Origin of the sequence: Aromatoleum evansii (assembly GCF_045689615.1) — a bacterium.
In the GTDB taxonomy this organism is placed as follows: domain Bacteria; phylum Pseudomonadota; class Gammaproteobacteria; order Burkholderiales; family Rhodocyclaceae; genus Aromatoleum; species Aromatoleum evansii.
The window spans coordinates 1,535,008-1,592,523 of record NZ_CP141259.1 but is presented as its reverse complement, the minus strand read 5'-3'; the positions used below and the strand labels follow the sequence as shown (position 1 = coordinate 1,592,523).

The following is a 57,516-nucleotide window of genomic DNA, read 5'->3' as shown; positions in this document are numbered from 1 at the left end:
AAGCCGCATCGGCGATTGCGGGAGCGGATCGGGACGCATGCACTGCTGATGGAGTCGGGCTGGACGATACGCGACCACGTTCCGGGCGAGCAGGAACACGCGATGATAGGCGTGCACGGCGGGCTCTCGCCCGACGAGATGTGGATCCCGCTGATCCAGGCGCACTGCTGACGACCATCCGGCGCGCGCGCCCTCTCAGTGCAGATCCTCGTCCGCCGGCAGCGGCAGCACGGCGATGCCCTCGTCGATCAGCTCGCTAACGTCGTCGCGCGTGGCGCGGCCGCGAATGTTGCGCGCCTCGCTCTCGCCATGATGGATGCGACGCGCTTCGTCGGCAAAGCGCTCTCCCACATCCTCCGACTCGCGCCCGAGACGACGCAGCATCGCCACCGCCGCCGCAACCGCATCGGGGGCTGCCGGGGCCGCTCGCGCCGTTCCCGCACCGACATGAGAGCCGGATCTTGTCACCGGCACCGGGGCCGACGCCCCTGTATTCACGTACGGCGCGCTGGGACGCCGCGAAATCGTGGTCGATCCGCACACCGGACAGGACACCAGTCCGCGCTTGCGCTGCTCGTCGTAAGCGGCCGACGAGGCAAACCAGCCCTCGAACAGGTGCTCTTGGTCGCAGCTGAGGTTGAGAACGATCACGTGGAATTCCGGACTGGGGCAAGAACGCATGCCCGTTGTCGCGTGGTGCCGGGAACGGGGGTCGAACCCGTACGCCCAAGGGCTGCAGATTTTAAGTCTGCTGTGTCTACCGATTTCACCATCCCGGCCCGCGAGGGCTGGGCATTCTACCGCGCGACGATGCCCCTGCCCAGCATCAGCCGGGACGCCGCGCCTTGCTTCCGTCGTTCGCCAGATGGGGCATCGCGCGATGCAGGTAATAGCCCATGGACCACAGCGTCAGCGCCGCCGCGATGTAGATGAGGATCTCGCCGAACAGCCGGACGTTCAGGTTGAAGAGCGGTGCGTCATACAGCAGGAGGGGAATCGCGGTCATCTGCGCCGCGGTCTTGAGCTTGCCGACGAACGCCACCGCCACGCCCGCCGACTCCCCGATGCGCGCCATCCATTCGCGCAACGCGGAAATCGTGATCTCGCGCCCGATGATCACCACCGCGATGATCGAATCGACCCGCGCGAGCTGAACGAGCAGGATCAGCGCCGCCGCAACCATCAGCTTGTCGGCGACGGGGTCGAGAAAGGCGCCGAAGGCCGAAGTCTGGTTCAGCGCGCGCGCCAGATAACCGTCGAACCAGTCCGTCACCGCCGCAACGATAAAGATCAGGGTCGCGGCAAGATTCTTTTCCTGCGCATCGAGCCATTGTTCCGGAAGGTAAAAAACGCCGACAAAGAGCGGTATCAGGGCGATGCGCGCCCAAGTCAGCGAGTTCGGAATGTTGATCTGCATTGAAAAGATGACGGAATTGCGACAAATGCATGGCTAGTGCAACGCATTGTATATCGCTTCGGCGAGCTTTCGGCTCACGCCATCGACGCGGCATAGGTCTTCGACCGTCGCCGCACGCACGCCGTCGAGCCCACCGAAGGTCGCGAGCAGGTTGCGCCGCCGGGTCGCGCCGACGCCGGGGATGTCCTCGAGGCGCGAACCGATGCGCGCCTTGGCCCGGCGCGCGCGGTGACCCGTGATCGCAAAACGGTGCGCCTCGTCGCGGATTTCCTGGATCAGGTGCAGCGCCGGGTGATCCGAAGCGAGGTTCAGCGGCGCACGCCCGTCCGGGAAGATCAGCGTTTCGAGACCCGGCTTGCGCTCCTCGCCCTTGGCGACGCCGACCATCGCAATCGACTCGAGCCCGACCTCGGTGAGCACCTCGAGCGCGGAACTCACCTGCCCCTTGCCACCGTCGATCAGGATCAGGTCGGGGCACAATCCCTCGCCCGCGGCGACTTTGCCGTAGCGGCGCTCGAGCACCTGCCGCATCGCCGCGAAATCGTCGCCGCCGGTGATCCCGGCGATGTTGTAGCGACGATATTCGGAGTTCTTCATCGCGCCATCGACACACACGACGCAGGACGCGACCGTCGCCTCGCCCATCGTGTGGCTGATGTCGAAGCACTCGACCCGGCGCGGCGGCTCCGGGAGGTCGAGCACCTCGCGCAGCGCCTCGAGTCGTGCCTCGCTGCGCCCGGTGTCGCGCGCGCGAGCGACGATCGCGAGCCGGGCATTGTTCTCCGCCATCTCCATCCATGCCTTCTCGGCAGCGCTGCGCGGGGTCACCACTGCACCGGGCTTGTCGCTGATCTCCGCCATCAGCGCCTTGACCGGCTCCAGCGCGACGTTGAGCAGCAGGCGCGCCGGCATGCCGTGGTCGCGGTAGTGCTGCTCGACGAAGGCCAGCGCGCCGTCGAGCGCGCCGCAGCCCGCCGCGGCGCTCGGGAACTGGGGACGATCGCCGAGGTGGCGGCCGCCGCGCACCATCGCGATATTCACGCAGGTCAGCCCGCCCTCCTCGACCGCGGCGATGATGTCCACGTCCTCGTCCCTGCGGCTGTCGACATACTGCCGCTGCAACACGGCCTGAAGCACGCGCACCTGATCGCGGACTGCTGCGGCCTCCTCGAAGGCGAGGCGCTCGGCGGCGGCGTGCATGCGCGCCGTCAGGTCGTCGATGACCTCGGAGGCCCGTCCGTCGAGAAAACGCGCCGCGAGCTTCACGTCGGCGGCGTAATTTTCGCTGTCGATCAGGCCGACGCACGGCGCGGTGCAACGCTTGATCTGGTGCAGCAGGCACGGGCGAGAACGGTTCTGGAACACCGAGTTCTCGCAGGTGCGCAGCTGGAAGGTCTTCTGCAGCAGATGGATGCTCTCGCGCACGGCGTAAGCGTTCGGAAACGGCCCGAAGTAGCGGGCGCCCTTCGCGAAGGCGCCCCGGTGGTAGGCCAGGCGCGGAAACCCGTCTCCGGAGAGTTCGATGTACGGATACGATTTGTCGTCGCGAAACAGGATGTTGTAGCGCGGCGCCAGACTCTTGATGAGGTTGTTTTCGAGGATCAGCGCCTCGGCCTCGGAACGCGTCGCCGTCACGTCGACGCGCCGGATCTGCGCGACCATCATGGCGATGCGCGGACTGGGCTGGGTGCGCTGGAAGTAGCTCGACACCCGCCGCTTGAGGTTCTTGGCCTTGCCGACGTACAGCACGCGCTCTTCGGCGCCTATCATGCGATAGACGCCGGGCTCCTCGGGTACCGTCTTCAGGAAGGTCTTGGCATCGAAAGGCGCGGCGGGCTCGCTCATTGCCGGCAGGCTCGGAAGCGGACGAAGGCTCAGGCGAGCTCTTCGGGAATCTCGACGATCGCCCCGCGCGCCTGCTGGTAGGCCGGGCTCAGTTCGAGCGCGAATGCATCGCCGAACTGCGGACGCGCACGCAAGGCCGCGATCCGCACCCGGCTCTCCGGCAGCACCTCGGGAACCCAGCGGTCGAGCAGATCCGCGGCCAGATCCGGGCGATTGCACACCAGCACCATGTCGCAGCCGGCCGCATGGGCCGCCTTCGCACGAGCGAGGATATCGCCGGCCACGGCAGCCCCCTCCATCGTCAGGTCGTCGCTGAACACGACCCCCTTGAAGCCAACGCGCCCGCGCAGGACGTCCTGTAGCCAGAAAGGCGAAAAGCCGGCGGGATTCGGATCGACCTTCGGATAGATGACGTGCGCAGGCATGACGCCGGAAAGCAGGCGGCCGATGCGATGGCGATAAGGCGCGATGTCCTCGTTCCAGATCGCGTCGAAGGCGCGCTCATCGACCGGAATCTCGAGGTGCGAATCCGCCTCGACGAAACCATGTCCCGGGAAATGCTTGCCCACGCAGCCCATCCCCGCCTCAGCCATGCCCGCGGCAAGGGCCTGGGCGAGCGATGCCGCGACCTGCGGATCGCGATGGAAGGAGCGGTCCCCGATCACGCGGCTGCAGCCGTAATCGAGGTCGAGCACCGGCGCGAAGCTGAGATCGACACCGTGCGCGAGCAGTTCGGACGCGAGCACGAAGCCGACGGCGCGCGCCGCATCCAGGGCGGCCACGTGGTCGCGCGCCCACATCTGCCCGAGCCGGCGCATCGAAGGCAGGCGCGTGAAACCGTCGCTGCGGAAACGCTGCACGCGCCCGCCTTCGTGGTCGACCGCGATCACCAGCGCCGGTTCGCGCAAGGCGTGGATCTCGGCGGTCAGCGCGGAAAGCTGTTCCGATCCGGTGAAGTTGCGCGCGAACAGGATCACCCCGCCGACCAGCGGGTCGCACAGTCGCTCCCGCTCCTCGTCCGTGAGCGCGGTGCCCGCAACATCCAGCATCACCGGCCCGAGCGGCAGGCGCAACTTGTCTTGAGTCGTCGAATTCATGTCTTCTCGATCAGCGCAAACGCAACCACGTATTCGTTTTCATCACTCAGCGTGAGGTGCGCACTGAGGCCGCGCTCCTGCATGTAGGCGGCGAGCCCCTCGTCGAACATATAGACCGGCTTGCCAAGGCCATCGTGCCCGATCCGCACCGCATGCAGCGTCGCCGGAACGGCAACCCCCGTCCCCAGGGCCTTGCCGAAGGCTTCCTTGGCGGCGAAACGCTTCGCGAGGAAGCGGGCCGGATCGCGGCTCGCCCTGAAGCCGTCGCGCTCCTCGCCGATCGCGAGGATGCGCGTGGCGAAGCGCTCGCCGTTGCGCTCCAGCGCGGCACCCAGGCGGGCGATCTGGACGATGTCGGTACCGATGCCGTGAATCATCCGCGGACGCTCAGCAGCCCTGCCCCGCGGCCTCGCGCATCAGGCGCTTCATCTCGCGCACCGCCTCGCGCATGCCCGAGAAGACCGCCCGGCTGACGATCGCGTGGCCGATGTGCAGCTCGCGCACGCCCGCGAGCCGTGCGATCGGCTGCACGTTGTAGTAGTTGAGCGCATGGCCAGCATTGAAGCGCATGCCCAAGCCCCGGATCGCCTCGCCCGCATCGCGTATCTTCGCGATTTCGGCCAGCACCGACGCGCTTTCGCCGTCCCGTCCCGCATTATGGAAGGCATGTGCGTAAGGCCCGGTGTGGATCTCGCACACGCGCGCGCCAATGCGCGCGGCCGCCTCGACCTGCGCAATCTCCGCGTCGATGAATACGCTGGTGACGATACCGGCATCGGCCAGGCGTCCGACCACGCCCTTCAACCGCTCCTCCTGCGCGACGACGTCGAGCCCGCCTTCGGTCGTCACCTCGTGCCGCCCCTCGGGCACCAGCATCGCCATCTCGGGCTTGAGCCGGCACGCGATCCCGACCATCTCGTCGGTCGCCGCCATCTCGAGGTTGAGCTTGACCTGCGTCAGCTCGCGCAGGCGGCGCACGTCCTCGTCCTGGATATGGCGTCGGTCCTCGCGCAGATGCACGGTGATGCCGTCCGCGCCGCCCAGATGCGCCTCCACGGCCGCCCACACGGGGTCCGGTTCCCAGGTGCGACGCGCCTGGCGCAGCGTTGCCACATGGTCGATATTCACGCCGAGTTCGATCACAGCTCCAGCAACTCCTTTAAGACCCGGCGCGACTGCAGCGTCTGACCGCCGAGATAATGATTGATCAGCATGCGCAGCAAGACCTTGCTTTGCGCCAGCGTTTCGGGGCGAGAGAAATCGTCGTGCTCCATGTCGAGCAAGGTCTGGCCGCTCGTTGCCGCTGCATCGCCCGCCCCTTCCGGAACCGGCACCGGGCCGCGCTCGATTATATAGACGTAGTCCGTGCGAGGATCGAGCGGCTCACCCGAGTCGCCTTCCGCAGCGAGACCGATGCCGTAGCCCAACTCACGCAACAGTGCGAGCTCGAAGCGACGCAGGATCGGCTCCTGCGGCTCGCCGCGACCGAGGCAGGCAATCGCGCGGGCGTAGGCGTCGAACAGCACGGGATGCGGATCCTCGCGGGCCGTGAGCCGCACCAACAGCTCGTTCAGGTAGTAGCCGCACATCAGCCCACGACCGACCAGCAGGGGCTGGCCGCCGCAGCGCTCGGCGCGCACGAGCGTCTTCACCTCGCCGCCGCCCGACCAATCCAGCAGCAGCGGCTGGAATGCCATGATGACGCCGCGCAGCGCCGACATCGGGCGCCTTGCGCCCTTTGCCACAAGCGCAACGCGGCCGTAGTCGCGCGAGAAGACTTCGACGATGAGGCTGGTCTCGCGCCAGGGATGGGTATGCAGAACGAAGCCCGGCTGTCCGTCGACGCGCTGCTTCTGGCTCACGACGGCACGCGTCCGCAGGTCTTATTCGTAGCCCAGGCTCTTGAGGGCGCGCTCGTCATCCGCCCAGCCGCTCTTGACCTTGACCCACACCTCGAGAAACACCTTGCCGTCGAAGAGCTGCTCGAGTTCGACACGCGCCTCCGAGGCGATACGCTTGAGCTGCTCGCCCCCCTTGCCGATGACGATCGCCTTGTGACTGGCACGGTCGACGACCACCGCGGCATGGATGCGACGCAGATTGCCTTCCGTCTCGAACTTCTCGATCTCCACGGCAATGCCGTAGGGCAGCTCATCCCCCAGCAGGCGGAAAAGCTTCTCGCGCAGGAACTCGGCAGCGAGGAACCGCTCGCTGCGGTCGGTGACCTCGTCCTCGCCGTACATCGGCGCACCCTCAGGCAACAGCGGCGTCACCGCCCGCAGCAACTGCTCGACGTTGGTCCCACGCTCGGCACTGAGCGGGACGATCTCGGTGAACGGATAAGCGTCCTTCACGCGCGCGATGAAAGGCAGCAGTTGGGTCTTGTCGGCAAGCCGGTCGACCTTGTTGATGACCAGCACCACATTCCCTTCCTTCGGCAGCACCTCGACGACCTTGCGGTCATCTTCGCCGAAGCGGCCGGCCTCGATCACGAAGAGCACCAGATCCACGTCCGCGAGCACCTGCGACACCGTCCGGTTCATCGAACGGTTGAGCGCATTGCGATGCTTGGTCTGGAAGCCTGGCGTATCGACGAAGACGAACTGCGCCTCATCGTTCGTCAGGATTCCGGTGACGCGATGGCGCGTCGTCTGCGCCTTGCGCGAAACGATGCTGATCTTCTGCCCGATCAGACGGTTCAACAGCGTCGACTTGCCGACATTGGGCCGCCCGACGATGGCAACGAATCCCGTGCGGAACCCTTCGGGCGCGGCGGTGGGCCCGCTTTCCGGGCCAATATTCTCGTTCATGACTTCCTCAACTGCGCCAGCGCGTTCTCGGCCGACTGCTGTTCGGCGGCGCGACGACTCGCGCCCCGCCCGGTGGTACGGATCTTCAGCGCGTTGACCTCGCAGGTGACCTCGAATTCCTGCGCGTGCGCCTCGCCGTGCACCTTCACCGTCGTGTAGGTCGGGAGCGCCAGTCGGCGACCCTGCAGGTACTCCTGCAGCGCCGTCTTCGGGTCCTTGGCGGCCACGCGGGGATCGATCTCTGCGATCAGCGGTGCATACAGGCGATCGATCACGGCCTTGGCCGCGTCGAAGCCCTGATCGAGGAACACCGCCGCGAAAGTGGCCTCCATTGCGTCGGCGAGGATGGAGGGCCGGCGGAACCCGCCGCTCTTCATTTCCCCCTCGCCCAGGCGCAGGTACTCGCCGAGTTCCAACTCGCGGGCGATGCGGTGCAAGCCGTCCTGGCACACGAGCGAAGCACGCAGGCGGGACATCTCCCCCTCGCGCAACTCGCCGAATCGCTCGAAAAGTGCGATCGCGACGACGCAATTGAGGATGCTGTCGCCGAGAAACTCGAGCCGCTCGTTATTGGGCTGGCCGAAGCTGCGGTGCGTGAGCGCCTGCTCCAGCAGCGCGCGGTTCCCGAACTGGTACCCAAGGCCCCGCTGGAGGCGGTCGAGATTGACTGCCACTATCGTCCGGTCGTTGTCGCTTTGAAGTCGATCAGCAGGCTAACGTTGGCCACCACCGGCACCTGGCGCGAATACTCGACGTCGATCACGACCTTGCCGCCATCCTTGCGAATGTCGAGATCGGCCCCGGTGACCGTGACCACATCGTCGATCTGCCCTCGGCGCTCGAAACTCCGGCGCATGTCGGCGATCGACGCGCCGCCGTCGCCCTCATCAGCCACGAGTTTGATGATGCGCTGAATCGCGAAGTACTCGTTCACCGCCGGAACTGCACGAAAGCCGATCAGCAGCACGAAGCCCAGAAGGCCGCCGACAACCAGTACGCTGATGGGGCTCACGCCCCGCTGCCATTTCATCATCCGCATGCCGTCTCCGTATCAGTGGAACCCGCCAATCCGTTTCATGTCGTTGAAGTTGAACCAGATGAAGAACGCCCGGCCGACGATGTTCTCATCCGGTACGAACCCCCAGACGCGGCTGTCGCTGCTCGCATCGCGATTGTCACCCATCACGAAGTAATGCCCTTCGGGTACGGTGCAACGCACGCCGGACGTAGTATAGGTGCAGTTCTCCCGATGCGGATAATCGAGCACCTGCGGCACCAAGGGCGGCACGTCGCGTTCGATCAGCACCGAATGCTCCACCGCGCCGAGTTTTTCCTGGAAACGCGGCGAGTAGTACAGACGATCAGGGTGAAGATAATCGTCCTGCCCGGTGATCGGCACGGCTTCGCCGTTTATGCGCAGGCGCTTGTCCACGTACTCGATCCTGTCACCCGGCAGGCCCACGACGCGCTTGATGTAATCCATCGACGGATCGGCCGGGTAGCGGAATACCATCACGTCGCCGCGTTTGGGCGAATTGACGTCGATGATCTTCTTGTTGATCACCGGCAGCCTGATGCCATAGGTCCACTTGTTCACGAGGATGAAATCGCCGACAAGCAGCGTCGGGATCATAGATCCGGACGGGATCTTGAATGGCTCGACGATGAACGAACGCAGGCCGAACACGATCAGGATGACCGGAAAGAAACTCGCGCCATACTCGACCCACCAAGGCGAGGGGGTGCCGGGAGCGCGACGCTTCTTGGCGTAGAAACGATCGATGACCCACAGGATCGCTGTCGCCACCAGCAGCAGGAACAACACCAGCGCAAAGTTCACACAGACTCCGTTTCGTCGCGATTCAACGCGGCGCCCCACAGGGCGCCACCGCCTACTTGCCTTCGTCCACCCGCAACACGGAGAGGAAGGCCTCCTGCGGAATTTCGACGTTACCGACCTGCTTCATGCGCTTCTTGCCTTCCTTCTGCTTCTCGAGCAGCTTCTTCTTCCGCGAGATGTCACCGCCGTAACACTTCGCGAGCACGTTCTTGCGCAGCGCCTTGATGGTCTCCCGCGCAATGATGTGCGAGCCGATCGCCGCCTGGACTGCGACGTCGAACATCTGGCGCGGAATCAGCGAACGCAGCTTCGCTGCGACTTCACGGCCGCGATACTGCGCCGAGGCGCGATGCACGATCACCGACAGCGCGTCGACCTTCTCGCCGCCGACCATCATGTCGAGCTTCACGAGATCGGCCGCCCGATACTCCTTGAACTCGTAGTCGAGCGACGCGTAGCCGCGCGACACCGACTTCAGCTTGTCGAAGAAGTCCATCACCACTTCGTTCATAGGCAGATCGTAGATCAGCTGCACCTGCCGGCCGTGGTAGCGCATATCGACCTGCACGCCGCGCTTCAGGTTGCACAGCGTAATCACCGGACCGACATACTCCTGCGGCATGAAGATCGTCGCCGTGATGATGGGCTCACGAATCTCCGCGACCTTCGACAGGTCGGGCAGCTTGGACGGATTCTCGACGTGAATCACTTCGCCGCTGTTCATCACGACCTCATACACGACGGTAGGTGCCGTGGTGATGAGGTTCATGTCGAATTCACGTTCGAGGCGCTCCTGCACGATGTCCATGTGCAGCAGCCCGAGGAAGCCGCAGCGGAAGCCGAACCCCAAGGCCTGCGAGACTTCCGGCTCGAACTGCAGCGACGCGTCGTTGAGGCGCAGCTTCTCCAGCGAATCGCGCAACTGGTCGTATTCGCTCGACTCGACCGGATAAAGGCCCGCGAACACCTGCGGTTTGATCTCCTTGAAGCCGGGCAGCGGCTCAGCCGCCGGCCGGCTCGCGAGCGTCACGGTGTCGCCGACCTTCGCCGCCTGCAGTTCCTTGATGCCGGCAATGATGAACCCCACCTCGCCGGCGGACAACTCGGTACGCGCAACCGAGCGCGGCGTGAACACACCGACCTGGTCGCACGGATACTGCGCGCCAGTGGCCATCAACAGGATCCGGTCCTTCGGCCGCAGCACGCCGTCCACGACGCGCACCAGCATCACCACACCGACGTAGTTGTCGAACCACGAGTCAATGATCAGCGCCTTCAGCGGCGCGGCGGGATCGCCTTTGGGCGGCGGCACGCGGCGCACCACGGTCTCGAGCACATCCTCGATGCCCAGTCCGGTTTTCGCCGAACACAGCACCGCCTCGGACGCGTCGACGCCAATGACGTCCTCGATCTCCTGGCGCGCATTGTCCGGATCCGCGGCGGGCAGGTCGATCTTGTTCAGGACCGGTACGACCTCGACGTTTTGCTCGATCGCCGTGTAGCAGTTCGCGACCGTCTGCGCCTCCACGCCTTGCGACGCATCGACCACGAGGAGTGCGCCTTCGCACGCCGACAGCGAACGGCTCACCTCGTAGGAGAAGTCGACGTGTCCCGGAGTATCGATCAGGTTGAGGTTATAGACCTGGCCATCCTTCGCCTTGTACTGCAGGGCGGCGGTCTGCGCCTTGATGGTAATCCCGCGCTCGCGCTCGAGGTCCATCGAATCGAGCACCTGCTCCTCCATCTCGCGATCGGAAAGCCCGCCGCAATAGTGGATGAGGCGATCGGCCAGCGTAGATTTGCCGTGATCGATGTGGGCGATGATGGAAAAATTTCGGATGTGTTGCATGCGCCAACAAAAGAAAGGTGCCTCGCGGCACCTAATAAGTTTCGGTTGAATCGGCTAAGCGGCGGATTCTAGCGGAAAACGCCCGCAATAGGCACGGATCGCTCCCTCGTCCAGACGGTAATGACACAGCTCGGTATCACCGGCGAGGACGACGGGAACCAGTTCATCCCATTTGGCTTCAAGCGCCGGATCCGCGTCGACGTCCACGACGCGCACGTCCCATCCGAGTTCGGCGGCGAGCGGCAACAGCCGATCGATGAGGTCATGGCACAAGTGGCACCACTCGCGGCTCATCACGGTCAATTCGCGCTCCACGCTCAATCTCCCGCCCTCAGCGTCACGTAGCTCGTTCCAGAACCGCGGTGCACCAGCAGCGTGACCAACTGGCCATCCTTGATGTCCGCCGCCAGGCGCGTAAAACCGTCGACCGTCTTCAGCGCGACCTGACGCCCACCGGACACCATTGCGAGCACGATATCCCCGACCTGCAGGTCGGCGCGCGCTGCGGCACCCTGCGCCCGCTCGATAACCAGCCCGTGCTCCACGTTGCGCTCGCGCTTCTGCGCCGGGGTCGGCAATCCGAGCACCAGGCCGAGCTTGTTGGGGGCTGGCTTGGCGCGCTCGCTACGGCGCGAGCGCGGATTGCCTTCGTCAGCCCATTCGCCGACCACGATGCCGACCTCGCGCAGCACACCCGCCCGGTACAGCGACAGGCTTACCTGGGCTCCGGGGCGGCTCGACGACACGATCCGCGGCAGGTCGCTGGACTGCTCGACCGGCTTCCCGGCGAATCGCACGATCACGTCGCCTTGTTCGATACCTGCTTTCGCAGCGGGACCGTCGGGTTCGACCGCGCTCACGAGCGCTCCTTCCGCACGCGGCAGCGCGAAAGTCTCGGCCAGCGAGCGCGTCACTTCCTGGATTGCAACACCGATACGCCCGCGCTGGACCCGCCCGCTGGCCTTGAGCTGCGCCTGGATCTCCATCGCGAGGTTGATCGGGATCGCGAATGACAGCCCCATGAAACCACCGGTCTGGCTGTATATCTGCGAGTTGATGCCGACCACCTCGCCCTTCAGGTTGAACAGCGGCCCCCCGGAATTGCCGGGATTGATCGCGACGTCCGTCTGTATGAAGGGGACGAAGTTCTCATCCGGAAGGCTGCGCCCCTTGGCGCTGACGATACCGGCCGTCACCGAATGATCGAAGCCGAAGGGCGATCCGATCGCAACCACCCATTCGCCCACCTGCAGCTTGTCCGGGTCGCCGATCGTCAGTCGCGGCAAATCCGTCGCATCGATCTTGATCAGCGCGACGTCGGAGCGCGCGTCCGCCCCCACCACACGCGCCCGGAACTCGCGCTTGTCGTTGAGGCGGACAATGATCTCCTCCGCCTCCTCGACGACATGCGCATTGGTGAGAATATAACCGTCGGCGCTCACGATGAAGCCGGAGCCGAGCGACTTGTTGTCGGGGTCGATGCGTGGATGCTCGGGCTTGCGCGGAATGAAGCGCCGAAAGAAATCGAACATCGGATCGTCCGGTGCCAGCTGGGGAAAGCCCGGCCCCGCGCCCTTGCCTGCCTGGGCGGCGCTGATGTTCACCACGGCCGCCCCATGCCGCTGCACGATCTGCGTGAAATCGGGCAAGGCGATCACGCCGCCGGCGGCATATGCGGACGTGGCCGCAAACGCGCACGACAGCGCAAAGACAAGCGCACGCAACAGACGCCCGAGGCTCATCCCTCCTGCGCCCCCGTCACACCACATCCCGCGCTCCCGCGCACCATCTCGATTTCGAAGCCGTGACGCGCGGTGCGGCTGCGGAACACCGCACGATTGACCCCAAGCGCTATAGCAAGACCCGCAAGCCCGCCCGCCGCCGTGCCCAGGTCCTGCGCGCCGACATCGGCCAATGCGCTACCCAGCGCAGCTCCAATCAGCAGCAGTGCGACGGACAGGCCGTAGCCCAGCAGCGCACCCCGCAAGGGCGCACCGTCGCGCATCCGCAGGCGCACCTGCTCGCCCGGACGGACATCGATCGAATTCGGCACCGCGAACACTTCGTCCGGCGCCTTCAGCGCATACGCGATGCCGGTCGAGCGGCAGCCGCCCGGTTCATCGCAGCGTCCGCAGCCGCCCGCCCGCTCGGTGAGACGAACCCAGGCGCGCCCGCCTTCGACGCGATCGACGATGCCCTGCGCCTCATTCATCGCATCACCGGCTCGATCGCGTCGCCCAGCCGCTGCACCGAACGCAATGGCACTTCGCCCAGAGCCGTCACCAGATGTGGGCCGACGACGCGTTTGTAGATATTGATCGCACCACTCGCAAACGGCCCGGGCTCGACACGCGCCCCGTCATTCGGCTCGATGAACACCGAGATCGACGCGAGTCCGTCGCTATACACCATGTGCAGAGCCTCGCCGCGGTCGCGACCGAGCGGCCGGCGCATCACCGAAACGAGCGAGAACCCCGCAAGCGGGGCATTGAGCGCCCAACCGCTGTCCTCCTTGCGCACCTCGACGCCATTGGCGTGAACGACCCGCCAGTCGCTGCTTCTGGTGATGCGCGGGCGGAAGGCGTCGCTGCCGATCTCACCGCCGATTTTCACGTCGCTGAAGGTGAATTGCTCGACGATCTCGCCGCGCTCATCGACCGTACGGGCCTTGAGCAGCAGGCCCGACTGCACCTCCGCCCACAGTTGGTAGCCGAAGCGCAGGTCATCCTTCGGCTCCAGGATGATCTGCTGGGCGTCCAGCCCGGCAACGCGCCCCACGCTGCCCTTGCGGATACGATAATTCTCGGCGAGGCCGCCGAACGCCACGGGCAGTCGCGAAGGAAAGGCGCGCCGCGTACCGGGACGATCGACGATGACGGTCTTCTGGTCCGGCAGCACGCAACGCACTTCGCTGTTGCTGCGGATCACCTCGCGCGGGCTGCCGTCGAGCACCTCCAGGCGTTCATGCTCGCCGTTCGCGTCGCTCATGTGCGCGATGCGCGAGGTCTCGAAATTCTTCCCCGACTGATAGATGAAGGTACCGTAATAATTGAGGCGCTGGCCCGCAGTGGCCATGCGCCCGAGCCACGAGAGGGGATCACCCGGCGACTCGGCAATGGCCGGCGCCTGCGACAATGCCGCACAGACCGCCAATACAGCAGACACCCACCTCATCGGCCACTGCCCTGCCCGACGTCGGAAACGGTGCGCACGTGCTGGATCACACCCGAGATGGGCCCGCCGCCCGACATCGCCTGATGCACGAAGACATATTCGCGAGTCGGATCGACCGCGACCGGACTCGGCGAAACCGCAACCGGACGCACCGCCGCGTGCGCGGCGACGGCAGTCGACGATCGCGCGACGGCAACCTGCCCAGCCGTCGGCTGCCCCTGATCGCTGTATAGCGTATGGGCCACCCAGCCCACGGCAGCCACGCCCATCACCGAGGCGGCCAGCGGCATCAGCGACCGCCACAATCGCCCGCCTTCCGCTGCTGGACGTGAGGAAGGCGCCAGCAGGGACGGCTCCTCGTCGATATTCGCCATGACCCGCCCGACGAATCCGGCGTTGCCGTCACGATCTCCGCGCAGCACATCACCGATCAGGCAGTAAGCCTCCCAGTCGGTACGCAACGAACGGTCCCGCCGCATCGACTCGAAAACCGGATGCGCCGATTGCTCGTCGAGATCACCATCCAGAAGTGCCGACAATCTGTCCTTCATGAGTACCACCTACCAACGTTTATCAGGCGCCGTATCCAGCAGCGGCCGCAGTCTTTCAGCAATCGCCTCGCGTGCGCGGAAGATTCGCGAACGCACGGTTCCGATCGGACAATCCATGATGCTGGCAATTTCCTCGTAGCTCAGCCCTTCGAGTTCACGCAGCATGATCGCAGTACGCAACTCCTCCGGCAGCGCTTCCATCGCGTGATCGACCGTCTCGCCGATCTGCCGCGTCATCATCAGACGCTCCGGCGTATTGATGTCACGCAACTGCTCGCCTTCCTCGAAGGTTTCCGCCTCTTCGGAATCGAATCCGGTCGAGGTGGGCGCCCGTCGGCCTTGCGAAACCAGGTAGTTCTTGGCGGTATTGATCCCGATACGGTAAAGCCACGTGTAAAAAGCGCTATCACCACGAAACGATCCCAAGGCGCGATACGCCTTGATGAAGGTTTCCTGGGCCACATCCTCGACCTCTGCCGAATCGCGGATCAAGCGGGACAGCAGCCTGTGCAGCTTGCGTTGGTACTTTGCTACCAGCAAGCCGAAAGCCTGCTTGTCACCGCGCTGCACGCGCTCGACAAGCTGCTGATCTATCTCGCGATCGCTCATGGGCGGGTCGTTACTCTATGTTGTGCAAAATCCGCGCCAGTATAGCGACCCAGCCCCGTCTCCGGCAAAGTCGAAGCTAACAAGAAGACCGACACGCTTTGAAATAGTTCAGACCCCGACATGGTTTTCAGTCGCAGCAAACGGCCTGCTACGGCCCAGGCCCGGAGCGCCACATCGAACGTGATATAGTTCATGCACCTGTCGATCCTTGGCACATACGATCTTGTCAAAACAATACGACGTACTCATCCTCGGCAGCGGCGCGGCGGGACAGTCGATCGCGCTGCGTCTGGCAGACAAACTCCGAGTCGCCCTGGTTACCAAACGCGCGATCTCCGACAGTGCCAGCGCCTGGGCTCAAGGCGGCATCGCCGCGGTCCTCGACACCTCCGACAGCATCGAGGCGCACATCCAGGACACTTATATCGCGGGCGGTGGCCTGTGCGACCCGAATGCCACACGCTTTGTTGTCGAACATGGCAAAGCGGCCATCGAATGGCTGATCGGACGTGGCGTCCCCTTCACCCGCGAGGATCAGTCCAGCCTCGGATACCACCTCACGCGCGAAGGCGGCCACTCGCATCGGCGAATCATCCACGCTGCCGACGCCACCGGCGCCGCGGTGCAGGCCACGCTGACCGAACAGGTCAGCAAGCACCCCAACATCGACATCCTCGAGAATCACATCGCGGTCGATCTGATCCGCGGCGACAAGCTGGGCCTACCCGAGCAAGGCTGTCTCGGCGCCTATGTGCTCGACATCACCAACGATCGCGTGGAGACGATCGGTGCGCGCAACACCGTGATTGCCACCGGCGGAGCCGGCAAGGTCTATCTATATACGACCAACCCCAGCGTCGCAACCGGCGACGGCATTGCCATGGCATGGCGGGCGGGTTGCCGCGTGGCGAACATGGAATTCATCCAGTTCCACCCCACCTGCCTGTACCACCCGCAGGCGAAGTCATTCCTGATATCGGAAGCCGTGCGCGGCGAAGGCGGTCTGCTGAAGCTGCCTGACGGCACCCGCTTCATGCCGGCCCACGACGCACGCGCCGAGCTGGCTCCGCGCGACATCGTCGCCCGTGCCATCGACTTCGAGATGAAGAAACACGGTCTCGACTGCGTCTATCTCGATATCAGTCACAAGCCGGCCGAGTGGTTGCGCGAACATTTTCCCAATATTCACGCACGCTGCCTGGAATTGGGAATCGACATCACGCGCGAGGGGATTCCCGTCGTACCTGCGGCGCACTACACCTGCGGCGGCATCGTCACCGACCTTGCCGCACGGACCGACGTTCCCAACCTCTATTCCGTTGGCGAATCGGCGTACACAGGCCTCCACGGCGCCAACCGCCTCGCCAGCAACTCGCTCCTGGAGTGTCTCGTCTTCGGCGAAGCAGCAGCGAATGACATCCTTTCGCAGGCGAAGCGGCCCCTGCCGAGGCTCCCCGACTGGGACGAGAGCCGCGTGACCGACGCCGACGAAGAGGTCGTGATCTCGCACAACTGGGCGGAGTTGCGCCGTTTCATGTGGGACTATGTCGGCATCGTGCGCACGACCAAGCGCCTGCAGCGTGCCCAGCACCGCATCCGCCTGCTGGCGCGCGAAATCAACGAGTTCTACTCGCACTTCCGCGTCAGCAACGACCTGATCGAATTGCGCAACCTCGTCGTCACCGCCGACCTGATCGTACGCTGCGCCTTGCGCCGCAAGGAAAGCCGCGGACTACACAGCTCGCGCGATTACCCGGATACGCTACCGGTCGCACGCCCCACCATCCTGCGACCACACCGGCGCTGAACGACCGCAACAACCCGTTCCACCGTCGCGGAACCCTCGGCTCAACGCAGCGGGGGCGCTCCGTGCTCGGTCGCGTTGTTTTCGACGACACCTTCGATTGGGGCGGCACCGACCTTGTGTCGGAGCCAGATCTTGAGCTCCCGCCACTCATCCCCACGGACGTTTCCGCGCACCACCATCAGCGCCCCTCGAATCGACCTGCGCGGCGAGCGCCGCACCCGCGTTCCGCGCCAGTGAATCCACACCGCCCAACCGAAATCGACGCAGCCCGCCTCGGCCAACGCATACACGGTTCGCCGGCCGCGGCCATCAGGGTCCACTGAGAGCTCCGCATTGTCCTGGAGGACCAGACGAACCCCCGCCTTTTCCTTTTCCGCGCGGTTGGCCAAGTGCAGCGAGAATCCCAAACCCGCGATCACGACAATCACCAGCGGCAGAGGAAAGGACGAACGCAGAAATGCAAACGCCGCGATCGCATGGATCGCGGCGTTCAACAGCAACATCTGCTTCGCCGGACGAAGCCCTATTTCAAGCGGGTAGCGCACCGGCCACCCCGCACCGACTCAGACGCGACGGAACGCGATGGTTCCGTTGGTCCCGCCAAAGCCGAACGAATTCGACAGCGCGGCGCGGATCTCCATCGGGCGGGCCTTGTTCGCGACGTAGTCGAGATCGCAACCTTCGTCCTGCTCGAAGATATTGATCGTCGGCGGAGCGATCTGGTTATGGATCGCCAGCGTCGTGAACACCGCCTCGACACCTCCCGCTGCGCCCAGCAGGTGCCCCGTCATCGATTTGGTCGAATTCACCGCAATCGACTTGGCGCGGTCGCCGAAGCAACGCTTGACCGCCGTCGTCTCGGCCAGGTCGCCGAGCGGGGTCGACGTGCCGTGCGCGTTGATGTAATCGACCTCTTCGAGCGACATGCCGGCATCACGCATCGCATTGGTCATGCAGCGCGCGGCACCGTTGCCGTCCTCGCATGGGGCGGTCATGTGGTAGGCGTCCGCGCTCATGCCGTAACCGACGACTTCAGCGTAGATCTTTGCCCCACGCGCCTTCGCGTGCTCGTATTCCTCGAGCACGAGAACGCCCGCACCCTCGCCCAGGACGAAGCCGTCGCGCCCCTTGTCCCACGGACGGCTCGCCGTCTGCGGGTCGTCGTTGCGCGTGGACAGCGCGCGGGCCGAGGCAAACCCGCCAACGGCCAGAGGCGTGACGGTCGACTCCGCGCCCCCCGCGATCATCACGTCGGCGTCGCCGTACTGGATGAGGCGTGCCGCCTCGCCGATGCAGTGTGTGGCGGTCGTGCATGCGGTCACCATCGCCAGGCACGGCCCCTTGAGGCCGAACATGATCGACAGGTTGCCCGCGATCATGTTGATGATCGTGCCGGGGATGAAGAACGGGGAAATCTTGCGCGGCCCCGCCTTCAGGTAATCGTCGTGGGTCGCTTCGATCATCGGCAGACCGCCGATGCCCGACCCAAGATTGACGCCGATGCGCTCGGCGTTCTCTGCAGTCACCTGCAGCCCGGCATCCTTGAAGGCCTGGATGCCGGCGGCCATGCCGTAATGGATGAAGACATCCATGCGGCGCGCCTCTTTCGGCGAGAGATACGCGCCGATGTCGAACCCCTTCACCTCACCGGCGATCTTCACCGGGAAGTTCGTGGTATCGAAGCGCGTAATCTCGCCGATACCGGAGCGGCCGTTGACGATATTGTCCCAGGCCTCCGGAACGGTATTGCCGACCGGGGAGATGATGCCCAGACCGGTAATGACGACTCTGCGACGGGTCAATGTTCGCTCCGGTAATCAGTCTTACTTCTTCAGGTGGGCGTTGACGTAGTCAATCGCCTGCTGAACCGTGGTGATCTTCTCAGCTTCCTCGTCCGGGATTTCGCACTCGAACTCTTCCTCGAGGGCCATGACCAGTTCCACGGTATCCAGCGAATCCGCGCCCAGATCGTCGACGAACGAGGACTCGATCTTGATTTCCGACTCGTTCACACCAAGTTGTTCGGCGACAATTTTCTTGACGCGCTGCTCGATGTTCTCCATGAACTAACTCCTTCCCAGAATGATCCAGATATGTAAGAAAAAAAGCCGGCGTATTCTACCAAAAAGGATGAGAACCGCTATCGCCGCCGGCGATTACGACATGTACATGCCGCCATTCACGTGCAGGGTCGTGCCCGTTACGTAGGCGGCAGCGGGCGAGGCCAGGAAGGCCACCGCTCCGGCGATTTCTTCGGGACGTCCGAGACGGCCGAGGGCGATGTTGCCCAGCAGCGCATCGCGGGCAGCTTCGGGCAGCGCACGGGTCATGTCGGTGTCGATAAAGCCCGGCGCCACGCAATTGACAGTGATGTTGCGGCTACCCAGCTCGCGAGCCAGCGCGCGGCTCATGCCGGCAACGCCGGCCTTCGCTGCTGCGTAGTTCGCCTGCCCGGGGTTGCCGGCGCTGCCGACCACGGACGTGATGTTGATGATACGGCCGCCACGCGCCTTCATCATGCCGCGCATGACCAGACGCGACATGCGGAACACGGACTTGAGGTTGGTATCGATGACCGCGTCCCACTCCTCGTCCTTCATGCGCATCGCGAGGTTGTCGCGCGTGATTCCGGCATTGTTCACGAGGATGCCGACGGCACCGAAACGCTTCTCGATATCGCCGATCGCGGCTTCGCACGCAGCGGCATCGGTGACATTCAGGGCCAACCCGCAGCCCTTGATGCCGGCTTCCTGCAGGCCATTATCGATATCCGCGGCACCGGCTTCCGACGTCGCGGTACCGACGACCGTCGCTCCCAGCCGCCCCAGTTCGAGAGCGACCGCGCGCCCGATTCCGCGGGACGCACCGGTCACGAGGGCCACCTGCCCTTCGAGCGAAAAACTCATTGATGTCACCTCACCGCGGCAATGGATTGTTCGAGACTCGCGGCGTCGTGAATCGAGCCGCCCTGCACTTCACCCGCGATCCGCTTGGTCATGCCCGCGAGCACCTTGCCCGGACCGCATTCGAGGACATGCCCCATGCCACGGCGCGCCATGTCCTGAACAAGCTCGATCCAGCGCACCGGCGAAAAAGCCTGGCGCACGAGCGCGTCACGAATCCTGGCGGGGTCGTCATACACGGCGACATCCACATTGTTGATGACATCGATCGCGGGCTTGCTGATCGTCACTGACGCGAGTCGCTCGGCAAGCCGCTCAGCGGCCGGCTTCATCAGCGCGCAATGGAACGGGGCGCTCACGGGAAGCAGCATCGCACGCTTCGCGCCGCGCGCCTTCGCAGCCTCGATCGCGCGCTCGACCGCGCCCTTCGCGCCGGCGATCACGATCTGGCCGGGGGCGTTGAGATTGGCGGCCTCCACCACCTCGCCCTGCGCCGCTTCGGCGCAGGCTTCGCGGACGGCCTCGACCTCCAGCCCCAGCAGCGCGGCCATGCCGCCCTCGCCGGCGGGAACCGCCTCCTGCATCGCCTGCGCGCGGAAACGCACTAGCGGGACGGCGTCGGCAAAGGCCATCGCCCCGGCGGCGACCAGCGCCGAATACTCGCCGAGACTGTGGCCGGCGACCAACTGCGGCTTCGGACCACCGGCCGCAAGCCAGGCACGATACGCTGCCACACCGGCCGTGAGCATCAGGGGCTGGGTGTTGACGGTCAGCGCCAACCGCTCGGCGGGGCCGTCATTGACCATCTGCCAGAGGTCCTCGCCGAGCGCATCCGACGCCTCGGCAAAGGTGTCACGGATTTCGGCACGGTCGCCGTAACCCGTCATCATTCCGACGGATTGGGAACCCTGTCCCGGAAAAACCAGAGCAAAAGCCATTGTTCTTGTCCTGACTCAGAATTGGAGCAGCGCCGCGCCCCACGTGAAACCACCACCGACGCCTTCGACGATGATGCGCTGGCCTGCACGGATCCGTCCGTCGCGCACGGCGAGGTCGAGAGCGAGCGGAATCGATGCGGCCGACGTATTGCCGTGACGATCGACGGTGGCGATGACCTTCTCCATCGGCACGCCGAGCCGCTTCGCGGTCGCCTGGATGATGCGGATGTTCGCCTGATGCGGGATCAGCCAATCGACGGCCCCGGCCTCCATGCCGGACTCGGCGAGAACCTCGTTGGCGACCTCGCCGAGCACCTTGACCGCAAACTTGAACACCGCCTGCCCGTCCATGCGCAGGAACGGATCGCCGATCACCTGACCGGACGCGACCGCCCCGGGGACGCACAGGATGGGATGGTGACTGCCGTCGGCATGCAGCGCGGTCGCGAGGATGCCAGGCTTGTCGGACGCCTCGAGCACGACGGCACCCGCGCCGTCACCGAACAGCACGCAGGTGCCGCGGTCGGACCAGTCGAGAATGCGCGAGAACACCTCGGCGCCCACCACCAGCGCGCGCTTGTGACTGCCGGAACGGATAAACTTTTCGGCGATCGTCAGCCCGTAGACGAAGCCAGTGCACACCGCCTGCACATCGAACGCGGCCGCGCCGTTGCGCATGCCGAGCTTGGATTGCAGCAGGGTCGCCGTGCTGGGAAAGATGCAGTCGGGGGTCGAGGTCGCGACAATGACGAGATCGATGTCCTCAGGCTGCAGACCAGCGGCGGCGATGGCGCGGCGGCTCGCCTCGCAGGCGAGATCGCTCGAGGTGACGTCGCGTGCGGCGAGGTGACGGGTACGGATTCCGGTGCGCTCGACGATCCACTCGTCCGACGTGTCGATGCCGCGCGCGACCAGATCGTCGTTACTGACCGGCTCGCCGGGCAGGAAACTTCCGGTACCGGCAATTCGTGCATAGATCATGCTGCTCTCCCCATTGCCGCCATCCGCTCGCTGATGCGCTCGACGAGTCGGTTCGACGCGGCCTCGGCGGCACGGTGAATGGCCTGCTCGAATGCATACGCGTCGGCCGAACCGTGGCTCTTGACCACCACGCCGCGCAGCCCGACCAGGGCCGCGCCGTTGTAGCGACGATGATCGACACGTCGCTTGAAACGCTTGAGCGCAGGCATCGCGACGACCGCCATGGCCTTGGTCAATAGGCTGCGGCTGAATTCCTCCTTGAGGAATGCGGCAAGCATCTGAGCAAGCCCCTCGGACGTCTTCAACGCCACGTTCCCGACGAAGCCGTCGCAGACGACCACGTCGGTCGTTCCCTTGTAGATGTCGTCGCCTTCGACGTTGCCGTAGAAGTTCAGGCCACTGCCGCGCAGCAGCTCGCCGGCGCGCTTGACCACATCGTTGCCCTTGATCGCTTCTTCGCCGATGTTGAGCAGCCCCACCGACGGGCGGTCGACGTGCTCGACCGCGGAGACGAGCATCGCCCCCATGATGCCGAACTGCAGCAGGTGCTCGGGCTCGCAATCGACGTTGGCACCGAGGTCGAGCACATACACCTGCCCCGTTCGCGTGGGCAGGATGGTCGCAATCGCAGGCCGGTCGATGCCGTCGAGCGTCTTGAGAACGAAGCGCGAGATCGCCATCAGCGCGCCCGTATTGCCGGCGGACACAGCGGCCTGGGCCTTACCGGCCTTCACCAGATCGACGGCAACGCGCATCGACGAATCCTTCTTCGTGCGCATTGCGATCGCCGGCGGGTCGTCCATCTCGACGACCTCGGACGCCGCGCGGACCGAGAGACGATCCGCAAAGCCATTGCCAATCGCGGCCACGGCCTGATCGAGCGCACTCTGACGCCCGACCAGAATCACCTTGGCCTCGGGATGGTTGCGCAGGAAGGCCTGCGCGGCCGGCACCGTCACGGACGGGCCATGATCGCCGCCCATGCAGTCAATCGCAACGGTGACACCCATGGTGCTTTCGCGCAACTCGAACAGGAATTCGGGATGAAAAAACGGCGCAGACGCCCTAAGCGCCGCGCCGCCTTGGAAGAAAGGACTTATTCGCCCTTGGTCTTGACGACTTTCTTGCCGCGATACACACCGCTCGGGCTGATGTGGTGGCGCAGATGGACTTCGCCGGTGGTCGCTTCGACGGCGAGCGGGGGGTTGGTCAGGAAGTCGTGCGCACGATGCATGCCACGCTTGGAGGGGGATTTCTTGTTCTGCTGAACGGCCATGAAAAACTCCTAGTACAAATATCGCGCCTATTCCGCGCCGTCGTTCTTGCGCAACTTCTCAAGCGACGCGAAAGGCGATTCCTTTACGGCACCACCGTCAGGGCGGGGCGCCTCACACTTTTCATGCCGAGGCGCAATAGGCACCGCCAGCACGATCTCATCCTCGACCAACGCCGTCACATCCATGTCCGGCATTGCTTCAATTGCATCGAACGCATCTTCCTCCAGCTCGTCGTCCGCGATCGGCTGACCGGGCCTGACGAGCTCGAAGAGCACATCCACGCCCAAGGGCCAGATCATCGGACCGAGGCAGCGCTGGCAACGCACCTGCAACTCGCCTGAAATGACGAGCCGCATGCGCGGCCTGCGATCCAGCCCCATCTCACCGACAAGGCTGAACTGCACGCTACCGGACGTGTCCAGCAGCACATCGCCGAGCCGCGGCAGGTCCGCCAGCGGGATGATCGCGCTCAGACTGCGACCTTCGGCAGCAAACTTGAACGGATCCGGAAGAATGCTTCGTTGCGGCATAAGGGGCGCATGATATTATTTTCGGCTTCCCCTGTCAAAACCCCGAAACGCCTATTTTCAAGGATTTGCGCTACCGAGAAGGCAGCGCGAGCCTCATAGCGTCGCTCGGCCCCAGCCACTTCGATCATGAAACTGATACTCGCCTCGACCTCAGCCTATCGCCGCATGCTCCTGGAACGTTTCCAGACACCGTTCGAGACGGCCAGTCCGAAGGTTGATGAGACCCCCCTGCCCGGGGAAGCACCACCCGCCACCGCAAATCGCCTGGCGATCGAGAAAGCACGGGCAGTCGCACTCGACCATACCGACGCCCTGGTGATCGGCAGCGATCAGGTCGCGCACATCGGCGACGAAGTATTCGGCAAGCCCGGCACCGTCGACAGAGCCATCGCGCAATTGCGCCGCATGAGCGGTCAGGCCGTCACTTTCCACACCGCGCTCGCGGTCGTCAATACGCGCACGGGCCACGTTCGCAGCGAGAGCGTGCCGACTTTCGTGCGCTTCCGCGAACTGGACGACAACGAAATCCGACGCTACGTGGACAAGGAGCGCCCGCTCGACTGCGCCGGCAGCGCCAAATCGGAGGGACTGGGGATCACGCTCCTCGAATCGCTCTCGGGCGACGACCCGACCGCCCTGATCGGCTTGCCGCTGATCGCGCTGTCACGCCTGCTGCGCGCGGAAGGCATGCAACTCCCATGACCGCACGGCGCGGAGCATTGTTTCTGGTCCCGGTCAGCCTCGGCGACACGACATGCGCACACATCCTCCCGCACGAAGTACAGGCGATTGCGCGCCGGCTGCGCCACTTCGTCGTGGAAAACGCCAAGACCGCACGATCTGAACTGAAGCGCCTCGACCACCCGGGCCCATTGCGGGATATCGACATCCAGGTCTTGCCGGAGAAGGACTCCAGCGCCGCACTCGATGCGCTGCTGGCACCGGCGCTGCAGGGGCAGGACATCGGCCTGATGTCGGAAGCCGGCTGCCCGGCGGTCGCTGATCCCGGAGCACGCCTGGTGGCGCGCGCGCACGCCCTGGGCGTCGAGGTGCGACCGCTGGTCGGACCGTCGTCGATCCTGCTCGCCCTGATGGCGTCCGGCCTGAACGGTCAGAGCTTCGCCTTCAACGGTTACCTGCCCGTTGCCGACGCGGAGCGGGACGGCCGCATCCGGCAGATCGAGGATGAATCTCGCCGCCTGCAGCGGACGCAGATATTTATCGAGACCCCCTACCGCAACGAGCGGCTGTTCGAAGCACTGCTGGCGAACTGCCGCCCGACCACACGCCTATGTGTCGCACGCGAACTCACCACGGACAACGAGTGGGTGGCCAGCGCGAGCATTGCCGACTGGCGCAAGAGGCCCAGGCCGGAACTGGCGAAACGCCCCACCCTTTTTCTGATTCTGGCGAGCTGACGATCAGGCGTTATCGCGCAGCCACAGGGCGAGCTCGGCTGGCGAATCGAGAAGCCCAACGACTTCCTCGGCCTCCAGCGCCTCCCTCGGGTGTGCACCGAAGGCCACACCGAGCCCGGCCACCCCTGCGTTCCTCGCCATCTGCAGGTCGTGCGTGGTATCACCAACCATCAGCGTGCGATCCCGGGCGACGCCGAGTTCGTCCATGATCTCCTCCAGCATCGCCGGATGCGGCTTCGAAAAACATTCGTCCGCGCACCGCGTGCTGTGGAAAAACGGCGTCAGGCCGCTTTGTTCCAGTGCGCGATTGAGCCCGAGCCGACTCTTCCCGGTTGCGACCGCCAGCATCCGGCCGGCCGCGGAAAGCTCTTCTATCATCGCGTACGTACCGGGGAACAGCGACAGCTCGTGATCCCCCGCGAGGTAATGGTAACGATAGCGCTCGACCATCCGCGGATAGTCGGACTCGGGCAGATCGGGCACCGCATGGCGCAGCGCATCGGAGAGCCCCAGCCCGATGACGTGGCGCGCGCGCGCCTCGGACGGCAGCGGCAGATCCAGATCGCGCGTCGCGGCCATGATCGCGTTCACGATCGCGGCCGCCGAATCCATGAGGGTCCCGTCCCAGTCGAAGACGATGAGGTCGAAGCGCTTAGCCATAGTTGCGAGACTCTGTTGCATCCAGGTGATCGATAAAGCCCTGCAGCTCCTCCGGCAGCGGCGAATGCAGCACGATCGGCTCCCCGCTCAGCGGATGGGCAAACGCGAGATGGGCCGCATGGAGGAACATCCGCTTCAGACCCTCATGCTCGAGCGCCTTGTTGAGCGGAAAATCGCCGTACTTGTCGTCGCCGCACAGCGGGAAGCCGAGATGGGCAAGATGGACGCGGATCTGATGGGTACGACCGGTCTTGAGTTCCACTTCGAGCAGGCTGAAACGCTGCCACCTCTTCACGAGCCGCACGATGCTGTGGGCCGGCTTGCCATCGCCACTGACCCGTACACGTCGCTCGCCTTCCGGCGTCAAGTATTTGAACAGTGGTTCCTTCACGTGCTGGAGCGCATTGCCCCACCGTCCCGGCACCAGCGTGAGGTAGCGCTTCTCGACACGCCCCTCGCGCATCATGTCATGCAGGGCGGTGAGCGCGGAGCGCTTCTTCGCGATGATCAGCAGCCCCGACGTTTCGCGATCGATGCGGTGCGCGAGTTCGAGCATGCGCGCTTGCGGCCGCTGGCTGCGCAGCTGCTCGATGACGCCGAAGCTCACCCCGCTGCCCCCATGCACGGCCTTGCCCGAAGGCTTGTCGATGACGATGATCGCGTCGTCCTCAAACACGACCGGCAGGGGCTTGCCCGCGGGGACCGCCGCAGGCGTACTCGACTCGGCGATGCGAACCGGGGGAATCCTGACCTCGTCGCCAAGCGCCAAGCGGTAGGTCGGGCCGACCCGACCGCCATTCACGCGCACTTCGCCGCTGCGCAGGATGCGATAGACGTGGCTTTTCGGCACCCCCTTGCACACCCGCATTAGGTAGTTGTCTATCCGCTGACCGGCCACAGAATCATCGACGCGCTCGCGCCTGACTGTTGCCGCTTTGCCTTGTGCCATCATCCTGAAATATACTTGCGGCCGGTTGGCCCCGGTCCGGTCGACGTCCCTCGCGCAAGGATGCGGAGGAAAGCGGTCGACAGCGAGCCCCAGAAGAGCTCCCGGGCAACCAGAACGTGCCGTCGTTGCCGAAAAGGACGACGATGGTAACGCAATCGACAATCTTCGATCCATTGGATTGAACAAAGACGCGTAACGCACCCGCAGGATCAAGCGTTCCGGCCCCAGGCGGGAATGCATGAACATCGACCAGCCGACCCATCACAGCCCATTACCGACCGGAAAAAAGTAGAACAACCTACCCGCTCCTGATCACGTAACAAGCGCGATGGTGCGCGCCGTTCGTCCTGCCCGTGGGTTTCGCGCGGGGGAACGAAATCAATGAAGCGCATGCTTTTCAATGCGACGCAGGCCGAGGAACTGCGCGTCGCAATCGTGGATGGTCAGAAACTGATCGACCTCGATATCGAATCGGCCGCCAAGGAACAGCGCAAGAGCAACATCTACAAGGCCGTCATCACCCGCATCGAGCCCAGCCTCGAAGCGGCGTTCGTTGATTACGGCTCGGAACGGCATGGTTTTCTGCCGTTCAAGGAAATCTCACGCACCTACTTCGCGCCCGGCGTCGACGCCGGCAAGGCGCGCATCCAGGACGCACTCAAGGAAGGCCAGGAACTCATCGTTCAGGTCGAGAAGGACGAGCGTGGCAACAAGGGCGCAGCCCTCACGACGTACATCTCGCTCGCGGGACGCTATCTCGTCCTGATGCCGAACAACCCTCGTGGTGGTGGCGTGTCGCGGCGCGTCGAGGGTGACGAGCGCAGCGAACTGCGCGAAGTGATGGATCAGCTTGAGGTCCCCGCCGGCATGAGCCTGATCGCGCGTACCGCGGCGATCGGCCGCAGCGCCGAGGAGCTGCAGTGGGACCTCAACTACCTGCTGCAACTGTGGCGTGCGATCGACGGTGCTGCTCAGTCGCAGTCGGGTGCTTTCCTGATCTACCAGGAAGGCAGCCTGGTGATTCGCGCGATCCGCGACTACTTCCAGCCCGACATCGGCGAGATCCTGATCGACACGGACGACGTGTACGAGCAGGCCCGCCAGTTCATGGCCCATGTCATGCCGGCCAACGTGAATCGCGTGAAGCGTTACAGCGACGACGTGCCGCTGTTCTCCCGCTTCCAGATCGAGCACCAGATCGAGTCCGCCTACTCGCGCCAGGTGAGCCTGCCCAGTGGCGGCGCGGTCGTGATCGACCATACCGAAGCCCTCGTCTCGATCGACGTGAACTCCGGCCGCTCGACCAAGGGCGCGGACATCGAGGAAACGGCCTTCCGCACCAACCTCGAAGCCGCCGAAGAGATCGCACGCCAGCTCCGCCTGCGCGACCTCGGCGGCCTGATCGTCATCGACTTCATCGACATGGAGTCGCAGAAGAACCAGCGCGAGGTGGAAAACCGGCTGCGTGATGCGCTGCGCCACGACCGCGCGCGAGTGCAGACCGGAAAGATCAGCCGCTTCGGCCTGCTCGAATTGTCGCGCCAGCGCCTGCGCCCCGCGCTCGCGGAGACGAGCTACATCCCGTGTCCGCGTTGCAACGGCACCGGCCATATCCGCAGCACCGAATCGTCCGCGCTGCACATCCTGCGCATCCTCGAAGAGGAAGCGATGAAGGAGAACACCGGCGCGGTGCATCTGCAGGTGCCCGTCGATGTCGCCACCTTCCTCCTCAACGAGAAGCGTTCGGATATCGCGCACATCGAGTACCGGCACAAGATCCAGCTGATCATCATCCCCAACCGCCATCTCGAGACGCCGCATCACGAGATCATCCGCCTGCGCCACGACCAGCTGAATCAGGAAGAGGTCAACCTCGCCAGCTACCAGATGGTCGGCAAGCCCGCCGAAGTCGATCTGCGCCTGCCGACGAAGGACGACAAGAAGCCGGCTCGCGCCGAAGCCGTAGTGAAGGGCATCGCTCCTGCGCAGCCCGCACCGATGGTCGAGCCGAAGCCCGAACCTGCGGCTGCTCCGACCGTGCAGCCTGGCCTGATCGGTCGCTTCCTTGCATGGCTGCGCGGCGAGAAGGCTGCGCCGGCACCGCAAGCGGCCGAAGAAGCTCAACCCAAGCGTGAAGCGCGTCCGCGTGGCGAGCGCGGAGAGAATCGCCGCGGCGGCAACAACCGCAACCGGCGTGAAGGCCAGCGCACCGAACGCGAGGAGCAGTCCCAGCCCGCGCGCAATGGCGGTCGGGGCGAACAACGGCAGGAACGCCAGGAGCGTACAGAGCGGGCCGAACGTCCGGAGCGGGCGGAACGTGCGGAACGCCAGGAGCGTGCCGAGCGTCCCGAAGCGACGGAACGCAGCGAAGGCCGTCGCCAGCGCGCGCCGCGCCAGCCGAAGCCGGTCGAGGTGGTCGAAAGCGCTGCCGAGCTGCTGGCTGCGGAAGCAGTCGCAGCCGTCGGTGTGACCGAATCCGCCGCACCGTCCGGTGAGGAGGGAGCCCCCGAGAAGCGCCGTCGCCGTAGCCGCGGCCGCCGCGACCGCCGCCCGGGTGAGGATCAGACGACGGCCGCCGCGACCGGAGCCGAGACGGCTGAAAACGTTCCCGCCGGCGAAATGCCCCAGGCCGAACCGACACCGGAAACGGGCGCAAGCGCTGCAGTGGCAATGGCCGCACCCGTCCGCGAGCTGATTGCTGTCGAGGAAGCCGAGGTGCCGCTGCCGGTCGTCGCCAGTGCCGCCGAAGCGGTTCCGGCCGAAGTCGAAGAAGCCCCGATGCCCGTTCTGGCTGCAGCAGCAACTGTCCCCGCCGAGGCTGCAGTCGAGGCCGTGCCGACCACGGAGGAACCGACGATCGGCATCGAGCCCCTTCCGTCGGCGGCAGCCGAGGCGGTGCCGACTGAAGTGGCCGTGGTAACGGCAATCGCAGCAGCGGACGCTGCTAGCGAAGCAACACCGCCGGTCGCCGTGGAAGTCGAGCCTCTCGAGTCCGCACCCGAACAGGTTGCAGTTGCCGAGGCAACTGAAGCCGCGCGCGCACCGTCCGCGCCGATTGACCTTGGCAGCACACTGGCGGATAGCGGTCTTGTCATGATCGAAACGAGCCGTGAAAAGGTTCAGGCCCTCGCCCAGTCCCATGCGGAGGAAGCACCGGCCCGTCCGCTCGGCCGGCGCCCACGGCCGTCGCTCGTGATCGCCGACGAGCCGCTGCAGCAGGTTGAAACCCACAAACCGAACTGATCGGCAACGGCAGAAGGAAGAAAAGGGGGCGCCCACCGGGCGCCCCCTTCTTGTTTCAGGCCGTCACACCATCGTCGATCAACGCGTCGGCCGCAAGGCGTCCAGCAGCCCTCCGACAGCATCTTCGCAGTAGTCGAGCACCAGATCGAACCCCCGCTCGCCACCATAGTAGGGATCCGGCACTTCCTCAGCCTTGAAGCAGCGTGCATAGCTCATGAAAAGCCTGACCTTGTCGCGATGCGCGTCGGGGCAATTGCGCTCCATGATCTCGAGATGCCCCGCATCCATGGCGAGCAACAGGTCGAAAGTCTCGAAATCCCCTGGTTCTAGCTTGCGCGCCCGCAGCATCGACAGGTCATAGCCGCGTTTTTCGGCCGCCTTGCGCGTGCGCGGATCGGGCGCCTCACCGACATGATATCCGTGCGTCCCGGCCGACTCGACCTCGATCACCCCATCCAGCCCCGCAGCACGGATCGCGTGGCGGGCCACCCCTTCCGCAGTGGGCGACCTGCAGATGTTGCCGGTGCAGACGAACAGGATCCTGGTCACGAGTCCACCTCTCACGCCGCCCCGTGCTGATCCGCGCCAAACGCGCGCTGACGCAGCCGGAACAACTCATCGCGGGCAGCTGCAGCCTTTTCGAATTCGAGGTTGCGCGCGTGCTCCTGCATCTCCTTCTCAAGCTTGCGGATCGCCTTCGCAACGGCCTTCTCGTCCATTGCAAAATATTCGGCCCGTGCCTCTTGCGCCACCATCGCATTGCGCTCGTCGCTGCTCGAATAGACGCCGTCGATGATGTCCTTGATGCGCTTACTCACGGTCTTCGGGACGATACCGTGTTCGGTGTTGAACGCGAGCTGCTTCGCCCGACGCCGATCCGTCTCATCCATTGCCGCACGCATCGAGCGCGTCACCACATCCGCATACAGGATGGCACGGCCGTGGATATGCCGCGCAGCCCGCCCGATGGTCTGGATCAGCGAGCGCTCGGAACGCAGAAAGCCTTCCTTGTCGGCATCCAGAATCGCCACGAGCGACACCTCGGGAATATCCAGGCCTTCGCGCAGCAGGTTGATGCCCACCAGCACATCGAACTCCCCGAGACGCAAGTCGCGGATGATCTCGACACGCTCGACGGTATCGATATCCGAATGCAGATAGCGCACGCGGATGCCGTTCTCGGCAAGGTAATCGGTAAGGTCTTCGGCCATCCGCTTCGTCAGCGTCGTAACCAGCACGCGTTCGCCCGCGGCGATGCGGCGCTTGGCCTCGGACAGCAGATCATCGACCTGCGTGCTCGCGGGCCGCACTTCGACGGCGGGGTCGATCAGCCCCGTCGGACGCACGACCTGCTCGACCACCTGCCCCTGATGCGTCGCCTCGTAGTCTGCCGGCGTGGCCGAAACAAAGATTGTCTGCGGCATCAGGCGCTCGAACTCCTCGAACTTCAGCGGCCGATTATCGAGTGCCGACGGCAGGCGGAAGCCGTATTCGACAAGGTTCTCCTTGCGCGAACGGTCGCCCTTGTACATGCCCCCCACCTGTGGAATCGCCACGTGGGATTCGTCGACGAACAGCAAGGCATCCGGCGGCAGATAGTCGATCAGCGTCGGCGGCGGTTCGCCCGGCCCGCGCCCCGACAAATGGCGCGAGTAGTTCTCGATGCCCTTGCAGAAACCCATCTCGTTGAGCATTTCCAGATCGAAACGCGTGCGCTGCTCGATACGTTGCGCCTCGACCAGCTTGGCCGAGCGCTGAAAGTAGCTGACGCGATCCCGCAGTTCCTCCTTGATGGCCTCGATCGCCTGCAGCACCGTAGCGCGCGGCGTGACGTAGTGGCTGGAGGGGTAAACGGTGAAGCGGACGAGCTTTTGCTTCATGTGCCCAGTAAGAGGATCGAACAGCGTGAGATGTTCGATCTCGTCGTCGAACATCTCGATCCGCACCGCATACTCGGCATTCTCCGCCGGAAATACGTCGATGACGTCACCGCGGACGCGGAACGTTCCCCGCCGGAAGTCGATGTCGGAGCGCGTGTACTGCATCGCCACGAGCCGCTGCACGAGGTCGCGATGCGCGATCCGCTCGCCTTCGCGCAGATGCAGGATCATCGCGTGGTAATCGACCGGATCGCCGATACCGTAGATGCACGACACCGTCGCGACGATCACGACGTCTCGCCGCTCCATCAGGCTCTTCGTCGCCGACAGGCGCATCTGCTCGATGTGCTCGTTGATGCTCGAATCCTTCTCGATGAACAGATCGCGCGACGGCACATAGGCTTCCGGCTGATAGTAATCGTAGTAGGAGACGAAATACTCGACCGCATTCTCGGGGAAAAATTCCCGGAATTCGGCGTACAGCTGCGCGGCGAGCGTCTTGTTCGGCGCCAGTACCAAGGCGGGCCTGCCACAGCGCGCGATCACGTTCGCCATCGTGTAGGTCTTGCCCGAGCCGGTCACGCCGAGCAGGGTCTGGAACATCAAGCCGTCCGACACGCCCTCGGTCAGCAGATCGATCGCGACCGGCTGATCGCCGGCGGGCGCGAAGGGCTGATGGAGCCTGAAAGGACTCCCTTCGAAAGTGACCACCGGAACACTGTCCGTCGTACTCGTCATGCTAGAATTTCCGGCTTGTTTCAAGCGCTTGCCCGACTGCCGCAACCGATCGGACAGGACTTGGCAAACGCGCATTATTTCGCAAAATGCGGCTCAAGGCACGGCTGATGGACCGGTACCGACGCGACAGGTTCAGTCCACCGCGCCTCCCGCGCAACCTGGAGTTGTTTTATGCCCGCTTCGATCTTCGCCGCCGTCGAGATGGCGCCCCGTGACCCGATCCTCGGACTGAACGAGGCTTTCAACACCGATGCGCGCACCGACAAGGTGAACCTCGGTGTCGGCGTCTACTACGACGACAACGGCAAGATTCCGCTGCTCGCAGCCGTCAAGACGGCCGAAAAGGCGCGCCTCGAAGCCATGCCGCCGCGCGGCTACCAGCCGATCGAAGGCCCCGCCGCATACAACACCGCCGTGCAGAACCTGCTCTTCGGCAAGGATTCGCACCTCATCGCCAATGGCCAGGTCGTCACCGTCCAGGCGCTGGGCGGCACCGGCGCCCTGAAGGTCGGCGCCGACTACCTCAAGCGTCTGCTCCCCGGCGCGACCGTATACATCTCCGATCCCAGCTGGGAAAACCACCGCGCGCTGTTCGAGTCCGCCGGCTTCCCGGTCGAGAACTACCCGTACTACGAACCGAGCACCCGCGGCGTGAATTTCGCCGGCATGAAGGCCAAGCTCGAGCAGCTTGCCCCGGGCTCCGTCGTCGTGCTCCACGCCTGCTGCCATAACCCGACCGGCGCCGACCTGACCGAAGCGCAGTGGAGCGAAGTCGTCGACGCCTGCCGCGAACGCGCCCTCGTACCCTTCCTCGACATGGCCTATCAGGGCTTCGCCGACGGCATCGAGCCGGACGCCGTTGCCGTGCGCCTGTTCTCGGCAAGTGGCCTGCAGTTCTTCGTTTCGAGTTCGTTCTCGAAATCGTTCTCGCTCTACGGCGAGCGTGTTGGCGCTCTCTCCATCGTCACCGCAAGCAAGGACGAGTCGGCCCGCGTGCTGTCGCAGGTCAAGCGCGTGATTCGCACCAACTACTCCAACCCGCCGATCCACGGTGGTGCCGTCGTCGCCGCCGTGCTGAACTCGGCCGAACTGCGCCAGATGTGGGAAGACGAACTGGCCGGCATGCGCGACCGCATCCGCTCGATGCGTACCGGGCTGGTCGAGAACCTGAAGGCTGCCGGCGTCGCGCAGGACTTCTCGTTCGTAATCCAGCAGCGCGGCATGTTCTCCTACACCGGCCTGTCGGCCGCTCAGGTCGAACAGCTGAAGAACGACTTCGGCATCTACGCCGTGTCGACCGGCCGCATCTGCCTCGCGGCCCTTAATTCGCGCAACATCGGCTACGTCGCCAAGGCGATCGCCGAAGTCGTGAAGGCCTGAGAATTTCGCGCAAGCGATATTGACGCATAGCCGCGTGCTACCTATAATGCGCGGCTCAATTCCCCGATAGCTCAGTCGGTAGAGCAACGGACTGTTAATCCGTGTGTCCCTGGTTCGAGCCCAGGTCGGGGAGCCAGAATTCGGCTCCTGCAGTATTTCAGCATGAGCACCAGTACCGATCCCCGATAGCTCAGTCGGTAGAGCAACGGACTGTTAATCCGTGTGTCCCTGGTTCGAGCCCAGGTCGGGGAGCCAGTAAAGCCAAGTAGATGGGCCGCCTCCTGAGGTGGCCCATTTGCTTTCGGCACTCCCGACATTCCCGCGGCTACCCCCCAACGCGACAGCAGCGGCCGCATCGGAACCTCATTCCTGACTGCTGTCATGCCGCCGTCGCAAGCGCGCGTGACGCCCGTCGCTGCCATGATCGAACGCGTGCTTTGCCGTGGTCATCGCCGTCAAGGCCGCCGCGACCTTGTAGTTGACCGTTTCCCGCGGCATCACGCCCTTCGCGTCTGCAATCCCGACCGGCAAACCGGTGAGGATCTCCATGGCCTCATCCACGGTCGCGACGGCATGGACGCGGAAAAGCCCCTCGCGTGCCGCCGCAACGACATCTTCGCGCAGCATGAGATGCCGAACGCTCGCCTGCGGTATGACCACCCCCTGCTCGCCTGTCAGGCCGCGAGCGACGCAAAGGTCGAAGAATCCCTCGATCTTCTCGTTCACACCGCCGATCGCCTGGACCTCGCCGAACTGGTTGACCGAACCGGTCACCGCGAAGGACTGGCGGATCGGAACCTGGGCCAGCGCAGACAACAAGGCGCAGAGTTCGGCCAGTGACGCGGAATCCCCCTCGACCGGGGAATAGGATTGCTCGAATACCAGGCTGGCGGACAGCGACAGCGGCTGATGGCGCGCATAGCGGGCGCCGAGAAAAGCGGAGAGGATCAGAACGCCCTTGGAATGAATCGCCCCGCCAAGCTCGGTTTCACGTTCGATGTCGACGACATCCCCCTCTCCGAGCCGCGCCGTGGCCGTAATGCGCACAGGATGGCCGAATTGCTCGCCGGCGAGTTCGACGACGACCAGGGCATTTATCTGGCCGCAGCGCGCGCCCGTGGTGGAAATAAGCGTTGTACCTTCCACCATCGATTCAAGCACCCGCTCGGCGTATCGCCCGAATCGCCGCGAGCGGGATGCGATCGCCGCATCCACCTGCACACAGCCTACCGCGGGCAACTGTGCGGCGCGTGCGTGGAAATCCGCTTCACGCATCACGTCCGTCAGCAAGCGCGTCTCCAGACTGAGCCGCCCGGAATCTTCTGCGAGTCGCGCGCCATGCTCCACCAAGCGCGCAATGCCGGTCCGGTCGAAGGGCAACAGGTCCGACGCTCGCCCGAGCATCGCGAGCAAGGCAGCGTAATGCGCAACATTGGCATCGTTGCGAGGCATATCCTCGTCGAAGTCGGCTGCCACCTTGAACAACTCCGGAAAGTCCGGATCGTTCTCCGTAAGCAGGTAGAACAGCTCGCGGTCACCGACAAGAATCACTTTGACGTCGCACGGGATGGACTCCGGTTCCAGAGTGAGCATGTTGCTCCAGCCCTGCGCTTCCGCCGGAGGCTCGATACGGATCTCTCGCGCACGCAACGCACGTTTCAACCCTTCCCACGCAAAGGGCTGCCCAAGGAGCCGCTCGACATCCAACACCAGATATCCCCCGCACGCCCGATGGAGGGCCCCGGCACGAATCAGGCTGAAATTGGTCACGAGCGTCCCCAGCTGGGAGATGTGCTCGATGCGCCCGATCAGATTGCCGAAGGTCGGATTATCCTCGCAGACGACCGGAGCACCGCATGTGGCAGAGTGATCGACCAGCAGCTTGACCTGATATCGGTGGAATTTCGTTCGTGCCTCGTCCTCTGCCCCTTCGTCCTCGCCGCCTTCCTGAGCAGCCCAGTCGCTGCCGCTGGCGAGGATCTCCTTCCGGATCGAATCGAAGAAGCCCAGCACGGCCGGAAGATCCGCGTAGCGCTCGCGCAACCCGCGCATCAAGTGCGTAACCGCCGGAGTGAGTGCATCGCAGGCGGCCCGCTTCATCGCCTCGTGCAGATCCTTGCGCCAGCCTGGGAACTGTTCGAGCAGATCCGCCAGGCGATCGCTCCACGCCCCCACCTTCTTCTCGACCTCCGCCCGCGTATCGGAAGGAAGAGCGTCGAAAGCCTCGGGGGACATCGCCTGCCCGTCCTTCGTCGGCGCAAACACGAAACCGTCCGGCGTCTGCAGTAGCGACACCCCGTCGGCCGCACATGCCTCCCCGAGCTCGTGCAGCGCCCCGTCTTCCCGCGTCTTGTGCGCATCCTGCAGGGATTCGACGCGGTTGCCGTAAGTCTCGCTGGCGAGCGCCGCCTCAATTGCCGGACCGAGATCGGCGATGAGCGCGAGCATGTCGCCGCGCAGTTGCGCCCCCCGGCCTGCGCTCAGGGTCAGAAGGCGGGGTCGCTGCGGGTCGTCGAAATTGTGCAGATAGCACAGATCGGGGGGAACCGGACCGCCGGCCGCAACTTCTCGCAGCAAGCGAAAAACCGTGGCATGTCGCCCGGTTCCCGGCTCGCCAAGCACGTAGACGTGGTAACCGGGCTGGCGCATTGCGAGACCGAACCGCAACGCTTCCTCTGCCCGCCCCTGCCCTATCCCGCCAGGCAGATCCGGAAGCTTAGCGGTATCGGCAAACTCGAATATATCGGGTGCACAGCGAACCCGAAGGCGGTCCGCCGCCAGTGGGCGCAGGTCGACCATCTTGTTGTTCTCCCGATGCTGCGATGAAAACGGGGGGTCCGGACGCCCGACGCCTCATCACCATCCCCTCGCCTACCCCTCCGGCAAGGGCGGTCAGCGAATCCCCCGACGCGAGAGATCGCCCCAGCGCGTGTCATGGTGGGCAACGTCATTCTCGAACTGAGGAAAGCGCCGGTCATGCTCCATCAGGAGCGACATGATCGTCCCTGCATGCTCGGACGGAAATCCCTGTCGCTTCCCGCCTCGTGTGTCCGTCATCAACAGGAAGATGAACTTGCGGCACTCGGCCGTCCCCCACATCCCGTCGATCTTGCGAAGATGAGGAAAACGCTCGTAGAGCTTTTCGGTCGAAGTTTCTGTGACGCGTGTCGTCATGGCAAATCCCCCGAAAGGGCTACATGCAATCGCCGGAAGGCTAATACTTTTGGCTCATATCAACGGGCCCGGATACACGCTACTGTGCCAACTACGGAGGCTGCCGGCAACAAGGACCGACCCCGGCGTTGAGCGGGAAGTGATTTCCGGTCTTGCCTTCAGCCCGAACGGGCTGTTAACTATCATCCAAATAGACAACCGCACCCGGCCACAGGTTGCCCGACTACCGCAACATGCAGCTCCTGAGGCACATTCAGCCAGTCATCCGATGAAATCGATCCCGATCTATCCTGCCAGCAGGCAGCTACCACTCCCAACCGACGCGCCCCCCCCGGCCGGGACCACCCTCTTGGACAAGCGCGGTCGCGCTGTTCACGACCTGCGCATCTCGGTCACGGACCGCTGCAACTTCCGCTGCATCTACTGCATGCCGCGTGAAGTGTTCGGCGCCGACCACGCCTTCCTCGCACGCAAGGAGCTGTTGTCGTTCGAGGAAATCACCAGGATTGCCCGGCTCTTTGCAGCCCGCGGCGTGCGCAAGATCCGCATCACCGGTGGCGAGCCCCTGCTGCGCAAGCATGTCGAGAACCTCATCGCCCAACTGGCAGAGATCCCCGACGTCGAACTCACGCTGACTACCAACGGGGTACTGCTACCCAGGATGGCGGGCGTATTGCGGGATGCCGGACTGCACCGCATCACCGTGAGCCTGGATGCGATCGACGACGCGACCTTCCGCAAGATGAACGACGCCGACTACCCGGTTGCGGCGGTCCTCAAGGGCATCGCGGCAGCCGAAGATGCCGGATTCGGCCCCATCAAGGTCAACATGGTCGTCAAGCGCGGCGTCAACGACCACGGGGTGATCGACATGGCGCGCCATTTCCGCGGAACCGGCCACATCCTGCGCTTCATCGAGTTCATGGACGTGGGCAGTTCGAACGGATGGGAGATGAGTGCCGTTGTCCCGTCGCGGGAGATCATCGAACGGATTCACCAGGTGTTTCCCCTCGAACAGATCGAGCCGAACTACACAGGCGAGGTTGCCGAGCGCTGGCGTTACCGCGACGGCGGCGGCGAGATCGGAGTCATCTCGTCCGTGACACAAGCCTTCTGCTCGACCTGTACCCGCATCCGCCTGTCGACCGAGGGCAAACTCTACACCTGCCTCTTTGCACAAAGCGGCCACGACCTCCGCACCCTCTTGCGCTCCGGAGGCGGCGATGCGGAGCTCGATCGCGCGATTGCAGCGGTCTGGCAAAACCGCGAGGACCGCTACTCCGAAATCCGCACGGCCAACACGGCGGGACTGCGAAAAATCGAGATGTCCTATATCGGCGGCTGAGTTACTGGCCCACTTCCTGCTTATGGCGAACTCCCGGGCACCCCGAAATGGTATGCCCAAACGCTTCCTCCCGCCCTATTCGGCGGGTAGGGCTCGTGCGGAATGTTCAGCCACATGCATCGCAAATCCCGTCCAGCGAATTCCTTCTTCCGCGGCCTGAGTACTGCTGTAGCGCTATGCGCCCTCGTTTCGCTGACGAACCTCACTGGTTGCAGCTCGACCCCTGCCGGATCGGCGGAAGAAGATCTGCAGTATCAGCTGGCATGGCCGGCCCCCCCCGAGGAACCCCGTTTCGTTTTCGAAGCGGAACTCAGGAACCAGTCTGACATACGGGACGAATCGGACGAAGACCGTCTGAAGCGAATCCTTACGGGGCACGACAAGAACTCCGAGCAACCCGTTTACCGCAAGCCGTCCGCCCTGGCGGCTCGAAAGGGGCGGCTTTACGTCGCCGACCCGCACAGCGCATCGATCTATGTGTTCGACATGCCGCGCCGGAAGGTCTTCCAGATCGGCCAGCGGGAGCCTAATCGGACGCGCTCGCCGATCTCGATGGCGATCGACGCCCAGAGCCGGCTGTATGTCCTTGATTCGAGCGCGAAAAAGGTGATGGTATTCGACTCGCTGGGTCTGTTCATGTTCTCCGTCGGCAACCCAGGCGATCTGGTAAAACCAGCGGGAGTGGCGGTCAGTCGCGACGGCTCCCGGATAGTCATTGTCGACCGTGGCAGCGTTGATGTGGACGACCATAAGGTCATCGCCTACGCACCGGACGGCAAGGAGCTGTTCAGAATCGGCCCCCGCGGCACGGATCCGGGCCAGTTGAACATACCCCTCGACGCGACCATCGCCGAAGACGGCACGCTGCACATTCTCGACTCCGGGAATTTCCGCATCCAGTCCTTCGACGAAACGGGGAAGTTTCTCTCGAGTTTCGGGTCGGTCGGCAACGGACTAGGAAGTTTCTCGCGACCACGCCGGATCACGAGCGACGCCGAAGGCAACATCTACGTTTCCGACGCATCGTTCAACAACGTGCAGATATTCACACCCGACGGAAGCCTGCTCATGTGGGTCGGCAAGGCCGGGATAGCGAACCTCCCCGGACAATACGCACTGATCGGCGCCATCACGGTGGACGAGACCGGACGGCTGTATGTTGCGGATCAGTACCACCTCAAGGTCGAAGTCTTCCGTCGGGCCGGGACTGGCTCGGTCACGGGCGCATCGGCGCGGGCAGGCTCCGCGGGGCGAGCCCCCTGAACACTCATCAAGCATAATCAGGCGCACCGCCACACTGGCATCTTTATTGCATATCCGCGCCCATACAAACAAACAACCACATCCACATCATGTTAAACAAAATCGCCACTGCAACCATCGTCACGATCGGCGTGCTTGCCTCTGATGTTGCATGGTCGGGGACACGCTCGGACTCCGAGTTCCTGCAGCAAGGCACGATCGGCAATACCCGGCATAACCTGACACAGCGCCAGACGGCGGGCGGAGGCCCGACCGGGACGCAAATGGATGCCGTTCGAAACAACTACGAGCAGGTGTGCGTCTATTGCCACACCCCTCACGGGGCCAACCAGAATATCAAGGCCCCCCTCTGGAACCGCACGGTCCGGACCACCACCTACACCCTCTACAGCCAGCTATCGCTATCCCAGGATGCGACGCAGCCGGGCCCCAGCTCGCTGACCTGTCTGTCCTGTCATGACGGCCAGACTGCAGTTGACTCGATCATCAACATGCCTGGCAGCGGCAAGTACAATGCGGCACTTGCACTCAACCCCGACGCGGCGACCACGAAGACCCTCCTCGATGCCTGGAGCACCACCGACGACGCGTTCGACCACTACGCGCTGAAGGACAACAACACCGAATGCTTGAGCTGCCATTCACCGAGCGGCCAAGGCGGCGCTCAGGACTTTAGCGCGTATGCACTCGGCACCGACCTCCGCAACGATCACCCCGTGGGCGTGAAACTGCCCACTGGCGCGGAATGGAACGTCCCTTCCGGCACGTATCAGAACATTCGCTTCTTTGACACCGATGGCGACAACCGTCCGGACAAGAATGAATTGCGCTTCTATGACTCGGGCCAAGGTTTCGAAGTCGAATGCGCGTCGTGCCATGACCCGCATGGCGTGCCGGGAGCGACCGCAAAGTTCCTCCCCACCTTCCTGCGCGTCACAGTGGATGCCAGCCAGATCTGCCTGACCTGTCATGTGAAGTAACGAGTCCTCTCCGGCATCAACATGCTGAAGGGCGCCGAAAGGCGCCCTTTCTCGTTTTTAGAAACCATTCATGTAACATTGTCTTTGAATTGAGAAACATCTTTATCCAAATGTTGCGTCTCCTGGTCATGCCAGGCGCCGCAGACTTTCGTTGGGCGCTCGTCCGAGCAGGTTTCGAGTACCCAACCATCCCGCAGTGACCACTGCAAAGACTCCGGCAAGCATGGCGCCCATCAGCGGGCCGAGGTCGGGCACGTAAACCATGCCAAATGCGTAGCGCGCGAGGATCCACCCAAGGGTGGCAGCCCCGCCTCCGGCGAGCCCGCAGGCGAGCCCGGCAAGCACGACGAACTCTGCCACGAGCGCCCTGCGCAATTGCGCGTTGCGGGCCCCCAAGGTTCGCAGCATTGCAAGCTCGTAATCACGTTCGTCATGCGTCGACTGCAACGCCGAGAACAGCACGAGGAAGCCCGACAACACCGCGAAGGCGAAAACGCTCTCGACGATGACGATCAGCTTGTCAGTCATCGCACGCATCTGGGCGATCACCGCATCGATGTCGATGACAGACAGATTCGGGAATTGCCTGACCAGGTCGGTCGTGAATCCCTGGTCACCCGGAGACAAGCGGAAGCTGGTGATGAGGCTTGCCGGGTCGCCCTCGAGCAGCCCAGGCGATGCGATGAAGAAGAAATTCACGCGCATCGAATCCCACTTGAGATCCCGGATACTCGTAATGGGAGCCTCGACCAAGCGCCCGGCGACGTTGAAGCGCACGTGGTCGCCCACCTTCAGGGAGAACGTCTCCGCCAAACCGCGCTCGACCGAGAACTGCGCAGCTGTATCCGTCCCATGCCAGCGCCCGCCGACAACAACATTCCCGTCCGGCAGCCGGCTTCCATAGCTGAGATTGAACTCCCGTTCCGCCAGGCGCCGTGTGCGCTCGTTCTCATAGTCGTCCGGGCGAACCGATTTTCCGTTGATCGACTCCAGCCGGCCACGAATCATCGGACGGATATCCGGGTCCTCGAGTCCTCGGGCGAGAAACGCCGCCGACAATGCTTCACGCTGATCCGGTTGGATGTTGATCACGAAACGATTGGGTGCGTCGGGCGGGGTCAGCGCACGCCAGTCGTCGAGCAGGTCGGCGCGAACGATGGTGAGCAGCAACAGGGCCGTCATGCCCACGCCGAGAGCGACGATCTGAATGACGCTCGCGCCGGTCCTGCGCACAAGGGAGGCGATGCCATAGCGCCAGCCGTTTCCGCCGAGCGATGTGGCGCCCCTCACGCGCCCGAGCAGGTGCAGGCAGCCCGCGGCAGCGACGGCGTACAGGGCAAGGGCAACAACGAAGCCGCCCGCAACCTGGATACCGAGCCGCAGGTCGCCGGCGATCCAGAACACGAGGGCCAGCAAGGCCAGGGTTCCCGCCGCCCACGCGGAAGCACTGCGCCCTTCCACCAGCACGATCTCGCGTCGGAGAACACGAAGGGTCGAAACGCGCCCGAGGCGCAGGAGCTGGGGAAGCACGAATCCGACAAGCAGCACGACACCGACTGCGATCCCGTGAGCGAATGGCAAGAACGAGGGCGACGGCAGGGGGGTGTTCATGATCTGAACGAGGATCCGTGCAAGCCCCAGTTGCACTGCCCAACCGAGCAGAGCCCCCAGCGCCGCAGCAGACAGTCCGAACAAGGCGAATTCGCCCACGACGATGGAGACAACCTGCGTCTGCCTGGCTCCCAGACAACGCATCACGGCGCAGGCATCAAGGTGTCTCTGCATGAAACGGCGGGCGGAAATCCCTATCGCAACAGCGGCGAGAATCACCGTCAGCAGCGCCGCCAGACGCAGGAACCGTTGGGCCTGATCGAGGGCATTGCGTACTTCGGGCCGGGCATTCTCGATGCTTTCGAGCGTCTCGCCGCGCCCCAGCCGGGTTTTCGCCCAGCGCTCGAATGCAGCGACAGCGTCGGGCTCGCCGGCGACATGCAATCGCCACGTAGCCCGGCTACCCTGAATCAGCAGGCCCGACTCGGCAAGATCTTCGACGTTGAAAATCGCACGGGGAAGCAGGCTGAAGAAATTGGCCCCGCGGTCGGACTCGAAGGTGACCGTCGCACCGACCCTGAACTCCAGGCGCCCCAGCCCGACGCGATCGCCGACCGCTACGCCGAGTGCCGCCTGCAGGCGCTCGTCGAGCCAGACCTCACCGCGTGCAGGGATGTGATCGGCGATGGCGTCGCCGCGGGTGGGCTCCGTCGCGATCCGGATGTGGCCGCGCAGTGGATAGCCTGCGCCTACGACCTTCACGCCAGCCAGTTGCGCAGCGGTGCCGGTGCTTACCATGCTGGTGAACAGCACGGTGCCGGTATGCCGCAGCCCCAGGCGCCCTGCCTCGCTGCGATAACTGTCGTCCCACGGGTGATCGGCCCTCAGCAGCAGATCGCCGCCCAACAACTGGTTCGCTTCGCGATCGAGTCCGCGGCCGACACGGTCGGCGAGGAAGCCCACGCTGGTCAGACAGGCCACCGCAATCACGATGGCAAGTCCCAGCAGATGGAGCTCCCCCGCCCGTAGGTCGCGCATCATCATGCGCAGGGCGAGGCGTAAGGTATTCATGCGCGGGTTGACGGCGCCTGCCGCCAAAGGTTCAGGCCTTGGGCAGCAGGCGCCTTACGAGTTCGACCCAGTAGGCGACGCCGAACGGAATGATGGCGTCGTTGAAATCGTAGTGCGGATTGTGCAGCGTGCATCCGCCCTCGCCGGGACCGTTGCCTATCCAGACATAGCAACCCGGCTTGTGACGCAGGTAGAAGGCAAAGTCTTCGGCCCCCATGCTTGGAGGCAGGTCGGTCAGGACGCTCGCCCCGGGGAGGCTGCCCGCCACCGCGGCACAGAGCGCGGCCTCATCGGAAGTGTTGATCGTCGGCGGGTAGCCGCGGCGATAATCGACCTCGACATTGACGCCGTGGCTCGCGGCCACACCCTGGCCGATACGCGCGATGGCCGCCTCGATGCGGTCCTGCACGGCAGCGCCGAAGGCGCGCACAGTGCCACACAGCTTCGCCCGATCCGGGATGACGTTGTACGCTTCGCCGGCATGGAACTGCGTCACGGACACGACAGCCGAATCGAGGGGGTCGAGGGTGCGGCTGACGACGGTTTGAAGCGCCTGCACCAGCGCGGCACCGGCGATGATGGAATCCGTACCGAGGTGCGGCATCGCACCATGTGCGCCCTGGCCGCGGATCTCGATGTCGAAGCGGTCGGCGCTCGCCATCACGGGCCCGTCATGCACGGCGAAGTGGCCGGCGGGGAGGCCGGGCCAGTTGTGCATGCCAAAGATGGAGGCCATGGGGAAACGTTCGAACAGGCCGTCGTCGACCATCGAATCGGCGCCGCCCTCGCCCTCTTCCGCCGGCTGGAAGATGAAATAAGCGGTCCCGTCGAAGTCGGGGTGCGCTGCGAGCACCTCGGCGGCACCGAGCAGCATCGTCGTGTGACCGTCGTGGCCGCAGGCATGCATGCAGCCGGCGTGTTGCGATACGTGGGCGAAGTCGTTGCGTTCCTGGATCGGCAGCGCATCCATGTCGGCACGCAGGCCGATGGCACGCAGGCTGCGTCCGGCCTTGAGCACGCCGACGACCCCGGTGCCGCCCAGGCCGCGATGCACCTCGATACCCAAGACCTCCAGGCGGCGAGCGACGAGCTCCGCGGTGCGGTGCTCTTCGAATGCGAGTTCGGGATGCGCGTGGATGTCGCGCCGCAGCGCGGTCAACGCAGGATGGCACTGCCGGATTTTTTCGGGGATGCTCATGGCCTCACCTGTCGTCGCAGGTTTGCGATGCGTTTGTCTGTCGGGGGAACAGTCCGAGTTTAATGGGCATCGCGCCGCGCGTCGATCTCGCCTGCACGCTGATGGCTGCGACGAACATTCCCTTCAGGCGGCACGTCGGTGGCGCTCGTGCGACACCATCAGAGGACCTGATAGACACGCAGCTCGAATCCTTCGCCCGCGTAGCAGGCATCGAGGGGTTTGAGTTTCTGCACACCGCCATTGCCCGTGACAAAGAGAGGCAGATCCGGGGCGCCGAACGCACGTGGAGGTGCGATCACCCGCACGGCCTCACCGCGCCGCAACGGGTCGCACAGCAGCACGTCCGCGGGCCGGCGCCCGTCGTCGACATGGGCGAGACTCGGTCTGCGCGACAGGATCTCCAGCCCCACGTGCGCACTGTCGTCGTCCTGGGCCCAGGATCGCCGTACCAGGGCAAGCTGCCACCCCTCCCCGTCGACCGGATGAATCCCGACGAGCTGGCCAATGCTGACCGAGCCGCTGGCAGCGATTGCCCCCACCCCGCCACGACTGAGATCCCGAAGTCGCCATTCCTCCCTGCGAACCCCGTTTTCGCCCGCGAACACTTTGCGCAGGTCGTCGATGCCGGCGACAGCCGCAAGCACCCCTTCGATCACATGGCGCCGGTGACGCCTGACCGGCTGGGTCGCAGACCAATGCCGCAGGAGATGATCCAGTGCCTGAACGCGCAGCGACGCGGTTCTTGCGTCCGACGGGGAGGCCGAGGGTCGCGCGTCGTCGAGGGCGCGGTCGCGTGCTTCACGGAACATTTCCGGCGCAAGGCCGGGCGACAGGAACCAGGCCCCCACCACAGCCTCCGGCTGACCGACGAGTCGGCATGGGGCACTTCCCTCCTGCGGGGAAACCCAATGGGTTGCTTCCTGGAAGGCGGCGGACTCGAATCTCACGACGGGCACGGCCAGTTGCAGCAATCGATCCACGGCGCCCAGCAATGGCGCCGGAAGGAGATCGAGCGACGCGGCGCAGGCGGCAAGCGCCCTAACGTAGTGGAATTCAACGGACGCTTCCGCCCCCTTTGCCGCCAGCGTCGGGCCTGCGATTACGGTGTTGCCCTCGCGCACCGCGTGCAGGAAGGCGTCCCCCAGCCAGCGCCACAAATGGGGATGCGGCGGCCCTCCGCTGCATCGCTCCCATATCACGCGCTCGGCACCGGCTCGAACGAGCCGCAACCGGAGCGCGTCAGCGCCATCGGCCTGCCTGGCGCCCTCGCCTTCTCCATCGCATGCGGCGAGGCTGTTCTGGAGCCGATCCAGCAGAACGCCGGCGAGGTCGCGCACCGCGTGGAGCAGCGGGCGGCAGTCGCGCGTGTCCTCAAGAGTCGCGAGCGTTTCGCGGACGCGCCCGATGCACGCGATGACGGCATCGTCGATGCGCCCAAGGACGCGGCGGTCACTCGCAGCATCGAGCGCTTCCATTCGGGAGAGCGTCGCCAGTTCGCGTTGCAGCGCCCTGATTTCACCGAGCAACTCGGAAAGCCTCGCGTAATTCGCCCCGCCACCGACCATTGCGCGCGCCGTCTCGGCCCGGGCAATGATCGGCTCCTGCGGCTCACGACCTCCCTGGCTCACCACGCAATCTCCGTAAGTTATGTGTCCGCCGGGATAGGGCGGCTTTGTAACAAGGCTAACACACGCCGGCGAAGGTAATTCGTGATGACTTGTACGCCGGGCCTACGATGTAGAATCGCGCTCTCTCTGCGACGGACTCATGCATGAAACAGTATCTCGACTTGATGCGGCACGTTCTCGAACACGGCCACCGGAAGTCGGACCGCACCGGCACCGGCACGCTGTCGGTGTTCGGCTGGCAGATGCGCTTCAACCTCGACGAGGGCTTCCCCTTGCTGACGACGAAGAAGCTGCACATGCGATCGATCATCCATGAGCTGCTCTGGTTCCTGCAGGGCGACACCAACATCCGCTACCTGAAGGAAAACGGCGTCTCCATCTGGGACGAATGGGCGGACGCAGATGGCGAGCTCGGACCGGTGTATGGAAAGCAATGGCGGCGCTGGGAAACTGCCGATGGGCGGACGGTGGACCAGATCGCGCAACTGATCGACGGTCTGCGGCGCAACCCGGATTCGCGGCGCCATATCGTCTCGGCGTGGAATCCGGGCGAGGTCGAGGGCATGGCGCTGCCGCCGTGTCACGCGCTGTTCCAGTTCTATGTCGCGGGCGGACGCCTGTCCTGCCAGCTGTATCAGCGCAGCGCCGACATCTTCCTCGGCGTGCCGTTCAATATCGCGTCGTATGCGCTGCTGCTGCTGATGGTCGCGCAGGTATGCGATCTCGAGCCGGGCGACTTCGTGTGGACCGGGGGCGACTGCCACCTTTACCAGAACCACATCGAGCAGGCGAAACTTCAACTTTCACGCGACACGCGCCCGCTGCCGAAGATGACGATCAACCCGGACGTAAAGGATATTTTCGCTTTCCGCTTCGAGGACTTCACGCTCGAGGGCTACGACCCGCACCCCCACATCAAGGCGGAAGTGGCGGTATGAGCGCGGCACAGACCGAAGTCGTGCTGATTGCAGCGGTCGCCCGCAACGGGGTGATCGGCCGCGACAACGCCCTGCCCTGGCGCCTGAAGGCAGACCTCGCGCACTTCAAGGCGACGACGGTCGGACACCCGGTGCTGATGGGCCGCAAGACATGGGAATCGCTGGGCCGGCCACTGCCCGGACGGCGCAACCTGGTGGTGACGCGCGACGGGTCGTATGCCGCCAGCGGGGCGGAGGTCTTTGCCAGCCTCGACGACGCCCTTGCGGCCACGGGAGGCGGGAAGGTGTTCGTGATCGGCGGGGCGGAGATCTACCGCCAGCTGCTGGAACGCGCGGATGCGCTGGTGCTGACCGAGGTCGCAGCGGAGGTGGATGGCGACGCCTTTTTCCCCGACTTCGACCGAGCGCGCTTCACCGAAACCCGCCGCGAGTCGCACCCTGCGGACGCGAACAACGAATTTCCCTTCGACTTCGCCGAATACCGGCGCAAGCCCTGATCCGCCCGGAGTGCCGCGGCGACATCGCGCCGCGGCACCGACCCGAATTGCTCAGTCCTGCCTGACGCAGTCGACAAAGTAGTCGACGCGGCCGTTGGACTGCTCGCGCACGAATCCGTGGATGTCCGTCTCGAAGCCCGGGAAGGCGGCATTGAAGTCGCGCGCGAACTTCAGATAGCGCACGATCGTAGCGTTGAAGCGCTCGCCCGGAATCAGCAGCGGGATACCCGGCGGATAGGGGGTGACGAGCATTGCCGTGACGCGCCCTTCGAGCTCGTCGATCGCGACGCGCTCGATCTCGCGGTGGGCCATCTTGGCGAACGCGTCGGCAGGCTTCATCGCCGGCACCATGTCCGAGAGATACATCTCGGTGGTCAGGCGTGCGACGTCGTGCGTCTTGTAGAAGGAGTGGATCTGCGCGCAGAGATCCTTGAGGCCGACCTTCTCGTAGCGCGGATGCTTGGCGATGAAGTCGGGCATGATGCGCCACAGCGGCTGATTGCGGTCGTAGTCGTCCTTGAACTGCTGCAGCTCGGTCACCAGCGTGTTCCAGCGGCCCTTGGTGATGCCGATCGTGAACATGATGAAGAAGGAGTACAGTCCGGTCTTCTCGACGATGATTCCGTGCTCGGCCAGATAGCGCGTCAGGATGCCGGCGGGGATGCCCGATTCGTCGAAGTCGCCGTCGACGTCGAGGCCCGGGGTGATGATCGTGGCCTTGATCGGGTCGAGCATGTTGAACCCGGGGGCAAGATTGCCGAAACCATGCCAGCGGTCACCGGCATTGAGCATCCAGTCCTCGCGCGTGCCGATACCCTCCTCCGGGAGATACTCCGGCCCCCACACCTGGAACCACCAGTCGTCATCGCCGAACTCGGCATCGACCTTACGCATCGCGCGGCGGAATTCGACCGCCTCGGACAGCGACTCCTCGACCAGTGCAGGCCCGCCCGGGGGCTCCATCATCGCGGCCGCGACATCGCACGAGGCGATGATCGCGTATTGCGGCGACGTCGAAGTGTGCATCAGGTAGGCTTCGTTGAAGATGTCGCGGTCCAGCTTGCGGGTCTGCGAATCCTGCACGAGGATCTGCGAGGCCTGCGACAGGCCGGCCAGCAGCTTGTGCGTGGATTGGGTCGAGAAGATCATCGACGTCTCGCAGCGCGGGCGATCGGCGCCGATGGCGTGATAGTCGCCGTAGAAGTCATGGAACGCGGCATGCGGCAGCCAGGCTTCGTCGAAGTGCAGCGTGTCAATCTGGCCGTCGAGCATCTCCTTGATGGTCTCGACGTTGTACACCACGCCATCGTAGGTCGACTGCGTGATCGTGAGGATGCGCGGCTTCTTGCTCGCGGCCTCGCGGGCGAACGGATTGGCCTCGATCTTGCGCTGGATGGTCTCCATGCGGAATTCGTCGATCGGGATGGGACCGATGATGCCGTAATGGTTGCGCGTCGGGGTGAGGAACACCGGCACCGCTCCGGTCATGATGATGGAGTGGAGAATGGACTTGTGGCAGTTGCGATCAACGACGACGATGTCGCCGGGCGCGACCGTGGTGTGCCACACCATCTTGTTCGAGGTGGAGGTGCCGTTGGTGACGAAGTAGAGGTGGTCGCAGTTGAAGATGCGCGCGGCGTTGCGCTCGGAGGCCGCAACGGGGCCCGTGTGGTCGAGCAGCTGGCCGAGCTCCTCGACCGCGTTGCAGACGTCGGCGCGCAGCATGTTCTCGCCGAAGAACTGGTGGAACATGTGGCCGACCGGACTCTTCAGGAAGGCGACGCCGCCCGAGTGGCCGGGGCAGTGCCAGGAGTAGGAGCCGTCGGCGGCATAGTGAACGAGGGCGCGGAAGAACGGCGGCGGCAGGCTCTCGAGGTAGTTCTTGGCCTCGCGCACGACGTAGCGCGCGATGAACTCCGGCGTGTCCTCGAACATGTGGATGAAGCCGTGCATCTCGCGCAGCACGTCGTTGGGGATGTGCCGGCTGGTGCGGGTTTCGCCGTAGAGGAAGATCGGGATGTCGGCGTTGCGGAAGCGGATCTCCTCGACGAAGGCGCGCAGGTCGGCGATGGCCTTGTCGGACGCTTCCGGTGACGAGAACTCCTCGTCGTCGATCGACAGGATGAAGCCCGATCCCTTGCTCTGCTGCTGCGCGAAGGAGGTCAGGTCGCCATAGCTGGTGACGCCCAGCACTTCCATGCCTTCGTCCTGGATCGCCTGCGCAAGCGCACGAATCCCGAGCCCGCTCGCATTCTCGGAGCGGAAGTCCTCGTCGATGATGATTATCGGAAAGTGAAAGCGCATTCCAGTTTCTCCAGCTTTCTGCCCTGCGGCAAACGGGAATCATACCCGTGTGTGGTTTGGCCCCGTATTACCGGAAAGTACAAAGGGCCGTCAGACGGCCCCTGTCGATGATCGCTCCGTGCGAGACGGATCGGATGGGTGGATCAGATCTTCGGCAGCGTCACGCCGGTCTGGCCGAGGTACTTGCCGCCCCGGTCCTTGTAGGACGTGTCGCACACTTCATCCGACTCGAAGAACAGCATCTGCGCGACGCCTTCATTGGCGTAGATCTTCGCCGGCAGCGGAGTCGTATTGGAGAACTCGAGCGTCACGTGGCCTTCCCACTCGGGTTCGAGCGGGGTGACGTTCACGATGATGCCGCAGCGCGCATAGGTCGACTTACCGAGGCATACGGTCAGGACGCTGCGCGGGATGCGGAAGTACTCGACGGTGCGGGCCAGCGCGAAGGAATTCGGCGGGATGATGCAGACGTCGCCGACGAAATCGACGAAGTTGCGCGCGTCGAAGTCCTTCGGATCGACGATCGTCGAGTTGATGTTGGTGAAGATCTTGAATTCGTTGGCACAACGGACGTCGTAACCGTAGCTCGACGTACCGTACGAGACGATCTTGCCGCCGTCGTTGTGGCGCACCAGCTCGGGTGCGAACGGCTCGATCATCCCTTGCTGTTCCGCCATGCGGCGGATCCACTTGTCGGACTTGATGGACATGGGGGCGCGTTTTCCTCGGCGACCTGTCCGGCACCGGCCGGACGCGAAAAATCCGCGTAGTTTAGGGCAAGCGCCGCCGGATCAAAAGACAATTCCGACGGCGCCCGCGCGTCAGGTGTTCTTGACGACGATATTGGGGAATTTGTGGGACATGTCCTTGGCCTTCTCGGCCACGCGCACGGCCACTTTCCGCGCGATTTCGCGGTAGATGCCGGCGATGCGTCCATCGGGATCGGCAATGACGGTGGGCGTGCCGCGATCGGCCTCCTGCCGGATCTGCAGGTCGAGCGGAAGGGCGCCGAGGAAGGGGATGTGGTAATCCGCGCAGAGCTTCTCGCCGCCGCCGGTACCGAAGATCGGCTCCTCGTGACCACAGTTGGAACAGATGTGGATGCTCATGTTCTCGACGACGCCTACGATGGGCACACCGACCTTCTCGAACATCTTGAGGCCCTTGCGCGCGTCGAGCAGGGCGATGTCCTGCGGGGTGGTGACGATCACCGCGCCGGTGAGCGGCACGCTTTGCGACAGGGTGAGCTGGATGTCACCGGTACCCGGGGGCATGTCGATGATGAGGTAGTCGAGTTCCTTCCAGTTCGTTTCCTTGAGCAGTTGGTTGAGCGCTTGGGTCGCCATGGGGCCACGCCACACCATAGGCGTCTCGACATCGACAAGGAAGCCGATGGACATCGCCTGCAGGCCGTGCGCCTCCAGCGGCTCCATGGTCTTGCCGTCGAGCGAGTGCGGCTTGTGCTCGCCGATGCCCAGCATCTGGGGCTGCGACGGGCCGTAGATGTCGGCATCGAGAATGCCGACGCGCGCGCCCTCGGCCGCCAGCGCGAGGGCAAGGTTGGCGGCCGTGGTGCTCTTGCCGACGCCGCCCTTGCCCGAAGCCACGGCGATGATGTTCTTGACGCCCGGCAAGAGTTTTACGCCCTGCTGCACGGCATGGGCGACGATCTTGCTGCCGACCTTGACATCAAGCTTCTCGACGCCCGGCAGCGTGCGCACCGCATCGACCGCGAGGTCACGGATCAGCGCGAACTGCGTGCGGGCGGGGTAACCCAGCTCGATCTCGAAACTCACGCTTCCGCCGGCCGCCTGGAGGTTACGGATGCACCGGGACGACACGAGGTCCTTGCCGGTATTCGGATCGACAACGCTTTTGAGCACTTCGGTAACGGACTCGGGGGTGAGACTCATGACTGGCTTCCTCGGGATCAGGGGCCCGCATGCGGGGCGATAAGAACTGCATCATACCGAAGGCGGCGCCGGCGCTCACCCTCGGACGCAAAAGGGTCATTCGGCCGCACGCGGCGGGGTAAAATCCGCGCCTTGCACGACTGCCATCTTTCAGGACATCCCGAGCATGACCCGTTTCCAGGGATTGGCGCTTTCCGCGTTGATCGCACTGCTATCCGCTTGTGCCACGCCGTCCGACCCGCAACGCGAGACCTCATCCCCGCCCCGCCCCGCCCGCGCGCCGGAGGGCAATCTGCCCAAGGTCGACTGGAGCGCGGAACGGGCGAGGATCACGCGCGCCCTCACAGGCGCCGGCGATCTCTCGGTGATCGCGCACAACGACGGACATTTGCAAATCCTGATCCCGGGGGCCGAAGCCTTCGCCCGTGACGGCGTCGAACCGCGTTCCAGCCTCCGCGCCACGCTCGACCGCATCTCAGGCGTACTGAGCGAGACGCCGGGAACCGAGATCGTGGTCATCGGCCATACCGACGGCGTCGGCAGCGAGTTGCACAACATGCAGCTCTCGATCCGCCGCGCGGAGGCAGTTGTCGAATACATGCGAGTCCGCGGCATCGCCCTGACGCGCCTTCAGGCCGACGGCCGCGGCGAGACGGAACCGTTCGCCGACAACGGCACCGAAGCCGGACGCGCGAAAAACCGCCGCGTCGAGATCATCGTCCGCCCCTTTTCCCGCTAGCCCCGGTTCGTGCGCCGACCACTCATTAGGGCACGGCGCGTTTGTTACACTCCCGTTTTCGATTCCTGAATCCGCACATGTCCCGCAAGATCCTCGTCACGAACGCCCTGCCCTACGCAAACGGCGACATCCACCTCGGCCATCTGGTCGGCTACATCCAGGGCGACATCTGGGTGCGTTTTCAGCGCATGCGGGGCAGCACCGTGCATTACGTGTGCGCGGACGACACGCACGGCACGCCCGTCATGTTGCGCGCGGAGAAGGAGGGGATCACCCCCGAGGCGCTGATCGGGCGGGTGCATGGCGAGCACCTGCGCGACTTCACCGACTTCGGCGTCGCATTCGACAACTACCACAGCACGCACAGCCCCGAGAACCGCGCGTACGCAGAGGAAGTGTACAAGCGCCTCACGGCGGCGAAGCTGATCGATACGCGCTCGATCGAGCAGTTCTACGACCCGGTGAAGGAGATGTTCCTGCCCGACCGCTTCATCAAGGGCGAATGCCCGAAGTGCAGCGCGGCGGATCAGTATGGCGACAACTGCGAGGTGTGCGGCGCGGCGTATGCGCCGACCGAGCTGAAGAACCCGTACTCGGCCGTCTCGGGCGCGAAGCCGGTGCTCAGGACTTCGGAACACTACTTCTTCCGGCTGTCCGACCCGCGCGCGGTCGCCTTCCTGCGCGAATGGACGCGCGGGACCAACGCCGCCGGCGCCCGCCGCCTGCAGGCGGAGGCCGCAAACAAAATGAAGGAATGGCTCGGCGAGGAAGGCCAGGAAGGCGAGAACACCCTGTCCGACTGGGACATCTCGCGTGACGCCCCATACTTCGGCTTCGAGATCCCCGGCGCCCCGGGCAAGTATTTCTACGTCTGGCTGGACGCGCCGATCGGCTATCTGGCGAGCTTCCGCAACCTCGCGGACAAGCGCGGCGACATCATCGTGGATGACTTCGTCGATGCCGCGCGCGCCGAAGCGGCGGGCACGGAGATGGTGCACTTCATCGGCAAGGACATCCTCTACTTCCACGCGCTGTTCTGGCCGGCGATGCTGCAGTTCGCGGGCCTGCGCACGCCCTCGCAGCTGTGCGTGAACGGCTTCCTCACCGTGGACGGCGCGAAGATGAGCAAGAGCCGCGGTACCTTCATCACCGCACGCTCCTACGTCACCCAGGGCCTTAACCCGGAATGGCTGCGCTATTACTTCGCGACCAAGTCCAACGGCACGATGGAAGACGTCGACCTGAACCTCGACGACATGATCGCGAAGGTCAATTCGGACCTCGTCGGCAAGTTCGTGAACATCGCCAGCCGCTGCGCAGGCTTCATCACGAAGCGCTTCGAGGGCAGGCTTGCCGTTAGCGACGCCGCGGCGACGGCCGCATTCTCGGCGGCCCACGCGGCCGGCAGCATCGCGCAGGCTTACGAGGAGCGCGACTATGGCCGCGCGCTGCGCGAGATCATGCATCTCGCCGATCTGGCGAACCAGTACGTGAACGACCAGAAGCCCTGGGAGCTTGCGAAGCAGGAAGGGCGCGAGGGCGAGCTGCACGTCGTGTGCAGCACCGCGCTGACGCTGTTCCGCGACCTCACCCTGTACCTGAAGCCGGTGCTGCCGGCGCTCGCAGCCAAGGTCGAATCGTTCCTGGCGATTGCGCCTCTGGCGTGGCAGGGTGAATGGCAGCCCCTGCCGGCCGGCCACGTGGTGAACGTTTACGCCCACCTGATGACGCGGGTCGAGCGCAAGCAGATCGACGCCCTGCTCGAAGCCAACCGCGACTCGCTCGCCCCGGCAGCCGCGGCTGCAACGCCTGACGCGAAAGCCGCCTCGTCGCAGCAGCGCCATGCGGAAAAGCAGCAGCATGCCGCCCAGAGTGCCGAAACGGCCTCGCCGCACATCTCGATCGACGATTTCACGAAGGTTGACCTGCGCATCGCGAAGATCGTCGCCGCCGAGCACGTGGAGGGTGCCGACAAGCTGATCAGGCTCCAACTCGACATCGGCGAGGACAAGCCGCGGCAGGTGTTCGCCGGCATCAAGTCGGCCTACGACCCGGCCTCGCTGGTGGGGCGGATGACGGTGATGGTCGCCAACCTCGCGCCGCGCAAGATGAAGTTCGGCATGAGCGAGGGCATGGTTCTGGCCGCGTCCGATCCCGACGGCAAGACCGGCGGGCTCTACATCCTGTCCCCGGATGCGGGCGCGACTGCGGGGATGCGCGTCAAGTAAGGAAACGGCAGGCTCGCAGCCCGATGCCCCTCACTCCCTCGAAACGCTGGATCGTGTGGCAACGCACGGCCCCCGGATGCTGGTACGGCAGCAGCACCAGGGGTAAGCCACGGCACACAGAGGAATCGAGGAGGCATCGTGATCAGTTTTCGGCCCAAACTGTTTGATACCCTGCCCGGCTACGGGCAGGGTCATTTCACCCAGGATCTTTCCGCAGGCATCACCGTCGGGGTTCTCGCCCTGCCGCTGGCGATGGCATTCGCGATCGCCAGCGGGATGAGTCCCACCGCCGGCATCTGGACCGCCATAGTGGCCGGTTTCCTGATTTCGGCGCTCGGCGGCTCCAGGGTCCAGATCGGCGGCCCGACCGGGGCCTTCATCCCGATCATTTACGCCATCGTCGTCGACTATGGCGTCTCGAACCTGCTCATCGCCACGATGATGTCGGGGGTCATGCTGTTCGCCATGGGCGCGTTCCGCCTCGGCAACATGATCCGCTTCATCCCGGTGTCGGTGGTGATCGGCTTCACCAACGGCATCGCGGTGGTGATCTTCATCTCGCAGATCAAGGACTTCCTCGGGCTGTCCATCGACAAGATGCCGGGCGAGTTCTTCGGCAAGATGGAAGCGCTCCTCGGGGCGACCCACACCATCCACCTACCGACGCTCGCGGTGGCGGTGGCCTCGCTCGTCGTACTCCTCGCCTGGAACCGAACCGCCAGGCGCGTGGCCTGGATGCGGCGACTCCCGGGACCGCTCGCGGTGCTGCTGATCGCCACCGCGATCAACGCAATCGTCCAGTTTCCGGTGGACACCATCGGCAGCCGCTTCGGCGGCATCCCGCAGCAGGTGCCCCACTTCGGCCTGCCCGAGCTGTCGCTCGGCACACTGGGCAAACTCATCGCACCGGCGCTGACGATCGCGCTGCTGGGAGCAATCGAGTCGCTGCTGTCGGCCCGCGTCGCGGACAACCAGATCGACGACCGGCACGACCCGAACCAGGAACTGATGGCGCAAGGCATCGCGAACGTGGCCGCCCCGCTCTTCGGCGGCTTCGCCGCCACCGGCGCGATTGCCCGCACGGCGACGAACATCCGCTCCGGCGGGCACACCCCGATCGCCGGCATCATCCATGCGCTCGTGCTGCTGGCCGTGGTACTCGCGCTCGCCCCGCTCGCGAGCCACATACCGCTGGCGACGCTGTCGGCCATCGTGGTGATCGTGTCGGTGAATATGGGCGAATGGCATGCCTTCGCCTGGAAGGAGCTCACGCGCTACTCGCGCCAGTACCGCACCATCCTGCTCGGCACATTCTTCGTCACCGTCGTTTTCGACCTGACGCTGGCAGTCGAGTTGGGCATGGTGCTCGCAAGCCTGTTCTTCATCTACCGCATGTCCGACCTCACCCGCGTCGAGCGGATCGCGCTGGAAGACTATTACGGCGTCGAGGCCCTGTCGCGTGCCGACGGCACGCCGCGCATCCTCGCCTACCGCGTATTCGGCAGCCTGTTCTTCGGCGCGGCGAACAAGCTCGAGAACCTCATGCTGATGGAGGACGGCCATCCCGATGCGTTGATCCTCGACATGGAGAAGGTCATCAACATCGACACCACCGGCCTCGACATGCTGCAGGCGCTCCATCGCGCCCTGGAGAAACGCGGCACGCAGCTGATCCTTTGCGACCTGAACGCGCAGCCCGCCTCCATCGTCCAACGTTCGGGGTTCGGCGAAACGCTCGGAACCGAGAATCTCGCCGGCAACATCACCGACGCCCTGCTGCGCGCCCAGCGCTGCGGGAGCCGGGACGCGGAGGTGTCCTATGCATGAATCCGATCATGTCGCGCGTCACCTGCTGATTCAGGGACTCGTTCAGGGCGTTGCCTTCCGCGCAAGCGCCCGCACGGAGGCCGACCGTCTGGGACTTTGCGGCTGGGTGCGAAATCGCTCGGACGGATGCGTCGAGGCCGTGGTGGCTGGGTCGGCAGGAGCGGTCGAGCACTTTGTGCGCTGGGCTCACCGCGGCCCGTCCCACGCCCGGGTGGATAGCGTCGCCGTCAATCCGACGGAGCGGCCGGAACAGACCGGTTTCCGGATGCTGCCCACCTTGTAGCGGGCTGCACAAGGAAAAGCCCACCCGACCTTGCGATCGGGTGGGCTTCGCGCTCAGCAAGCCGGGCTTAACGCCACTTGTAGCGCATGGAGGCACCGATGAAGGTGGTCTCCTGGGTTTCGTCCTGCGAGATCACCGTGCCGTCGATGTAGAACGCACGCGCCCACGCCCAGTCGTTCGTACTCCACTGGTTATGCGCCGCATCGAAGCGCAGCGTCAGGTCCTTCTTGAGGGCGTATTCGGCGAAGAGTTCCAGCGACGTCACCGTGTATTTGACGTCGGCGATCCCGACCGAAACGGGGGTACCACTCAAGCCGTACCCGCTGAGGTTGTGCGAATAGGAGAGATCCCCCCCGAGCTTCCACTTTTCGCCGACGGTTCCGCGCAGGCCGACGCCGAATGCCTCGGTCAGTGACTTCAGGTTGGCCTGCCAGTCGGCGCTCGACCGCGCAGCATTCACCTGGCGGGCATATTCGCGCGAGGCCCACGCGTGCGTGCTCCACCCGGCGGAGAATGCATACGCGCCATCGACCGACCAGAACGTCCCGCGCCCCTTGTCGACACCGTATCCACCATCCTTGAAATCGTCGTCGAAGGCGTCGGCCGTCAGCTGGAACGTCAGGACTTCGGTCGGCGCCCAGTCGAGACGAGCACGGACCTTTTCGCGGTCACGGTCGGCCA

55 protein-coding genes and 3 tRNA genes (2 of these 58 cut by a window edge) are annotated in these 57,516 nt (G+C 64.5%); 17 read left to right on the top strand and 41 right to left on the bottom strand.

Annotated elements, in window-relative coordinates:
* Nucleotides 1-171, top strand: partial view of an alkaline phosphatase family protein gene (locus tag U5817_RS07320; RefSeq protein WP_407280209.1) — the end only. The gene continues 1,080 nt to the left of window position 1, outside the view; only the last 171 of its 1,251 coding nucleotides appear in the window; its start codon lies beyond the left edge, outside the window; it ends in the stop codon at nt 169-171.
* Nucleotides 172-195: 24 nt separating this feature from the next.
* Here U5817_RS07320 and U5817_RS07315 read toward each other — a convergent pair whose 3' ends face one another.
* The 19 genes from U5817_RS07315 to rpoE all read right to left on the bottom strand — a co-directional run bounded on the left by U5817_RS07315 (nt 196) and on the right by rpoE (nt 15,192).
* On the bottom strand, nt 196-651 hold the full coding sequence (locus U5817_RS07315) for a DUF1178 family protein (RefSeq protein WP_169131814.1): 456 nt from the start codon (nt 649-651) through the stop codon (nt 196-198).
* 43 nt (nt 652-694) lie between these two features.
* Nucleotides 695-779, bottom strand: a tRNA-Leu gene (locus tag U5817_RS07310).
* 47 nt (nt 780-826) lie between these two features.
* Nucleotides 827-1,417 (bottom strand): CDP-diacylglycerol--glycerol-3-phosphate 3-phosphatidyltransferase, encoded by a 591-nt coding sequence (pgsA, locus tag U5817_RS07305; protein ID WP_407280208.1) that lies wholly within the window; start codon nt 1,415-1,417, stop codon nt 827-829.
* A gap of 33 nt (nt 1,418-1,450) precedes the next feature.
* Nucleotides 1,451-3,262, bottom strand: a complete 1,812-nt coding sequence (gene uvrC / locus U5817_RS07300) for an excinuclease ABC subunit UvrC (protein WP_407280207.1) — start codon at nt 3,260-3,262, stop codon at nt 1,451-1,453.
* A gap of 29 nt (nt 3,263-3,291) precedes the next feature.
* Nucleotides 3,292-4,359, bottom strand: coding sequence for a beta-N-acetylhexosaminidase (gene nagZ / locus U5817_RS07295; protein ID WP_407280206.1), 1,068 nt, complete (start codon nt 4,357-4,359; stop codon nt 3,292-3,294).
* On the bottom strand, nt 4,356-4,736 hold the full coding sequence (gene acpS / locus U5817_RS07290; protein WP_169131822.1) for a holo-ACP synthase: 381 nt from the start codon (nt 4,734-4,736) through the stop codon (nt 4,356-4,358). Before acpS ends, nagZ begins: the two co-directional genes overlap by 4 nt.
* Before the next feature lie 10 nt (nt 4,737-4,746).
* Nucleotides 4,747-5,502: a pyridoxine 5'-phosphate synthase gene (locus U5817_RS07285; RefSeq protein WP_169131824.1), complete on the bottom strand. Its 756-nt coding sequence runs from the start codon at nt 5,500-5,502 to the stop codon at nt 4,747-4,749.
* Nucleotides 5,499-6,221 (bottom strand): DNA repair protein RecO, encoded by a 723-nt coding sequence (gene recO, locus U5817_RS07280; protein ID WP_407280205.1) that lies wholly within the window; start codon nt 6,219-6,221, stop codon nt 5,499-5,501. Before recO ends, U5817_RS07285 begins: the two co-directional genes overlap by 4 nt.
* A gap of 21 nt (nt 6,222-6,242) precedes the next feature.
* Nucleotides 6,243-7,169, bottom strand: a complete 927-nt coding sequence (era, locus tag U5817_RS07275) for a GTPase Era (RefSeq protein ID WP_407280204.1) — start codon at nt 7,167-7,169, stop codon at nt 6,243-6,245.
* Nucleotides 7,166-7,843 (bottom strand): ribonuclease III, encoded by a 678-nt coding sequence (rnc, locus tag U5817_RS07270; RefSeq protein ID WP_407280203.1) that lies wholly within the window; start codon nt 7,841-7,843, stop codon nt 7,166-7,168. Before rnc ends, era begins: the two co-directional genes overlap by 4 nt.
* A complete protein-coding gene (locus tag U5817_RS07265) occupies nt 7,843-8,208 on the bottom strand; it encodes a DUF4845 domain-containing protein (RefSeq protein WP_169131830.1) in 366 nt (121 codons plus the stop codon). Before U5817_RS07265 ends, rnc begins: the two co-directional genes overlap by 1 nt.
* 12 nt (nt 8,209-8,220) lie before the next feature.
* The gene (gene lepB / locus U5817_RS07260) at nt 8,221-9,009 is read right to left on the bottom strand and encodes a signal peptidase I (RefSeq protein WP_169131832.1); all 789 of its coding nucleotides are present in this window, start codon (nt 9,007-9,009) and stop codon (nt 8,221-8,223) included.
* Nucleotides 9,010-9,061: 52 nt separating this feature from the next.
* Complete coding sequence (gene lepA, locus U5817_RS07255) at nt 9,062-10,858, bottom strand: translation elongation factor 4 (RefSeq protein WP_407280202.1); 1,797 nt, start codon at nt 10,856-10,858, stop codon at nt 9,062-9,064.
* Nucleotides 10,859-10,912: 54 nt separating this feature from the next.
* A complete protein-coding gene (locus tag U5817_RS07250; protein WP_407280201.1) occupies nt 10,913-11,173 on the bottom strand; it encodes a glutaredoxin family protein in 261 nt (86 codons plus the stop codon).
* Nucleotides 11,174-11,175: 2 nt separating this feature from the next.
* On the bottom strand, nt 11,176-12,600 hold the full coding sequence (locus U5817_RS07245) for a Do family serine endopeptidase (protein WP_407280200.1): 1,425 nt from the start codon (nt 12,598-12,600) through the stop codon (nt 11,176-11,178).
* On the bottom strand, nt 12,597-13,070 hold the full coding sequence (locus U5817_RS07240; protein WP_407280199.1) for a SoxR reducing system RseC family protein: 474 nt from the start codon (nt 13,068-13,070) through the stop codon (nt 12,597-12,599). Before U5817_RS07240 ends, U5817_RS07245 begins: the two co-directional genes overlap by 4 nt.
* The gene (locus tag U5817_RS07235; RefSeq protein WP_407280198.1) at nt 13,067-14,032 is read right to left on the bottom strand and encodes a MucB/RseB C-terminal domain-containing protein; all 966 of its coding nucleotides are present in this window, start codon (nt 14,030-14,032) and stop codon (nt 13,067-13,069) included. Before U5817_RS07235 ends, U5817_RS07240 begins: the two co-directional genes overlap by 4 nt.
* Entirely contained in the window at nt 14,029-14,583 is a 555-nt protein-coding gene (locus U5817_RS07230) for a sigma-E factor negative regulatory protein (RefSeq protein WP_407280197.1), read from the bottom strand. The genes U5817_RS07235 and U5817_RS07230 overlap by 4 nt, the downstream gene beginning before the upstream one ends.
* Nucleotides 14,584-14,592: 9 nt before the next feature.
* The gene (gene rpoE, locus U5817_RS07225) at nt 14,593-15,192 is read right to left on the bottom strand and encodes an RNA polymerase sigma factor RpoE (RefSeq protein ID WP_169131844.1); all 600 of its coding nucleotides are present in this window, start codon (nt 15,190-15,192) and stop codon (nt 14,593-14,595) included.
* A gap of 223 nt (nt 15,193-15,415) precedes the next feature.
* On the opposite strand from rpoE, the gene nadB reads away from it, so the two are divergent.
* Nucleotides 15,416-16,999, top strand: coding sequence for an L-aspartate oxidase (gene nadB, locus U5817_RS07220; RefSeq protein ID WP_169131846.1), 1,584 nt, complete (start codon nt 15,416-15,418; stop codon nt 16,997-16,999).
* 41 nt (nt 17,000-17,040) lie between these two features.
* Here nadB and U5817_RS07215 read toward each other — a convergent pair whose 3' ends face one another.
* From U5817_RS07215 to U5817_RS07175, 9 genes are all read right to left on the bottom strand, one after another.
* Nucleotides 17,041-17,502, bottom strand: a complete 462-nt coding sequence (locus tag U5817_RS07215; protein ID WP_407280196.1) for a hypothetical protein — start codon at nt 17,500-17,502, stop codon at nt 17,041-17,043.
* 60 nt (nt 17,503-17,562) lie between these two features.
* Nucleotides 17,563-18,801, bottom strand: a complete 1,239-nt coding sequence (gene fabF / locus U5817_RS07210) for a beta-ketoacyl-ACP synthase II (protein ID WP_407280195.1) — start codon at nt 18,799-18,801, stop codon at nt 17,563-17,565.
* A gap of 21 nt (nt 18,802-18,822) precedes the next feature.
* Nucleotides 18,823-19,062, bottom strand: a complete 240-nt coding sequence (gene acpP, locus U5817_RS07205) for an acyl carrier protein (protein ID WP_004255952.1) — start codon at nt 19,060-19,062, stop codon at nt 18,823-18,825.
* Between the two features lie 93 nt (nt 19,063-19,155).
* On the bottom strand, nt 19,156-19,905 hold the full coding sequence (gene fabG / locus U5817_RS07200) for a 3-oxoacyl-ACP reductase FabG (RefSeq protein WP_169131852.1): 750 nt from the start codon (nt 19,903-19,905) through the stop codon (nt 19,156-19,158).
* A gap of 5 nt (nt 19,906-19,910) precedes the next feature.
* Nucleotides 19,911-20,840, bottom strand: coding sequence for an ACP S-malonyltransferase (fabD, locus tag U5817_RS07195; RefSeq protein ID WP_407280194.1), 930 nt, complete (start codon nt 20,838-20,840; stop codon nt 19,911-19,913).
* A 15-nt stretch (nt 20,841-20,855) separates the two neighbouring features.
* A complete protein-coding gene (locus tag U5817_RS07190) occupies nt 20,856-21,821 on the bottom strand; it encodes a beta-ketoacyl-ACP synthase III (RefSeq protein WP_169131856.1) in 966 nt (321 codons plus the stop codon).
* Nucleotides 21,818-22,831: a phosphate acyltransferase PlsX gene (gene plsX, locus U5817_RS07185; RefSeq protein WP_407280193.1), complete on the bottom strand. Its 1,014-nt coding sequence runs from the start codon at nt 22,829-22,831 to the stop codon at nt 21,818-21,820. The genes U5817_RS07190 and plsX overlap by 4 nt, the downstream gene beginning before the upstream one ends.
* 86 nt (nt 22,832-22,917) lie before the next feature.
* Entirely contained in the window at nt 22,918-23,097 is a 180-nt protein-coding gene (gene rpmF, locus U5817_RS07180; protein WP_018992335.1) for a 50S ribosomal protein L32, read from the bottom strand.
* A 27-nt stretch (nt 23,098-23,124) separates the two neighbouring features.
* Nucleotides 23,125-23,628, bottom strand: coding sequence for a DUF177 domain-containing protein (locus tag U5817_RS07175; protein ID WP_169131860.1), 504 nt, complete (start codon nt 23,626-23,628; stop codon nt 23,125-23,127).
* Nucleotides 23,629-23,754: 126 nt separating this feature from the next.
* Between U5817_RS07175 and U5817_RS07170 the strand changes: the two genes are divergently transcribed.
* Complete coding sequence (locus U5817_RS07170; protein WP_407280192.1) at nt 23,755-24,330, top strand: Maf family protein; 576 nt, start codon at nt 23,755-23,757, stop codon at nt 24,328-24,330.
* Nucleotides 24,327-25,046: an SAM-dependent methyltransferase gene (locus U5817_RS07165; protein WP_407280191.1), complete on the top strand. Its 720-nt coding sequence runs from the start codon at nt 24,327-24,329 to the stop codon at nt 25,044-25,046. Before U5817_RS07170 ends, U5817_RS07165 begins: the two co-directional genes overlap by 4 nt.
* Nucleotides 25,047-25,049: 3 nt before the next feature.
* Here the strand turns inward: U5817_RS07165 and U5817_RS07160 are convergent, their stop codons facing one another.
* The gene (locus U5817_RS07160) at nt 25,050-25,706 is read right to left on the bottom strand and encodes an HAD-IA family hydrolase (protein ID WP_169131866.1); all 657 of its coding nucleotides are present in this window, start codon (nt 25,704-25,706) and stop codon (nt 25,050-25,052) included.
* Entirely contained in the window at nt 25,699-26,658 is a 960-nt protein-coding gene (locus U5817_RS07155) for an RluA family pseudouridine synthase (RefSeq protein WP_407281034.1), read from the bottom strand. Before U5817_RS07155 ends, U5817_RS07160 begins: the two co-directional genes overlap by 8 nt.
* Nucleotides 26,659-27,036: 378 nt before the next feature.
* Here U5817_RS07155 and U5817_RS07150 point away from each other — a divergent pair, with 378 nt between their 5' ends.
* The gene (locus tag U5817_RS07150) at nt 27,037-29,898 is read left to right on the top strand and encodes an Rne/Rng family ribonuclease (protein ID WP_407280190.1); all 2,862 of its coding nucleotides are present in this window, start codon (nt 27,037-27,039) and stop codon (nt 29,896-29,898) included.
* Between the two features lie 78 nt (nt 29,899-29,976).
* Here the strand turns inward: U5817_RS07150 and U5817_RS07145 are convergent, their stop codons facing one another.
* Together U5817_RS07145 and uvrB are read right to left on the bottom strand one after the other, a co-directional pair.
* The gene (locus tag U5817_RS07145; protein WP_407280189.1) at nt 29,977-30,447 is read right to left on the bottom strand and encodes a low molecular weight protein-tyrosine-phosphatase; all 471 of its coding nucleotides are present in this window, start codon (nt 30,445-30,447) and stop codon (nt 29,977-29,979) included.
* A gap of 11 nt (nt 30,448-30,458) precedes the next feature.
* Nucleotides 30,459-32,516: an excinuclease ABC subunit UvrB gene (gene uvrB / locus U5817_RS07140; RefSeq protein WP_407280188.1), complete on the bottom strand. Its 2,058-nt coding sequence runs from the start codon at nt 32,514-32,516 to the stop codon at nt 30,459-30,461.
* Between the two features lie 171 nt (nt 32,517-32,687).
* Here uvrB and U5817_RS07135 point away from each other — a divergent pair, with 171 nt between their 5' ends.
* The 3 genes from U5817_RS07135 (at nt 32,688) to U5817_RS07125 (ending at nt 34,151) form a co-directional block, all read left to right on the top strand.
* Entirely contained in the window at nt 32,688-33,896 is a 1,209-nt protein-coding gene (locus U5817_RS07135; RefSeq protein ID WP_169131874.1) for an amino acid aminotransferase, read from the top strand.
* A gap of 60 nt (nt 33,897-33,956) precedes the next feature.
* Nucleotides 33,957-34,032, top strand: a tRNA-Asn gene (locus U5817_RS07130).
* A gap of 43 nt (nt 34,033-34,075) precedes the next feature.
* A tRNA-Asn gene (locus U5817_RS07125) sits at nt 34,076-34,151 on the top strand.
* A gap of 108 nt (nt 34,152-34,259) precedes the next feature.
* Here the strand turns inward: U5817_RS07125 and U5817_RS07120 are convergent.
* Both U5817_RS07120 and U5817_RS07115 read right to left on the bottom strand, forming a co-directional pair.
* Nucleotides 34,260-36,695 (bottom strand): Lon protease family protein, encoded by a 2,436-nt coding sequence (locus tag U5817_RS07120; RefSeq protein WP_407280187.1) that lies wholly within the window; start codon nt 36,693-36,695, stop codon nt 34,260-34,262.
* Nucleotides 36,696-36,788: 93 nt separating this feature from the next.
* Nucleotides 36,789-37,070, bottom strand: a complete 282-nt coding sequence (locus U5817_RS07115; RefSeq protein WP_407280186.1) for a hypothetical protein — start codon at nt 37,068-37,070, stop codon at nt 36,789-36,791.
* A 268-nt stretch (nt 37,071-37,338) separates the two neighbouring features.
* Between U5817_RS07115 and moaA the strand changes: the two genes are divergently transcribed.
* The 3 genes from moaA to U5817_RS07100 all read left to right on the top strand — a co-directional run bounded on the left by moaA (nt 37,339) and on the right by U5817_RS07100 (nt 40,658).
* Nucleotides 37,339-38,415 (top strand): GTP 3',8-cyclase MoaA, encoded by a 1,077-nt coding sequence (gene moaA / locus U5817_RS07110; RefSeq protein ID WP_407281033.1) that lies wholly within the window; start codon nt 37,339-37,341, stop codon nt 38,413-38,415.
* 102 nt (nt 38,416-38,517) lie between these two features.
* Complete coding sequence (locus tag U5817_RS07105; RefSeq protein ID WP_407280185.1) at nt 38,518-39,678, top strand: hypothetical protein; 1,161 nt, start codon at nt 38,518-38,520, stop codon at nt 39,676-39,678.
* Nucleotides 39,679-39,767: 89 nt separating this feature from the next.
* Nucleotides 39,768-40,658, top strand: a complete 891-nt coding sequence (locus tag U5817_RS07100) for a cytochrome c3 family protein (protein ID WP_407280184.1) — start codon at nt 39,768-39,770, stop codon at nt 40,656-40,658.
* Nucleotides 40,659-40,784: 126 nt separating this feature from the next.
* Here U5817_RS07100 and U5817_RS07095 read toward each other — a convergent pair whose 3' ends face one another.
* The 3 genes from U5817_RS07095 to U5817_RS07085 all read right to left on the bottom strand — a co-directional run bounded on the left by U5817_RS07095 (nt 40,785) and on the right by U5817_RS07085 (nt 46,106).
* Nucleotides 40,785-43,280: an ABC transporter permease gene (locus tag U5817_RS07095; protein ID WP_407280183.1), complete on the bottom strand. Its 2,496-nt coding sequence runs from the start codon at nt 43,278-43,280 to the stop codon at nt 40,785-40,787.
* Nucleotides 43,281-43,311: 31 nt separating this feature from the next.
* A complete protein-coding gene (locus U5817_RS07090) occupies nt 43,312-44,478 on the bottom strand; it encodes a M20 aminoacylase family protein (RefSeq protein ID WP_407280182.1) in 1,167 nt (388 codons plus the stop codon).
* A 158-nt stretch (nt 44,479-44,636) separates the two neighbouring features.
* Nucleotides 44,637-46,106, bottom strand: coding sequence for a hypothetical protein (locus tag U5817_RS07085; protein WP_407280181.1), 1,470 nt, complete (start codon nt 46,104-46,106; stop codon nt 44,637-44,639).
* Between the two features lie 143 nt (nt 46,107-46,249).
* Here U5817_RS07085 and U5817_RS07080 point away from each other — a divergent pair, with 143 nt between their 5' ends.
* Nucleotides 46,250-47,044, top strand: coding sequence for a thymidylate synthase (locus tag U5817_RS07080; protein ID WP_407280179.1), 795 nt, complete (start codon nt 46,250-46,252; stop codon nt 47,042-47,044).
* Entirely contained in the window at nt 47,041-47,541 is a 501-nt protein-coding gene (locus tag U5817_RS07075; RefSeq protein WP_169131090.1) for a dihydrofolate reductase, read from the top strand. Before U5817_RS07080 ends, U5817_RS07075 begins: the two co-directional genes overlap by 4 nt.
* A 51-nt stretch (nt 47,542-47,592) precedes the next feature.
* Here the strand turns inward: U5817_RS07075 and U5817_RS07070 are convergent, their stop codons facing one another.
* From U5817_RS07070 to apbC, 3 genes are all read right to left on the bottom strand, one after another.
* Complete coding sequence (locus tag U5817_RS07070) at nt 47,593-49,845, bottom strand: arginine/lysine/ornithine decarboxylase (protein WP_169131088.1); 2,253 nt, start codon at nt 49,843-49,845, stop codon at nt 47,593-47,595.
* 143 nt (nt 49,846-49,988) lie between these two features.
* Nucleotides 49,989-50,555 (bottom strand): dCTP deaminase, encoded by a 567-nt coding sequence (dcd, locus tag U5817_RS07065; protein ID WP_169131086.1) that lies wholly within the window; start codon nt 50,553-50,555, stop codon nt 49,989-49,991.
* Nucleotides 50,556-50,666: 111 nt separating this feature from the next.
* Nucleotides 50,667-51,758: an iron-sulfur cluster carrier protein ApbC gene (apbC, locus tag U5817_RS07060; protein ID WP_407280178.1), complete on the bottom strand. Its 1,092-nt coding sequence runs from the start codon at nt 51,756-51,758 to the stop codon at nt 50,667-50,669.
* Between the two features lie 184 nt (nt 51,759-51,942).
* Here apbC and U5817_RS07055 point away from each other — a divergent pair, with 184 nt between their 5' ends.
* The 4 genes from U5817_RS07055 (at nt 51,943) to U5817_RS07040 (ending at nt 56,835) form a co-directional block, all read left to right on the top strand.
* Nucleotides 51,943-52,497, top strand: a complete 555-nt coding sequence (locus U5817_RS07055; protein WP_407280177.1) for an OmpA family protein — start codon at nt 51,943-51,945, stop codon at nt 52,495-52,497.
* 77 nt (nt 52,498-52,574) lie between these two features.
* Entirely contained in the window at nt 52,575-54,725 is a 2,151-nt protein-coding gene (gene metG / locus U5817_RS07050; RefSeq protein ID WP_407280175.1) for a methionine--tRNA ligase, read from the top strand.
* Nucleotides 54,726-54,860: 135 nt separating this feature from the next.
* Nucleotides 54,861-56,552, top strand: a complete 1,692-nt coding sequence (locus U5817_RS07045) for a SulP family inorganic anion transporter (RefSeq protein ID WP_407281032.1) — start codon at nt 54,861-54,863, stop codon at nt 56,550-56,552.
* On the top strand, nt 56,545-56,835 hold the full coding sequence (locus tag U5817_RS07040; RefSeq protein ID WP_169131078.1) for an acylphosphatase: 291 nt from the start codon (nt 56,545-56,547) through the stop codon (nt 56,833-56,835). The genes U5817_RS07045 and U5817_RS07040 overlap by 8 nt, the downstream gene beginning before the upstream one ends.
* Before the next feature lie 67 nt (nt 56,836-56,902).
* Here the strand turns inward: U5817_RS07040 and U5817_RS07035 are convergent, their stop codons facing one another.
* Nucleotides 56,903-57,516 carry the end of an MtrB/PioB family decaheme-associated outer membrane protein gene (locus U5817_RS07035; RefSeq protein ID WP_407280174.1) on the bottom strand. The gene runs 1,375 nt beyond the window's last position, so the window shows 614 of its 1,989 coding nt (coding positions 1,376-1,989); its start codon lies off the right edge, out of view; its stop codon occupies nt 56,903-56,905.

Coding starts and splice junctions, on each gene's coding strand:
- pgsA (WP_407280208.1), bottom strand. CDS start 1,417: ATGCAGATCAACATTCCGAACTCGCTGACTTGGGCGCGCATCGCCCTG.
- uvrC (WP_407280207.1), bottom strand. CDS start 3,262: ATGAGCGAGCCCGCCGCGCCTTTCGATGCCAAGACCTTCCTGAAGACG.
- nagZ (WP_407280206.1), bottom strand. CDS start 4,359: ATGAATTCGACGACTCAAGACAAGTTGCGCCTGCCGCTCGGGCCGGTG.
- acpS (WP_169131822.1), bottom strand. CDS start 4,736: ATGATTCACGGCATCGGTACCGACATCGTCCAGATCGCCCGCCTGGGT.
- era (WP_407280204.1), bottom strand. CDS start 7,169: ATGAACGAGAATATTGGCCCGGAAAGCGGGCCCACCGCCGCGCCCGAA.
- U5817_RS07265 (WP_169131830.1), bottom strand. CDS start 8,208: ATGCGGATGATGAAATGGCAGCGGGGCGTGAGCCCCATCAGCGTACTG.
- lepA (WP_407280202.1), bottom strand. CDS start 10,858: ATGCAACACATCCGAAATTTTTCCATCATCGCCCACATCGATCACGGC.
- U5817_RS07245 (WP_407280200.1), bottom strand. CDS start 12,600: ATGAGCCTCGGGCGTCTGTTGCGTGCGCTTGTCTTTGCGCTGTCGTGC.
- U5817_RS07240 (WP_407280199.1), bottom strand. CDS start 13,070: ATGAATGAGGCGCAGGGCATCGTCGATCGCGTCGAAGGCGGGCGCGCC.
- U5817_RS07235 (WP_407280198.1), bottom strand. CDS start 14,032: ATGAGGTGGGTGTCTGCTGTATTGGCGGTCTGTGCGGCATTGTCGCAG.
- U5817_RS07230 (WP_407280197.1), bottom strand. CDS start 14,583: ATGAAGGACAGATTGTCGGCACTTCTGGATGGTGATCTCGACGAGCAA.
- rpoE (WP_169131844.1), bottom strand. CDS start 15,192: ATGAGCGATCGCGAGATAGATCAGCAGCTTGTCGAGCGCGTGCAGCGC.
- U5817_RS07215 (WP_407280196.1), bottom strand. CDS start 17,502: ATGTTGCTGTTGAACGCCGCGATCCATGCGATCGCGGCGTTTGCATTT.
- acpP (WP_004255952.1), bottom strand. CDS start 19,062: ATGGAGAACATCGAGCAGCGCGTCAAGAAAATTGTCGCCGAACAACTT.
- fabG (WP_169131852.1), bottom strand. CDS start 19,905: ATGAGTTTTTCGCTCGAAGGGCAGGTGGCCCTCGTGACCGGTGCGTCC.
- fabD (WP_407280194.1), bottom strand. CDS start 20,840: ATGGCTTTTGCTCTGGTTTTTCCGGGACAGGGTTCCCAATCCGTCGGA.
- U5817_RS07190 (WP_169131856.1), bottom strand. CDS start 21,821: ATGATCTATGCACGAATTGCCGGTACCGGAAGTTTCCTGCCCGGCGAG.
- plsX (WP_407280193.1), bottom strand. CDS start 22,831: ATGGGTGTCACCGTTGCGATTGACTGCATGGGCGGCGATCATGGCCCG.
- rpmF (WP_018992335.1), bottom strand. CDS start 23,097: ATGGCCGTTCAGCAGAACAAGAAATCCCCCTCCAAGCGTGGCATGCAT.
- U5817_RS07175 (WP_169131860.1), bottom strand. CDS start 23,628: ATGCCGCAACGAAGCATTCTTCCGGATCCGTTCAAGTTTGCTGCCGAA.
- U5817_RS07170 (WP_407280192.1), top strand. CDS start 23,755: ATGAAACTGATACTCGCCTCGACCTCAGCCTATCGCCGCATGCTCCTG.
- U5817_RS07165 (WP_407280191.1), top strand. CDS start 24,327: ATGACCGCACGGCGCGGAGCATTGTTTCTGGTCCCGGTCAGCCTCGGC.
- U5817_RS07160 (WP_169131866.1), bottom strand. CDS start 25,706: ATGGCTAAGCGCTTCGACCTCATCGTCTTCGACTGGGACGGGACCCTC.
- U5817_RS07155 (WP_407281034.1), bottom strand. CDS start 26,658: ATGATGGCACAAGGCAAAGCGGCAACAGTCAGGCGCGAGCGCGTCGAT.
- U5817_RS07150 (WP_407280190.1), top strand. CDS start 27,037: ATGAAGCGCATGCTTTTCAATGCGACGCAGGCCGAGGAACTGCGCGTC.
- uvrB (WP_407280188.1), bottom strand. CDS start 32,516: ATGACGAGTACGACGGACAGTGTTCCGGTGGTCACTTTCGAAGGGAGT.
- U5817_RS07135 (WP_169131874.1), top strand. CDS start 32,688: ATGCCCGCTTCGATCTTCGCCGCCGTCGAGATGGCGCCCCGTGACCCG.
- U5817_RS07120 (WP_407280187.1), bottom strand. CDS start 36,695: ATGGTCGACCTGCGCCCACTGGCGGCGGACCGCCTTCGGGTTCGCTGT.
- U5817_RS07115 (WP_407280186.1), bottom strand. CDS start 37,070: ATGACGACACGCGTCACAGAAACTTCGACCGAAAAGCTCTACGAGCGT.
- moaA (WP_407281033.1), top strand. CDS start 37,339: ATGAAATCGATCCCGATCTATCCTGCCAGCAGGCAGCTACCACTCCCA.
- U5817_RS07105 (WP_407280185.1), top strand. CDS start 38,518: ATGTTCAGCCACATGCATCGCAAATCCCGTCCAGCGAATTCCTTCTTC.
- U5817_RS07100 (WP_407280184.1), top strand. CDS start 39,768: ATGTTAAACAAAATCGCCACTGCAACCATCGTCACGATCGGCGTGCTT.
- U5817_RS07095 (WP_407280183.1), bottom strand. CDS start 43,280: ATGAATACCTTACGCCTCGCCCTGCGCATGATGATGCGCGACCTACGG.
- U5817_RS07090 (WP_407280182.1), bottom strand. CDS start 44,478: ATGAGCATCCCCGAAAAAATCCGGCAGTGCCATCCTGCGTTGACCGCG.
- U5817_RS07080 (WP_407280179.1), top strand. CDS start 46,250: ATGAAACAGTATCTCGACTTGATGCGGCACGTTCTCGAACACGGCCAC.
- U5817_RS07075 (WP_169131090.1), top strand. CDS start 47,041: ATGAGCGCGGCACAGACCGAAGTCGTGCTGATTGCAGCGGTCGCCCGC.
- U5817_RS07070 (WP_169131088.1), bottom strand. CDS start 49,845: ATGCGCTTTCACTTTCCGATAATCATCATCGACGAGGACTTCCGCTCC.
- dcd (WP_169131086.1), bottom strand. CDS start 50,555: ATGTCCATCAAGTCCGACAAGTGGATCCGCCGCATGGCGGAACAGCAA.
- apbC (WP_407280178.1), bottom strand. CDS start 51,758: ATGAGTCTCACCCCCGAGTCCGTTACCGAAGTGCTCAAAAGCGTTGTC.
- metG (WP_407280175.1), top strand. CDS start 52,575: ATGTCCCGCAAGATCCTCGTCACGAACGCCCTGCCCTACGCAAACGGC.
- U5817_RS07040 (WP_169131078.1), top strand. CDS start 56,545: ATGCATGAATCCGATCATGTCGCGCGTCACCTGCTGATTCAGGGACTC.